56 protein-coding genes and 1 pseudogene (1 of these 57 running past the window's edge) are annotated in these 54,744 nt (G+C 69.8%); 23 read left to right on the top strand and 34 right to left on the bottom strand.

The genetic code is table 11. The annotated features are described in order from the left end of the window. Together ABCR94_RS10000 and ABCR94_RS10005 are read right to left on the bottom strand one after the other, a co-directional pair. On the bottom strand, positions 1–1,662 hold the beginning of the coding sequence (locus ABCR94_RS10000) for an SAV_2336 N-terminal domain-related protein (RefSeq protein WP_347118849.1). The gene continues 1,887 nt to the left of window position 1, outside the view; only the first 1,662 of its 3,549 coding nucleotides appear in the window; its start codon is at positions 1,660–1,662; the stop codon falls past the left edge of the window. A 41-nt stretch (positions 1,663–1,703) separates the two neighbouring features. After that, positions 1,704–2,837 (bottom strand): AAA family ATPase, encoded by a 1,134-nt coding sequence (locus ABCR94_RS10005; protein WP_521976618.1) that lies wholly within the window; start codon positions 2,835–2,837, stop codon positions 1,704–1,706. 56 nt (positions 2,838–2,893) lie between these two features. Here ABCR94_RS10005 and ABCR94_RS10010 point away from each other — a divergent pair. Next, positions 2,894–3,768 (top strand): IS5 family transposase gene (locus tag ABCR94_RS10010; RefSeq protein ID WP_347117187.1). Its coding sequence is split into 2 segments (ribosomal slippage): positions 2,894–3,229 and positions 3,232–3,768, totalling 873 coding nucleotides; the frame shifts between segments, so codons are not numbered across the junction. A gap of 64 nt (positions 3,769–3,832) precedes the next feature. Here ABCR94_RS10010 and ABCR94_RS10015 read toward each other — a convergent pair. Both ABCR94_RS10015 and ABCR94_RS10020 read right to left on the bottom strand, forming a co-directional pair. Continuing rightward, the gene (locus tag ABCR94_RS10015; protein ID WP_347118850.1) at positions 3,833–5,773 is read right to left on the bottom strand and encodes a VMAP-C domain-containing protein; all 1,941 of its coding nucleotides are present in this window, start codon (positions 5,771–5,773) and stop codon (positions 3,833–3,835) included. Further along, on the bottom strand, positions 5,770–6,114 hold the full coding sequence (locus tag ABCR94_RS10020; RefSeq protein ID WP_347118851.1) for a CU044_2847 family protein: 345 nt from the start codon (positions 6,112–6,114) through the stop codon (positions 5,770–5,772). The genes ABCR94_RS10015 and ABCR94_RS10020 overlap by 4 nt, the downstream gene beginning before the upstream one ends. Positions 6,115–6,295: 181 nt before the next feature. On the opposite strand from ABCR94_RS10020, the gene ABCR94_RS10025 reads away from it, so the two are divergent. Next, positions 6,296–6,478, top strand: coding sequence for a DUF6104 family protein (locus ABCR94_RS10025; protein ID WP_347118852.1), 183 nt, complete (start codon positions 6,296–6,298; stop codon positions 6,476–6,478). 31 nt (positions 6,479–6,509) lie between these two features. Here ABCR94_RS10025 and ABCR94_RS10030 read toward each other — a convergent pair whose 3' ends face one another. Next, positions 6,510–7,340 (bottom strand): hypothetical protein, encoded by an 831-nt coding sequence (locus ABCR94_RS10030; RefSeq protein WP_347118853.1) that lies wholly within the window; start codon positions 7,338–7,340, stop codon positions 6,510–6,512. Positions 7,341–7,497: 157 nt separating this feature from the next. Here ABCR94_RS10030 and ABCR94_RS10035 point away from each other — a divergent pair, with 157 nt between their 5' ends. Together ABCR94_RS10035 and ABCR94_RS10040 are read left to right on the top strand one after the other, a co-directional pair. Beyond that, positions 7,498–8,373: a DUF4097 family beta strand repeat-containing protein gene (locus ABCR94_RS10035; RefSeq protein ID WP_347118854.1), complete on the top strand. Its 876-nt coding sequence runs from the start codon at positions 7,498–7,500 to the stop codon at positions 8,371–8,373. A gap of 1 nt (position 8,374) precedes the next feature. Next, a complete protein-coding gene (locus ABCR94_RS10040) occupies positions 8,375–9,430 on the top strand; it encodes a PadR family transcriptional regulator (protein ID WP_347118855.1) in 1,056 nt (351 codons plus the stop codon). Positions 9,431–9,823: 393 nt separating this feature from the next. Here the strand turns inward: ABCR94_RS10040 and ABCR94_RS10045 are convergent, their stop codons facing one another. From ABCR94_RS10045 to ABCR94_RS10075, 7 genes are all read right to left on the bottom strand, one after another. Continuing rightward, complete coding sequence (locus tag ABCR94_RS10045) at positions 9,824–10,396, bottom strand: Clp protease N-terminal domain-containing protein (protein ID WP_347118856.1); 573 nt, start codon at positions 10,394–10,396, stop codon at positions 9,824–9,826. Next, complete coding sequence (locus tag ABCR94_RS10050; protein ID WP_347118857.1) at positions 10,396–10,605, bottom strand: RNA polymerase sigma factor sigma-70 region 4 domain-containing protein; 210 nt, start codon at positions 10,603–10,605, stop codon at positions 10,396–10,398. The genes ABCR94_RS10045 and ABCR94_RS10050 overlap by 1 nt, the downstream gene beginning before the upstream one ends. A gap of 48 nt (positions 10,606–10,653) precedes the next feature. Beyond that, positions 10,654–12,075 carry a cellulase family glycosylhydrolase gene (locus ABCR94_RS10055; protein WP_347118858.1) on the bottom strand — a complete coding sequence of 474 codons (1,422 nt, stop codon included), beginning with the start codon at positions 12,073–12,075 and terminating at the stop codon, positions 10,654–10,656. 45 nt (positions 12,076–12,120) lie between these two features. Further along, positions 12,121–13,086 (bottom strand): zinc-binding dehydrogenase, encoded by a 966-nt coding sequence (locus ABCR94_RS10060; RefSeq protein WP_347118859.1) that lies wholly within the window; start codon positions 13,084–13,086, stop codon positions 12,121–12,123. Positions 13,087–13,177: 91 nt separating this feature from the next. Continuing rightward, complete coding sequence (locus tag ABCR94_RS10065; protein WP_347118860.1) at positions 13,178–14,731, bottom strand: alkaline phosphatase D family protein; 1,554 nt, start codon at positions 14,729–14,731, stop codon at positions 13,178–13,180. Further along, positions 14,728–15,306 carry a phosphoesterase gene (locus tag ABCR94_RS10070; RefSeq protein ID WP_347118861.1) on the bottom strand — a complete coding sequence of 193 codons (579 nt, stop codon included), beginning with the start codon at positions 15,304–15,306 and terminating at the stop codon, positions 14,728–14,730. Before ABCR94_RS10070 ends, ABCR94_RS10065 begins: the two co-directional genes overlap by 4 nt. Positions 15,307–15,519: 213 nt before the next feature. Continuing rightward, on the bottom strand, positions 15,520–16,731 hold the full coding sequence (locus ABCR94_RS10075) for an NAD(P)-dependent malic enzyme (RefSeq protein ID WP_347118862.1): 1,212 nt from the start codon (positions 16,729–16,731) through the stop codon (positions 15,520–15,522). A gap of 530 nt (positions 16,732–17,261) precedes the next feature. Between ABCR94_RS10075 and ABCR94_RS10080 the strand changes: the two genes are divergently transcribed. Genes ABCR94_RS10080 through ABCR94_RS10090 form a run of 3 tightly spaced genes read left to right on the top strand, consistent with a single transcriptional unit; the run spans position 17,262 to position 19,990 of the window. Then, the gene (locus ABCR94_RS10080; protein WP_347118863.1) at positions 17,262–18,221 is read left to right on the top strand and encodes an ABC transporter substrate-binding protein; all 960 of its coding nucleotides are present in this window, start codon (positions 17,262–17,264) and stop codon (positions 18,219–18,221) included. A gap of 36 nt (positions 18,222–18,257) precedes the next feature. After that, entirely contained in the window at positions 18,258–19,232 is a 975-nt protein-coding gene (locus ABCR94_RS10085; protein WP_347118864.1) for an amino acid ABC transporter permease, read from the top strand. Further along, on the top strand, positions 19,229–19,990 hold the full coding sequence (locus ABCR94_RS10090; protein WP_347118865.1) for an amino acid ABC transporter ATP-binding protein: 762 nt from the start codon (positions 19,229–19,231) through the stop codon (positions 19,988–19,990). The genes ABCR94_RS10085 and ABCR94_RS10090 overlap by 4 nt, the downstream gene beginning before the upstream one ends. A 76-nt stretch (positions 19,991–20,066) precedes the next feature. Here ABCR94_RS10090 and ABCR94_RS10095 read toward each other — a convergent pair whose 3' ends face one another. Further along, positions 20,067–20,828, bottom strand: a complete 762-nt coding sequence (locus ABCR94_RS10095) for a class I SAM-dependent methyltransferase (RefSeq protein WP_347118866.1) — start codon at positions 20,826–20,828, stop codon at positions 20,067–20,069. 116 nt (positions 20,829–20,944) lie between these two features. Between ABCR94_RS10095 and ABCR94_RS10100 the strand changes: the two genes are divergently transcribed. Continuing rightward, positions 20,945–21,574, top strand: coding sequence for a CGNR zinc finger domain-containing protein (locus ABCR94_RS10100; RefSeq protein ID WP_347118867.1), 630 nt, complete (start codon positions 20,945–20,947; stop codon positions 21,572–21,574). Here ABCR94_RS10100 and sodX read toward each other — a convergent pair. Further along, positions 21,478–21,903 (bottom strand): nickel-type superoxide dismutase maturation protease, encoded by a 426-nt coding sequence (gene sodX, locus ABCR94_RS10105; protein ID WP_347118868.1) that lies wholly within the window; start codon positions 21,901–21,903, stop codon positions 21,478–21,480. The genes ABCR94_RS10100 and sodX overlap by 97 nt on opposite strands. Before the next feature lie 140 nt (positions 21,904–22,043). Between sodX and sodN the strand changes: the two genes are divergently transcribed. Then, positions 22,044–22,439, top strand: coding sequence for a superoxide dismutase, Ni (gene sodN / locus ABCR94_RS10110; RefSeq protein ID WP_347118869.1), 396 nt, complete (start codon positions 22,044–22,046; stop codon positions 22,437–22,439). 232 nt (positions 22,440–22,671) lie between these two features. On the opposite strand, the gene ABCR94_RS10115 is transcribed toward sodN, so the two are convergent. From ABCR94_RS10115 to ABCR94_RS10135, 5 genes are all read right to left on the bottom strand, one after another. Beyond that, on the bottom strand, positions 22,672–23,520 hold the full coding sequence (locus tag ABCR94_RS10115; protein WP_347118870.1) for a hypothetical protein: 849 nt from the start codon (positions 23,518–23,520) through the stop codon (positions 22,672–22,674). Next, entirely contained in the window at positions 23,501–24,412 is a 912-nt protein-coding gene (locus ABCR94_RS10120; RefSeq protein ID WP_347118871.1) for an aldo/keto reductase, read from the bottom strand. The genes ABCR94_RS10115 and ABCR94_RS10120 overlap by 20 nt, the downstream gene beginning before the upstream one ends. Further along, complete coding sequence (locus tag ABCR94_RS10125) at positions 24,409–25,593, bottom strand: cupin domain-containing protein (protein ID WP_347118872.1); 1,185 nt, start codon at positions 25,591–25,593, stop codon at positions 24,409–24,411. Before ABCR94_RS10125 ends, ABCR94_RS10120 begins: the two co-directional genes overlap by 4 nt. A gap of 14 nt (positions 25,594–25,607) precedes the next feature. Next, the gene (locus ABCR94_RS10130) at positions 25,608–25,748 is read right to left on the bottom strand and encodes a hypothetical protein (RefSeq protein WP_347118873.1); all 141 of its coding nucleotides are present in this window, start codon (positions 25,746–25,748) and stop codon (positions 25,608–25,610) included. Positions 25,749–25,913: 165 nt separating this feature from the next. Continuing rightward, positions 25,914–26,474, bottom strand: a complete 561-nt coding sequence (locus ABCR94_RS10135; protein ID WP_347118874.1) for an ATP-binding protein — start codon at positions 26,472–26,474, stop codon at positions 25,914–25,916. A gap of 173 nt (positions 26,475–26,647) precedes the next feature. Between ABCR94_RS10135 and ABCR94_RS10140 the strand changes: the two genes are divergently transcribed. Together ABCR94_RS10140 and ABCR94_RS10145 are read left to right on the top strand one after the other, a co-directional pair. Then, positions 26,648–27,814, top strand: coding sequence for a helix-turn-helix transcriptional regulator (locus tag ABCR94_RS10140; protein ID WP_347118875.1), 1,167 nt, complete (start codon positions 26,648–26,650; stop codon positions 27,812–27,814). Between the two features lie 30 nt (positions 27,815–27,844). Then, positions 27,845–28,636, top strand: coding sequence for a 5-formyltetrahydrofolate cyclo-ligase (locus tag ABCR94_RS10145; protein ID WP_347118876.1), 792 nt, complete (start codon positions 27,845–27,847; stop codon positions 28,634–28,636). Between the two features lie 324 nt (positions 28,637–28,960). On the opposite strand, the gene ABCR94_RS39030 is transcribed toward ABCR94_RS10145, so the two are convergent. After that, the gene (locus ABCR94_RS39030; protein WP_521976741.1) at positions 28,961–30,115 is read right to left on the bottom strand and encodes a caspase family protein; all 1,155 of its coding nucleotides are present in this window, start codon (positions 30,113–30,115) and stop codon (positions 28,961–28,963) included. 8 nt (positions 30,116–30,123) lie between these two features. Next, positions 30,124–30,531 carry an effector-associated constant component EACC1 gene (locus ABCR94_RS10150; RefSeq protein ID WP_347118877.1) on the bottom strand — a complete coding sequence of 136 codons (408 nt, stop codon included), beginning with the start codon at positions 30,529–30,531 and terminating at the stop codon, positions 30,124–30,126. Between the two features lie 346 nt (positions 30,532–30,877). On the opposite strand from ABCR94_RS10150, the gene ABCR94_RS10155 reads away from it, so the two are divergent. From ABCR94_RS10155 to ABCR94_RS10170, 4 genes are all read left to right on the top strand, one after another. After that, the gene (locus tag ABCR94_RS10155; protein ID WP_347118878.1) at positions 30,878–31,288 is read left to right on the top strand and encodes a hypothetical protein; all 411 of its coding nucleotides are present in this window, start codon (positions 30,878–30,880) and stop codon (positions 31,286–31,288) included. Positions 31,289–31,355: 67 nt separating this feature from the next. Further along, complete coding sequence (locus tag ABCR94_RS10160; protein ID WP_347118879.1) at positions 31,356–32,030, top strand: ABC transporter ATP-binding protein; 675 nt, start codon at positions 31,356–31,358, stop codon at positions 32,028–32,030. Continuing rightward, entirely contained in the window at positions 32,027–34,327 is a 2,301-nt protein-coding gene (locus ABCR94_RS10165) for a permease-like cell division protein FtsX (RefSeq protein WP_521976631.1), read from the top strand. Before ABCR94_RS10160 ends, ABCR94_RS10165 begins: the two co-directional genes overlap by 4 nt. 37 nt (positions 34,328–34,364) lie before the next feature. Continuing rightward, entirely contained in the window at positions 34,365–35,024 is a 660-nt protein-coding gene (locus ABCR94_RS10170) for a class I SAM-dependent DNA methyltransferase (RefSeq protein ID WP_347118880.1), read from the top strand. Positions 35,025–35,041: 17 nt separating this feature from the next. Here the strand turns inward: ABCR94_RS10170 and ABCR94_RS10175 are convergent. The 3 genes and pseudogenes from ABCR94_RS10175 to ABCR94_RS10185 all read right to left on the bottom strand — a co-directional run. Then, a pseudogene (locus ABCR94_RS10175) lies at positions 35,042–35,167 on the bottom strand (restriction endonuclease); the annotation flags it as partial. Positions 35,168–35,453: 286 nt separating this feature from the next. After that, positions 35,454–36,338, bottom strand: a complete 885-nt coding sequence (locus tag ABCR94_RS10180; protein WP_347118881.1) for an NAD(P)H-binding protein — start codon at positions 36,336–36,338, stop codon at positions 35,454–35,456. Positions 36,339–36,671: 333 nt separating this feature from the next. Continuing rightward, the gene (locus ABCR94_RS10185; protein ID WP_347118882.1) at positions 36,672–37,634 is read right to left on the bottom strand and encodes a LysR family transcriptional regulator; all 963 of its coding nucleotides are present in this window, start codon (positions 37,632–37,634) and stop codon (positions 36,672–36,674) included. 215 nt (positions 37,635–37,849) lie between these two features. On the opposite strand from ABCR94_RS10185, the gene snpA reads away from it, so the two are divergent. Further along, entirely contained in the window at positions 37,850–38,509 is a 660-nt protein-coding gene (gene snpA, locus ABCR94_RS10190) for a snapalysin (protein ID WP_347118883.1), read from the top strand. Between the two features lie 110 nt (positions 38,510–38,619). Here the strand turns inward: snpA and ABCR94_RS10195 are convergent, their stop codons facing one another. From ABCR94_RS10195 to ABCR94_RS10215, 5 genes are all read right to left on the bottom strand, one after another. After that, complete coding sequence (locus ABCR94_RS10195; protein WP_347118884.1) at positions 38,620–39,381, bottom strand: DUF6304 family protein; 762 nt, start codon at positions 39,379–39,381, stop codon at positions 38,620–38,622. Positions 39,382–39,648: 267 nt separating this feature from the next. Then, on the bottom strand, positions 39,649–40,236 hold the full coding sequence (locus ABCR94_RS10200) for a dihydrofolate reductase family protein (RefSeq protein WP_347118885.1): 588 nt from the start codon (positions 40,234–40,236) through the stop codon (positions 39,649–39,651). A 140-nt stretch (positions 40,237–40,376) separates the two neighbouring features. After that, a complete protein-coding gene (locus ABCR94_RS10205; protein ID WP_347118886.1) occupies positions 40,377–40,970 on the bottom strand; it encodes a GNAT family N-acetyltransferase in 594 nt (197 codons plus the stop codon). 89 nt (positions 40,971–41,059) lie between these two features. Then, positions 41,060–42,109: a family 2 encapsulin nanocompartment cargo protein polyprenyl transferase gene (locus ABCR94_RS10210; RefSeq protein WP_347118887.1), complete on the bottom strand. Its 1,050-nt coding sequence runs from the start codon at positions 42,107–42,109 to the stop codon at positions 41,060–41,062. Between the two features lie 277 nt (positions 42,110–42,386). Next, positions 42,387–43,799, bottom strand: a complete 1,413-nt coding sequence (locus tag ABCR94_RS10215) for a family 2B encapsulin nanocompartment shell protein (RefSeq protein ID WP_347118888.1) — start codon at positions 43,797–43,799, stop codon at positions 42,387–42,389. 276 nt (positions 43,800–44,075) lie between these two features. Here ABCR94_RS10215 and ABCR94_RS10220 point away from each other — a divergent pair, with 276 nt between their 5' ends. Together ABCR94_RS10220 and ABCR94_RS10225 are read left to right on the top strand one after the other, a co-directional pair. Next, positions 44,076–44,666, top strand: coding sequence for an N-acetylmuramoyl-L-alanine amidase (locus ABCR94_RS10220; protein WP_347118889.1), 591 nt, complete (start codon positions 44,076–44,078; stop codon positions 44,664–44,666). Positions 44,667–44,748: 82 nt separating this feature from the next. Further along, complete coding sequence (locus tag ABCR94_RS10225; RefSeq protein ID WP_347118890.1) at positions 44,749–45,801, top strand: 1-aminocyclopropane-1-carboxylate deaminase/D-cysteine desulfhydrase; 1,053 nt, start codon at positions 44,749–44,751, stop codon at positions 45,799–45,801. Here ABCR94_RS10225 and ABCR94_RS10230 read toward each other — a convergent pair. The 3 genes from ABCR94_RS10230 to ABCR94_RS10240 all read right to left on the bottom strand — a co-directional run bounded on the left by ABCR94_RS10230 (position 45,796) and on the right by ABCR94_RS10240 (position 48,886). Further along, positions 45,796–46,824, bottom strand: a complete 1,029-nt coding sequence (locus ABCR94_RS10230) for an IS3 family transposase (protein WP_347119138.1) — start codon at positions 46,822–46,824, stop codon at positions 45,796–45,798. The genes ABCR94_RS10225 and ABCR94_RS10230 overlap by 6 nt on opposite strands. Further along, positions 46,821–47,204: a hypothetical protein gene (locus ABCR94_RS10235; RefSeq protein ID WP_347118891.1), complete on the bottom strand. Its 384-nt coding sequence runs from the start codon at positions 47,202–47,204 to the stop codon at positions 46,821–46,823. The genes ABCR94_RS10230 and ABCR94_RS10235 overlap by 4 nt, the downstream gene beginning before the upstream one ends. A gap of 80 nt (positions 47,205–47,284) precedes the next feature. Further along, entirely contained in the window at positions 47,285–48,886 is a 1,602-nt protein-coding gene (locus ABCR94_RS10240) for a Na+/H+ antiporter (RefSeq protein WP_347118892.1), read from the bottom strand. Between the two features lie 46 nt (positions 48,887–48,932). On the opposite strand from ABCR94_RS10240, the gene ABCR94_RS10245 reads away from it, so the two are divergent. The 3 genes from ABCR94_RS10245 to ABCR94_RS10255 all read left to right on the top strand — a co-directional run bounded on the left by ABCR94_RS10245 (position 48,933) and on the right by ABCR94_RS10255 (position 50,823). Next, positions 48,933–49,193: a UBP-type zinc finger domain-containing protein gene (locus ABCR94_RS10245; protein WP_347118893.1), complete on the top strand. Its 261-nt coding sequence runs from the start codon at positions 48,933–48,935 to the stop codon at positions 49,191–49,193. A gap of 227 nt (positions 49,194–49,420) precedes the next feature. After that, entirely contained in the window at positions 49,421–49,834 is a 414-nt protein-coding gene (locus ABCR94_RS10250) for an ATP-binding protein (RefSeq protein WP_347118894.1), read from the top strand. Further along, positions 49,831–50,823 carry an RNA polymerase sigma factor SigF gene (locus ABCR94_RS10255; RefSeq protein ID WP_521976638.1) on the top strand — a complete coding sequence of 331 codons (993 nt, stop codon included), beginning with the start codon at positions 49,831–49,833 and terminating at the stop codon, positions 50,821–50,823. Before ABCR94_RS10250 ends, ABCR94_RS10255 begins: the two co-directional genes overlap by 4 nt. Positions 50,824–50,881: 58 nt before the next feature. On the opposite strand, the gene ABCR94_RS10260 is transcribed toward ABCR94_RS10255, so the two are convergent. After that, entirely contained in the window at positions 50,882–51,313 is a 432-nt protein-coding gene (locus ABCR94_RS10260; protein ID WP_347118895.1) for a hypothetical protein, read from the bottom strand. 73 nt (positions 51,314–51,386) lie between these two features. On the opposite strand from ABCR94_RS10260, the gene ABCR94_RS10265 reads away from it, so the two are divergent. Together ABCR94_RS10265 and ABCR94_RS10270 are read left to right on the top strand one after the other, a co-directional pair. Then, complete coding sequence (locus ABCR94_RS10265) at positions 51,387–52,355, top strand: diacylglycerol/lipid kinase family protein (protein WP_347118896.1); 969 nt, start codon at positions 51,387–51,389, stop codon at positions 52,353–52,355. Positions 52,356–52,673: 318 nt separating this feature from the next. Continuing rightward, entirely contained in the window at positions 52,674–52,931 is a 258-nt protein-coding gene (locus ABCR94_RS10270) for a WhiB family transcriptional regulator (RefSeq protein WP_004937597.1), read from the top strand. A gap of 182 nt (positions 52,932–53,113) precedes the next feature. Here ABCR94_RS10270 and ABCR94_RS10275 read toward each other — a convergent pair whose 3' ends face one another. Continuing rightward, on the bottom strand, positions 53,114–54,580 hold the full coding sequence (locus ABCR94_RS10275; RefSeq protein WP_347119140.1) for a sensor histidine kinase: 1,467 nt from the start codon (positions 54,578–54,580) through the stop codon (positions 53,114–53,116). Between the last annotated feature and the right edge of the window lie 164 nt (positions 54,581–54,744).

Raw genomic sequence — 54,744 nt, forward strand, 5'->3', positions numbered from 1 at the left:
CCGCCTCATCCAGGCGGCCCACGACCGGTCGCATCCGGCGTGGAGCAGGGTGATCCGTTCCCTGACCGGCACATCCACCCAACCGTCCCCCGACCCCGGCCCCTTGGCGGCGTACCGGCGCAGGATCCGGGACGACACCTCGGCGAACGCGTCAGGGACCTTCGTACCGTCGCCCGGCCCGCGATGCACCTCCATGCCCGCGAGCCGGGCCGCGGCCAGCGCGGGGAAGTTGTCGGCGCGGCGCCCGAAGTGGCGTTCGACGTAGGCCCCGCAGAGCTGGAGGACGAGCATGGCGTCCCCCTTGGGCAGCATGGCCAGCAGCAACTCCTGGACGCCCGGCGGGAATTCGTACCAGCCGTCCTCCGCACCCCGGCGCAGCAGCCCGCTCAGCAGGACCTCGGCCAGCTCGGGCGGGCCCGTCGCCGGGTGCAGGGCCCGCTGGACGAGCTGCATCACCGGGAGCGTGAGCGGTACGGCGGACAGCGAGACCGCGAGCTGCACCGCGGGGGTTGAAGTGCTGCGCCGGAAGGCCCGGACGAGGGCGTCGGCGGACGGAGGGGGAGTCAGGACGCCGGGGCGGAAGCCTGCGGCCGGCGGGTGGCCCGGGCGGACCCAGCCGGCCGCCGCGGGCAGGGAAAGGCCCGTCTCGCCCGCAAGGAGCCGCGCCCAGACCCCGAACGCGGTCCCGGTCAGCCCGAGCACAGGCACGGCCAGCGCGGGCGCCGGGGCGGCGCCCTGACGGGGCGTGAACTCCAGCCGGGCGCCCAGCCCTTCGTGCCGGCGCAGGGTGCCGGGCAGGGCCGGCAGATGGGTGCGGGACCACATGCGCTGCGGCAGCGGCTGTACGAGCGCCACGGGCCCGGCCAACGCCCAGTGGTGCAGCAGGCGGTGCATGCGGCCGCTGCGCCACAGCGGTCCCGCGCAGTCGCTGAGCAGCAGCGTCAGCTGACGCCCCGTCGGATCGCGCAGTTGCTCGGCGGCGCGCAGTGGGCGGTTCTCGTCGCGGGTCCTGCCGATGAGGGGGCGGCCGTCCGGGCCCTGATGGACGTAGTGGACCGAGACCTCGCGGAAGGCGCCGGTGCCCGCGCAGATCTGCCGCAGCTCGGCAAGGGTGCGGTCCCAGACGACCGTGGAGGTGGAGGCGTCCATCAGCAGTTGCAGGCGGGCCTGGCGGCGGCCGGTCGCGAGCATGACGGGCAGCAACAGGCCGGTCTCCGCGGCACGTTCGGCGGTGGCCTGCTCATCCAGGACACGGGCCGGGGTGCGGCCGGGCGGGCGGTGGCGCTGGAGGGGACGCAGTGCGCGCTGGAGCTGGAGGGCGTGGGGCAGGGCGGTGGCCTGCCCCACGCGGACCTGCGCGAAGGCCGTCCCGGGACCGCTCACCGCTTCGCTGGGCTGCTCGGGGTAGAGGCGGACGGCCGCGTCGTCGCCGGTGCGCCGGGCGCGCGTGGCATCGCGCGCCGGGGCCGGCGGGAGGGTCGCGGGCGGCTCGGGCGGCGTGGCGTCCGCACGGCGCTCCGGGGCGGCGGGCGCGGTCAGGGACGCGGGCCCGATGTGGCGGGCCAGCCACAGCGCTTCGGCGAGTTCGCGCGCGTTCGGCTCGACGCCCACACGGCGTACGCGTGCGACGAACCGGGCCAGCGGATCGGGGTCCGGGGCCATCGGATCAGCGTCCGGGTTCCGGGGATCGGGGTCCGGGGCCATCAGCGCGGCCCCTGCCCGCCCTGGTCGAGCGGTCGCATCAGCAGCTCGGCGAGCCGCTGCCGGTCCGGTTCCGTTTCGCGTACGGCCTGCTGGGTGAGGTAGATGGCGTTGAGCAGCTGGTCGGCGGCGCGTAGCGAGCCGGGGCTGCTCTCCAGGAAGTGCCGGACCAGGGCGTCGTTCCTCTCCGGGTCGGCGGTGCCGAAGTGGGCACGGACCATGGCGGCGAGGCGGTCGGCGCCCCACTGGTCGTTCTTCGGTGACGGCAGATCCAGGTGGAGGCAGCGGCGCATCAGCGGCGCGGGGAAGTCGCGCTCTCCGTTGCTGGTCATCACCACTACGGGGAACGCACGGCAGCGCACCCGACCCTGTGCGACGGGGGCGCGCCCGCCGTCGTCCGTCAGCACCTCGACGCGCTCCTGGGTGCCGGTGATCCGTTCGAGCTCGGCGATGGCGAACTCGCCTTCCTCCAGAGCCGTCAACAGGTCGTTGGGCAGGTCGATGTCGCTCTTGTCGAGCTCGTCGACGAGTAGTACGCGCGGCCGGTCGTGCGGCAGCAGCGCGGTGCCGAGCGGTCCGAGCCGCAGGTAGCCGCCGATGTCCTCGGTGCGACCACGCGCCGGACGCCGTGCGGCGGGACGCGGACCGGCGCGCCGCGCGGCCCCGAGACCCGTGCGGCGGGGGCGGGACGGGCCGGGGGCGGCGGGCCGGGGGCCCTGCCGGCTCAGCTGCATGTCCTGGAGCCGGGCGATGGCGTCGTACGTGTAGAGGCCCTCGCGCAGTGTCGTACGGCTGACGATCGGCCAGTGCAGCACCCGGCCGAGCCCCAACTCGTGTGCCAGGGCGTGCGCGAGGGTGGACTTGCCCGACCCGGGGTCCCCGGTGACCAGCAGGGGACGACGCAAGTACAGCGCGGCGTTGATGAGTTCCAGCTCCTCGGGGCGCCACGACAGGGTCGGTACGCCGGAGGGGCGGCGGGTGCCGAGGCGCCGGGTCGACTCGCTGCCGAGCGGTGGTGTGCCTGTGGTCACGGGACCGCCGTCGAAGTCACGCCAGTGGGGCGGGGGCGGCAGCCTGCTGATGCCGTCGTGCGGCTCGCCGGTTCCCCGGAAGATCAACCAGTCGGGAGTGATCACTGGGCGCTCCTAGGGCCTGTTGCGAAAGTGGATCTTGACTGTGAAACGATCACGGTGTGGCGCGTGGAGATCTGACAGACGAACAGTGGGTACGGCTGGAACCGCTCTTGCCGAAGGGCAGTAAGTCCGGCCGACCGCCGATATGGCCCAGGCGGCAGCTGATCAACGGCATACGGTGGCGGACCCGGGCCGGCACGCCGTGGCGGGATGTGCCCGAGCGGTACGGGCCGTGGGACCGGGTCTACGATCTGTTCCGGCGCTGGCAGCGGGACGGCACCTGGAAGCGGATCTTCACCGAACTGCAGGCCCAGGCCGACGCGAAGGACCTGATCACCTGGGATGTGAGTGTCGACTCAACGGTGTGCCGAGCCCATCAGCACGCCGCCGGTGCGGTGAAAAGGGGGATCTCCAGAAGGAGCCGCCCGGAGGTGTCGAGACCGAGCCGGACGACCACGGGCTCGGGCGCTCACGCGGTGGGCTGACCACCAAGATTCACCTCGCGGTCGAGCAGGGGCAAAAACCCATGTCCATCGTGATCACGGCCGGGCAGCGCGGCGATTCCCCGCAGTTCGAACCGGTACTTGAGCGCATCCGGGTACCCCGCAAGGGGCTGGGGCGTCCCCGCAAACGGCCCGCCAAAGTCCGCGCCGACAAGGCGTACGGCTCCCGGAAGAATCGCGCCTACCTGCGCAGACGCGGGATCCGCTGCACGATCCCGGAGAAGAAGGACCAGATCCGCAACCGCAGGAAGCTTGGTTCCCGTGGCGGCCGACCGCCGAAGTTCGACAAGGCCGACTACCGCGAACGCCACGCAGTCGAGTGCGGGATCAACCGCCTCAAACGTCACCGGGCCGTCGCCACGAGATACGACAAACTCGCCGTCCGCTACGAAGCCACCATCCTCGTCGCAGCCATCAATGAGTGGCTGTGACCAGCACTTTCGCAACAGGCCCTAGAGCTCGGTCGGATGATGCCGGGGCTTCTCAACAGCCTTGTCACTCCGGGGAGTTCAGCACCTGCGTGAATTCCGGCAGCGGGCGGTCGGGGTCGTCGTACAGCAGAGCGAGTGGTTCGGCCCAGTCCGCGCGGGTGTCGGCGCAGCTGATGCGCTCGCGCAGCAGCCGCAGCTCCTCGGGCAGCGCGCAGGCCCGGCCCGCTCGGCGCAGCAGCTCGGCCACCCCTCCGTGGAGGAGCGCGCAGCCGGCTCCGCAACCGGCCCGGTGGGGCGTGCCCCGGCTCCACAGCGCGAGGCCGAAGCCCGCATCGATGGCTTCGCCCAGCGGGCCCGCACCCTCGGCGGCCGTGCGGCACAGCACCGGCACGTCGCCGTCCCGTGCGGCGTCCAGCCAGCCGGATTCCCCGACGGCGTCGGCGAGCGGCAGGGCCCGCAGGCCCCCGTCGGCCACCCCCCGCCAGCGGGCCTGCCAGGCCTCCGGCGGCGCTCCCCGCCGGTCCAGGCTGCGCAGGACCACCTGCCGGTGGACGCCGAACGGGCGCTCCGCCGGGTCCGGTCTGATGGTGCGGGCGACCAGACCGGCCCGCCACAGGTGCACGTCCACGTCGAACTTGGCTACGGGAAGGGCGAGTTCGAGTCGAGCGGGCCGCTGCTCGGTGTCGAGCTCGATGAAGGCCGCCCGCAGCGGTTCGCTCAGCAGATGCGGCAGTTCGGCCAGGGCCACCCCGTCCTGGCCGGTTTCCTGGGCCCAGGCACCGGCCGGCCGTGCGCCGCCCGCCCAGGTCCAGATCCGCCAGTGGAAGCGGTCGTCGGGCCGGAAGGCGTCGGGCTCCAGCTCGACCGTCACCACCGGGCCGTTCGTGTCCGTCGCGGCGGCGCGCACCAGTGCGGCGGGCACGGGTGCCTTCGCCCGTTTCAGCAGGGCCTGATGAGGGCCGGGCAGCTGCTCCGACCTGCCACGCACCCAGCGTTTCAGCTTCCGCGCAGGGCTGGGGCACTGCTCCGAGCAGGCCCGGGCGACCAGCAGCAGGTAGTGCAGAAACGCGACGGCGTCGCCGTCGGCGCTCTCGTACAGCCAGCCGTGCCCGTCACGCCAGTCCCGCAGCAGGGCCTCGCCCGGCCACAACGGCTCGGCGCCCAGCACCTGTTCGATCAGCGACTTGAGGGCACTCGGTGAGGCGGGCGGCGGCAGTTCGGCCAGCAGCGCCGAGGCGGCGGCGCCGTCCCGTGCGGTCCAGCTCGCTCCCGCTTCACTGTGCAGGCCTTCCTGCCTGGCCACCCAGGACGCTCCGGACGAGCCGCGTTGCTCGCGCATCCGGTGGTGCCAGCGGTCGTGCGCGCGGATCAGGGCGCGGTACGGGTCGGGGCCAAGTGCGTCCTCCCCGCCCACCGGAACCGCCCGAGTGAAGCCACGCAGCGCCGTGGTCGCGATGGCGAGCCCCCCGTCCTTGCAGCGCCGCCGCGCCTTGACCACCCCCGCGACCACTCCGCGGTCGACGTCGAGCAGGGGCCCGCCGGAGGCGCCGTGCGGTATCTCGGCCTGTGGGCCGAGGGTCAGCCCGTACGTCCCATACGTGCCGTTGACCAGACAGTCGCCGCTCCAGGTGTCGGGGGGCGCGGCCTTGGCCGGCACGTGCCAGCCGTAGGCGGTGACGCGGTGCGGCTTGTCGTAGCGGTCGCTGAGCCGCACACAGTGGTGCGGGATGTCCTCAAGCAGGCGGACGAGCAGCAGGTCCTGCTCGGGGTCGGCGCCGTCGCCCAGCCAGTAGCCGAGCCGGGCCGTGGCCCGGCCGTGAGCACCGTGCACCAGTATCGGGCCCACTTTGTCGAGAGGCACCCCGTCCGGCAGGATGTGCGCGCAGCTCAGCAGCCAGCCGGGGGCGACGAAGAAGCCGCTGCCCCACAGTGTGGCGGGCTCGTCGGCGGGACCGAGCCGTACGGTGGCGCGGCTCGCCAGTGCGCCGATCCGCGTTTCGGTCATGCGCCGGGACGCCAGGTGAGCGTCACGGAGATGGCCGCCTTGGCCTCCCCGTCGGCGAGCATGGCGACGGCTTTGCCCGGCTTGACCACGAGCTCGACGCCGAAGGTGGCACTCACCTCGTCCGGAGCGGCGGAGCGCGCCGCCGCGAGCACGGCGGAGCCGACACCGCTGACCAGTTCATTGAGCTGGTCGACGCGGGCGGTCAGGTGATCGAGGGCGCCGACGTCGTCGAATCCGAAGTCCTCACCGCCGTCGGGGACCTCCTCCGGCCTGAGCACACTGACCCTGGCGAGAACGGTCTGGCCGCCGGGCAGCTCGACCTCCTGGATCATCCGCTCCATGGATCGCTCCCCGTCTCGCAGCGGAACAGGCCTGCGTACAGCGCCCGTTGGTACACGTGACACATTCTGCACCGGTTCGCACGGCGGGCACAGGAGCTGTGGCAATACGGTGCGGTGCGGAAAGAAGCACGCGCCCCGCATAGCCTGGAAGCGAACGACACCGTCCCCGGGAGAGCAGCACATGTACTTCACCGACCGCGGCATCGAGGAGCTCGCCAAGCGACGCGGCGAGGAGGAGGTCTCCTTCGAGTGGCTCGCCGAGCAGCTGCGTACGTTCGTGGACCTCAACCCCGACTTCGAGGTCCCCGTCGAGCGGCTCGCGACCTGGCTGGCCCGGCTGGACGACGAAGGCGACGACGAGTAGGCCGGGATTCACCCCCCGTGCTAGCCCGGTGCTAGCCCCGCTGCCCGCGCACCCGGTCGTACAGCAGCCCCAGCGCCCCGTGCACCACCAGCACCGTCCCCGCGACCACCCAGCCCCCGCCGCGCCGCCGCAGGCCCCACAGGGTCAGCGGTACGCCCGCCGCCAGTTGGGCCGCGCCGAGCAGTCGGGCCTTCGGGCCGCGGAGCCAGGGGCCCAGCGGGCCCGCGTCGACCACGTCGAGCTCCGCGCGGACCGCGTCGCGCCAGCCCGACCACTCCACCGTCTCCGTGCCGGGCCGCACCCTGGCCGCCTCGCGCAGCCGGTCGGCGGGCTCGCCGGGGGTGAGGCCGGGCGGCAGGACCAGGCCCGAGCCGGCCAGGACGGCGAGCAGGCCGAGCAGGCGGGCGCGGGCGTCCGCGTCGGGATCGGGGAGCGTGAGCGGCTCCAGGGCCTGTACGTCGAGTACGGGGTCGAGCCCGAGCCGGGCCGCGAAGGTCCGCATCGCCTCGTCCTCGCCGAGCGGGGTGCCGTCCGCGAGCCATACGTAACCGACCGGGCGCCGGAAGCCGGACGCGAGCGTGAAGCCGGCCCGGTCGGCGTCCCACCACAGGCCGAGCACCGGCCAGGTGACGCCGACTGCCAGCGCGGCGGCCCAGCCCGAGACGACCGCGTCGACGGATTCGCCGCCGTCCAGCCAGGGTTTGCCCTCCGGCACCAGCACGCTCCACCGGCCGCGCTCAGTGCCCGCCGATGCCAGCAGCAGCCGCTCGCGCAGCAGATGCGCGGCGGGGCGCACCGCGTCGGGGTCGGCCCCGCACAGCAGCAGCGCTCCCACGGTTCCGGTTCCGGGTGTCGCGTTCATGCCCTTACGCTAGGGCAATTTGCCGCTCTTGGGAGGGTATAGGTGGGCCACTCGCCCCCGGACCGCCCTCACGGCCTTGACTTCGACAGTCCGCGATATATCGTGTATTCCAAGAGACGCGATATATTGCGTCGAGCCGACCGAGGAGGTCAGCACCATGACAGATCAGACGCGGGAAGTCGCCGAGCCTGAGAAGCTCACCTTCGAGGGCACGGTGACGGCGCTCAATGTCCGCATCGTCAACGGCACGGTGAACGTCGTCGGGACCGACGACGGCCCGGCCCGCCTGGAGGTCTCCGAGATCAGCGGCCCGCCGCTGATCGTGACCCGGGAGGGCGGCACCCTCACTGTCGCGTACGAGGACCTGCCCTGGCAGAACCTCCTGAAGTGGCTGGACCGCAAGACCTGGAGCCGCAACGCCGTCGTCTCCCTCACCGTCCCCGCCGACGCCTCGGTCGAGGTGGGTGTGATCGGCGCGGGTGCGGTCGTCTCCAGGATCAGCGGGCGTACGAACGTACGCGGCGTCACCGGCGACACGACCCTGGTCGGCCTGTCCGGCGCCGTCCACGCCGACACGGTCTCGGGCAACGTGGAGACCCAGGGCGTCACCGGCGACCTCCGCTTCAAGTCGGTCTCCGGCGACCTCACCGTCATCGAGGGCGCCGGATCGTCCGTACGGGCCGACTCGGTCAGCGGCGACATGGTCATCGACCTCGACCCCTCGGGCAAACCCACCGACATCAGCCTCACCACCGTCTCCGGCGAGGTCGCCATCCGGCTGCCGCACCCGGCGGACACCCGGGTCGAGGCGAACACCACGAGCGGCGCAGTCTCCAACGCCTTCGACGATCTGCGGGTCAGCGGCCAGTGGGGCACCAAGAAGATCACCGGCACGCTCGGTAACGGCAACGGCAAGATCAGGGCGGCGACCGTATCGGGATCCATCGCCCTGCTGCGCCGCCCGCCGGCCGAGGAAGAGCCCGTCGACGCGCACACCGCACCCACCGCCCCCGCCGACAGGAAGGTGCTCTGACATGCCTCCCGTCTTCGCCCACGGCCGTCTGCGCCTGTACCTCCTCAAGCTCCTCGACGAGGCCCCCCGCCACGGCTACGAAGTGATCCGACTCCTCGAAGAGCGCTTCCAGGGGCTGTACGCGCCCAGCGCGGGCACCGTCTATCCGCGCCTCGCCAAGCTGGAGGCCGAGGGCCTGGTCACCTACGCCACCGAGGGAGGCCGCAAGGTCTACTCGATCACCGACGCGGGCCGCGCGGAGCTGGCCGGGCGCGGCGGCGAGCTGGCCGACCTGGAGCTGGAGATCCGCGACTCGGTCTCCGAGCTGGCCGCCGAGATCCGTGACGACGTGCGCGGCGCGGCGGGTAACCTGCGCCGCGAGATGCGGGCCGCGGCGACCGAGGCCCGGCACACCTCCACCGGCCAGAAGGACACCCAACCCCCGGTGGGGGGCTGGGAGAACGCCTTCGGCGACAAGGAGGCCTGGCAGCTGGCGAAGGAGGAGCTGCGCAAGGCCAAGCAGGAGTGGAAGGAGCAGGCCCGCCGCGCCAAGGACGAGAGCCGCCGCGCCCGCGAGGACGCGCAGCAGGCCCGCCGCCAGGCCAAGGAGGCGCAGGACAAGGCGCGCGAGCAGATGCAGCGCATAGCGCAGCAGGTGCAGGACCAGGTACAGGACCACTTCGCGCGGGGCGACTGGCCCACGGGCGTACGGGAGGGACTGGCCGAGATCACCAAGGAGTTCGGCTTCTTCGGCCGCCCCCGGCCCGAGAGCGAGCCCGGGACCGGGACGAAGGCGGATCGCCCGGACGCCACGGACGCCACAGACACGGCGGAGACTGCGAACACGACAGGCGTCAAGGACGCCGTTCCCGAGCCGCCCGAGCCGGAGTGGGCGCACGAGGACGCGTCCGGCGACCCGGCCCGTGACCTGGACCGGCTGCTCGACCGCTTCCGCGACGACATCCGCGACGCGGCGCGCGACCGGGGCGTCGACGAGGACCAGCTGCGCGAGACCCGCCGCCACCTCTCGACGGCGGCGGCCCACATCGGCGCGATCCTCCGGACGCCGAAGGGCTGAGGGCGGGCGAGAACGTCGGCTCGGCGCACCCAGTGCGCCGAGCCGACGTCCATGCCTCCACCGGACAGGCCGGCTCCCACCGGCCAGACCCGACTGCCGCCGCCAAGACCTCCTGCCCGGCTGCCCGGCGACACACCCGCACTCCACCGGAGCCCCGGGGTGACTTCCCCCGGTGCCGGGTGGGGCCGTGTCGGGGCGCTCCCCGCAGGGTGTCGAACGCAACCACCGCGAACCTCACGCAGCGCTGCCCGAAGGTTCGACACCCGAGGAGACGCCCCGACGCGGCACCGCCCCCGAACGCCGCCTTCGCCACACCCGCCGCGCCCATCCCGAACAGGGCCCGTCCCGCGCTCGCCGACGCCACGCCCGCACCCCACCGGAACCCGCCCCGCCTCACCCCGCCTTCGCCACACCCTCCCCGCCCGTCCCGAACAGCGCCTGCTCCGCGCTCGCGTACGTCACCCCGTACTCCGCGAGTACGTCCGCGACCACCCCCGGCTGCGTGGTCAGCGCCAGCAGCAGATGCTCGTCGCCGATGAACCGGTCGCCGCGCCCCAGCGCGACCCGCAGCGACTTCTCCAGGGTGCCCTTCGCGGCCCGCCCGAACGGCCGGCGCCCCGACCACCACCGCCTCGGCTTCCCGCCGCCCAGCATCGCCCCCGAGCCATGCGTCTCCTCGACCCGCGCGACGATCCCCTCGACGTCGATGCCGATGCCGGCGAGCGCGTCCTCGTCGGCCTTCGACAGGCCACCGCGCCGCCTGGCCGCCTCCAACGCGCCCGCCACCGCGCCGCGCTGCCCGGTGACCCCGAGCGAGGCGAAGGCGAACGACGACCGCGTGCCCTCCTGATCCAGAAGGGCGAGCAGTAGATGCTCCTCGGTGACGGCTGCCGCGTCCATCCGCTCCGCGTGGCCGACCGCGCCCTCCACGACACCCCGGGCGCTCTTCGTGAACCGCTCGAACATCAATGCCTCCCGTGCTTCTTGTGAACGGCCTGCCTGCTGACGCCCAGCTCGGCCGCGATCTCCTGCCACGACCAGCCCTGGACGCGGGCGCTTCTCACTTGTACGGCTTCGAGCTGCTCCAGCAGCCGTCGCAGCGCGGCGACGGCGCGCAGCCCGACCCTGGGGTCGTGGTCGCCCGCACGCTGGGCGAGTTCCGTTGCTTCGGTCATACCTGTCAATTTACATTGACGGGACCGACTCGTCAACCCGGGTTGACATCAGCCGTTCGCCGACACCCGCACACCGACCCGCGCCCCCGGCCTGGCCCACACCCGGACCACTCCGCCCTCCCCGGCCGCCACCCTCCGCTCCGACGCCCACGCCGCACCGTCGACCGAGATCCGCCAGCCGCGCGCGCTCGGCGGCAGGGACACCTCGGTCGTGCGCGACCCCCGGCGCCCCGCGTCGTACACCAGGCGGTACTCGCCCGACGCCGGGTCGTACGCGTCCGTGCGCACCGCGCCCGCGACCGCCGCGGCGTACGGGGTGGCCGTCTGCTCCTTGTTCGTACGGAAGTCACCCGCGCCGTCGACCGCGCAGTAGCCGCCTCCGTAGCACCACACATAGCCCGCCCAGCCCGAGCTGTAGCGGTTCAGCGAGGCGAGCGCGTCGCGGTAGAAGCGGCCCATGGCGGGCAGGCCGTTGTTGAGCGGGCCCCACTCCCCCACCACGACCGGGACCCTGTGCTCCTTCGGATACGCCGTGACAGCGGCCTCGTACGACTCGATCCAGCCCGCCGACGGGTCATAGTCCGCGCCCGCCTCCATCCCAGCGTTATAGAAGTGCGGGGCGTAGACGACCTTCGGATCCTTGATCTTCCCGAGCCCCGTCGGTACGCCTTCCCCGACGATCGGCGTCGGCTCGACGAAGACCCAGTTGTCGCGGTCGACGGCGCGGACCGCGTCGGCGAGGCGGTTGTGCATCGGGGTGATCTGGTCGCGCTCGATGCGCCGGGCCGCCGTCGGCAGGTCCTCGCCCTCCCGCAGCTCACCCATGGGCTCATTGATCAAGTCGTAGCCGAGGACGGCCGGATGGCCGGAGAAGCGGTCGGCCAATGTCCGCCACATCTTCGCCTGGGCGCGCCGCAGATCCTGGTCCTCGTAGAGGTGGGTGAAGGCGCGCTGCACGGCTGGCTGGAAGTATTCGGAGAACCAGTCGTCGGGGTTCGGCGTGAAGGGCAGCCCGTCGGTGCGCGTCGCCCAATCGGGGATGCCGCGGTGCCCGAACGCCGGGCCGAAGACGTCCTGGTGGGCGTCGAGCAGCACCTGGATGTCGTACTTCCGCGCCCAGTCCAGGATCCGCTCGATCTTGCGGAGGTAGCGCGCGTCGTAGTGCCCTCGGCGCGGCTCCAGGTCGTCCCAGAACACCAGTAGGCGGGCGAAGTTGAAACCCTTGCCCCGCATGTCGCGGAAGTGCTTCTCGGTGATGGCGGACAGGGCCGCGTCGCCGCGGTTGGTCTTGTCCTCGACGTTCCAGCCGCGCAGGGTCAGGGCGCGCCCGCGGTCGTCGGTGAGCCGCGGGATCACACCGCCGCCACCGTCCCCCTGGCCGCTTCGTGCGTACGACGCAGGGCTCGGCCCCCCGGCCGCCAGCATCGCACCACAGCACACACCAACCGCGACCGCTCGTATCCCAGGCATGCCCGGATACAACCAGCCTGACGATGCGTCAGCAACACCCCATCGTCAGGGAGCGGTCAGCACGATCTTCCCGAAGAGGTCGCCGCCCGCCAACTTCTCGAAGCCCTCGCGCGCCCGGTCCAGCGGCAGCACCTCGTCAATCACCGGGCGCACCCCGGTCGCCGCACAGAAAGACAACAGCTTCTCAAGCTCATCCTTGGAACCCATGGTCGAGCCGACGACCCGCAGCTCCAGGAAGAAGATCCGGGTCAGCTCGGCGGACGCGGGGTTGGAGCCGCTCGTGGCGCCCGAAATCACCAGCGTGCCACCGGGCTTGAGCGACTTCACCGAGTGCGACCAGGTGGCCGCGCCGACCGTCTCGATGACGGCGTCCACCCGCTGCGGCAGCCGTGCGCCCGGCTCGAACGCGTCGACCGCGCCCAGCTCCACGGCCCGCTTCCGCTTGGCCTCGTGGCGGCTCGTCGCGTACATCCGCAGGCCGGCCGCCTTGCCGAGGACGATCGCGGCGGTCGCGACGCCGCCCCCCGCACCCTGAACGAGGACCGAATCGCCGGGCCGTACACCGGCGTTGGCGAACAGCATCCGGTACGCGGTGAGCCAGGCGGTCGGCAGGCACGCGGCCTCGGCGAACGACAGCTCCGCCGGTTTCGGCAGCACGTTCCAGATCGGGACGGTGACCTGCTCGGCGAAGGTCCCCTGGTACTTCTCGGTGAGGATGGACCGCTTCTCGCGCGGCCCGACGCCGTGCCCGCTCTCGCCGACCACGGAGTGCACAACGACCTCGTTGCCGTCGGCGTCGATCCCGGCGGCGTCGCAGCCGAGGATCATCGGCAGCGCCTCCTCGCCGAGGCCAACGCCGCGCAGCGACCACAGGTCGTGATGGTTGAGGGAGGCGGCCCTGACGGTGACGGTGGTCCAGCCGGGACGTACCTCGGGGGCCGGGCGTTCGCCCAGCTCAAGGCCGTTCAGGGGCTGGTCGCGGTCGATGCGTGCGGCGTAGGCGGCGAACATGATCCCGAGAGTAGGGGGCGTACGGGACGCGGCGGAACCACACAACGGTGTGACACGCGCCGCGTCCGTACCCGGGCGAAGGGCCCGGCGGTCAGTCCCTGCGGTACTGCGCGGGCGACTTCTTCGTCGCCGGGTCCTCGTACGAGCCGACCGTCCCCCGGTCCACATGGAAGCTGGTGAGGGTCGAGACGGGCGAGCGCGGGTCCCTGCGGTCCTCGATGACCCGCATATGGGTGGTGAACCGCTCGGGTGTGACCTCGTACACGTCGTAGCCGTAGCGGTTGCCCTCGAAGTACTGCAGGTGCGGGTTGGCCTGGCCCATCAGCGGGCCGTTGGTGGCGTTCCACTCCGCGGAGTACGCCCCCGAGGTGACCGAGTGCGCGGTGAACTCGGTGCCGACCACCGGCGACGCGGTGTCGTCGAAGTCTGTCCTGATGTCGTCGACGAACGCGGAGTGCCAGTCGCCGGTGATCACGACCAGGTCCTCAAGGCCGCTCTTGTGCACATGGTCGAGCACCTCCTTGCGCTCGGCGAGGAAGCCGTCCCACTGGTCGGTGAACATGTACCCGCCACCGGGCCGTCCGCGCAGCTGGCTGAGCATGATCGAGTTGGCCCAGACGTGCCAGGCGTCCGGCGCCCGGTCGACGTGCTGCTTGAGCCACGCCTTCTGGCCGGCGCCGAGGATCGTCCCGTCGGGCAGGTTCTGCGCCGAGCGGTACGAGCGCAGGTCCAGGACGCTGAGTTCGAGCAGGTCGCCCCAGCGGCGGTTGCGGTGGATCACCGGGTCGGGCAGCGAGGACTCGCCGCCGTCCCGGTGCGGCATGTGCTCGTACCAGGCCTGGTAGGCGGCGGCCCGGCGCTGCATCAGGGGCGCGCCGCCGCCGGTGCCCGAGTAGTCGTTGACGACCTCGTGGTCGTCCCAGGTCAGGAACCACGGGTGGGCCGCGTGCGCCTCGCGCAGCGAAGCGTCGCCCTTGTAGAGCGCGTGCCGGCGCCGGTAGTCGGTGAGGGTGAGGATCTCCGGGGCGTCGTGGTCGCGGACATGGTCGCCGCCGACCGGGCCGTGCTCGTAGATGTAGTCACCGAGGTGGACGACAAAGTCGATGTCCTCCCGGGCGATGGCGCGGTGCGCGCCGTAGTAGCCGTCGTGGAACGCCTGGCAGTTGGCGGCGGCGAACCTGACCTTGCCGACCTTCCCCGCCGGTGCCGTCCTGGTCCGCCCGACCCGGCTGGTCTTCCCGAGCGCCCGGAACGCGTAGAAGTAGTGCGTGCCCGCCCGCAGCCCGCCGACCGGCACATGGACGCTGTGGCCGAGCGTCGCGGAGGCCGGTGCCTTACCGCGCGACACGACCCGCCGCAGCGCCCGGTCCGTGGCGACGACCCACTCCACCTCGACGACCTCGGGCAGTGGCTGCTCGGGGGCGAGAGGTTCGGGCGCGAGTCTGGTCCACAGCACGACGCTGCTGGTCAGCGGATCGCCGGAGGCGACTCCGAGGGTGAAGGGCGCCGGGTCGTACTGTGCGCCGAGCGCCTCGGCGGCCTCGCGCGCCTGCGCGGGCGAGAGCCCGGCGCTCAGCGGCCATACGACGTTGAGCGCGCCGGCCGCGCCCGCGGCCTTGAGCAGGTCTCGGCGGTTGAGATTCATGACCGGTCTCCAGCGGTGCTCAGGGTGAGGGAAATCGCGTCCGCGTAACCGTCGTTGGAGGCGCCGCTCCCGGTCCGGGTGAAGACCAGCAGCAGCCGCGCCGACCGGGCGCCGGGCGGCACGGCGGCCTCCCCGTCCCGCTCGACCATGCCGGTACGTCCGCCACGCTCGCCCGCCGTCACAGGCCCGAGCACGGTCAGCGCGACCGGCGTACCTCTGCGGTCCCGGAACTCCACGGAGAGCCGTACGCCGTCCTCCTGGGCGGCGTACCCGCCGAGCCAGGCGCCGACGGCGTATCTGACCCGGCCCGTGTCGACGGCGGCCTGCCCGGTGGGGCCCTTGCGGGGCAGGTGGACGTCCTGCATCAGCGCGGTCCGCCGGCTGACACCCCCGGAGAAGAACCGGCTGCCGCGTCGGGCGGGCCCGGGGTCGGACGGGGTCGGATAGCCGCCGCCCACGTCGTAGCCGACCAGCGCGGGGGCGCCCTGGGTGACTTTCCAGCCGGTGACCGACTCCACCGGATCGGCGGTGCCGCCCGGCCCACTCTCGGCATCTCCGTTGACGACCAGATTCACAAGCGTCTCCTGATTGGGGAATGTTCAACGCGGGGAATCACAGCAGTCCCGGATGAACCGCCGGTACCTGTTGGCCGAATTTCGTACGGAGCGTCCAAGTGCCCCGTACAAAAGTCCAAGTCCGGCGGGGCATGAAAACGAAACGGGCCGCGTCCCGCCCCCGAAGGGGTGGGACGCGGCCCGTACGACCGGTGCGACTGGCTTACGACCGACTCAGCGGCGGGCGACACCCTCCGCTCGCGCGGCGGCGGCGACCGCGGCGGTGACCGCCGGGGCGACCCGCTCGTCGAACGGCGACGGGATCACGTAGTCGGCGGCGAGCGCGTCACCGACGACGTCCGCCAGCGCGTTGGCCGCGGCGATCTTCATGCCCTCGGTGATGCGGGAGGCCCGCACCTGGAGGGCGCCCGCGAAGATCCCGGGGAACGCCAGCACATTGTTGATCTGGTTCGGGTAGTCGCTGCGCCCGGTGGCGACGACCGCCGCGTAGCGGTGCGCGACGTCCGGGTGGATCTCCGGGTTCGGGTTGGCCATGGCGAACACGAACGCGCCCGGCGCCATCGAAGCCACCGCGGGCTCGGGCACCGTACCGCCGGACACACCGATGAAGACGTCGGCGCCGCCCAGCGCGGACTCCAGCGAGCCGCTCAGTCCGGCCCGGTTCGTGAGCTCGGCCAGCTCGCGCTTGACCTCCGTCAGGTCCTCGCGGTCCCGGCTGACGACGCCCTTGCGGTCGGCCACGGCCACATCGCCGATGCCCGCCGCCAGCAGGAACTTGGCGATGGCGATCCCGGCCGCGCCCGCGCCCGAGATCACGGCGCGCAGGTCGCCGAGGGTGCGTCCGGTGAGCTTCGCGGCGTTGCGCAGCGCGGCCAGGGTGACCACGGCCGTGCCGTGCTGGTCGTCGTGGAAGACCGGGATGTCCAGCTCTTCCTGGAGTCGGCGCTCGATCTCGAAGCAGCGGGGGGCGGAGATGTCCTCCAGGTTCACCCCACCGAAGGAGGGGGCGAGCCGCACGACCGTCTCGACGATCTCGTCGACATTGGTGGTCGCGAGCGCGATGGGCACCGCGTCGACGCCGCCGAACTGCTTGAAGAGGATCGCCTTGCCCTCCATCACGGGGAGCGAGGCCTCGGGTCCGATGTCACCGAGTCCCAGAACCGCCGTACCGTCCGTCACGACGGCGACCACGTTGGACTTCCAGGTGTAGTCGTTCACCAGGTCGGGCTGCTCCGCAATGGCGGTGCAGACCTTGGCGACGCCCGGTGTGTAGGCGAGGGACAGGTCGTCCTTGTCGCGCACCGGCACAGTTGCCTGGATGGCCATCTTGCCGCCGCGGTGCAGGGCGAAGACCGGATCGAAGGGCTCCTCGGGAGCACCCTCCGTACTGCTGTCGCTGCGAGGATTGACGATCTCCGCTGCCATGTTGTTGACCCCTTACGTCTTCATCATCAGTTGAGGGTGGCCACTCCTGGTTGAGGAGGGGTGGGTGGGCACCGCGTACGTTCCCCGCGCTGGGCGGTTGGCCGCCCCGGCAGGGAGGGAGGTACATACGCGCGGGCGCGCCGCACACGCGCCCTGAGCCCCGGATGAGGGGTGTAACCGTCCTTTTTACCGGACCGGAGTAACGGCGACGAGTGCATATCACCTGGGTGATACGACTCATAGGTGAATGTCGGGATTCATCCGATACGCCACACGTTTGGCTTCCGCATGGCGAGGCGCACCGGAGAATTTCCGGTCACAAGAGTGCAACCCCGCAGAAGGTCCGGCCTTGATGTACCGGCCCCTCGGGGTTCGGGGATCACCCGTTATCTGATTTTGACATGGCGGGCCACCTGATTGGCACGGTCCGAATGGCAAGATGCCTGAATCACACAAGGTCGTGACACTCGAAGACGTGTGCCCGACCGCTCGGCCCTTCCCCCTTCCCCCATCCCGCCGGAGGAACCACCATGACCGCAAGCGCCCCGTGTCGTAAGACCGCCACGAAGTCCCGGACAGCCGCGGTCGGCGCGATCGCGGTCGCCGGCGCCCTGCTGCTCACCGCGTGCGGTGACCAGACCGAGGGCGGCAAGGACGCCGACACCGGCTCCGTCAAGGGCAGCAGCGCGCCGCTCTTCGACAAGCTCCCGGCGAAGTACCAGAAGTCCGGTGTCATCAAGGTCGGCACGGACGCCGCGTACGCCCCGATGGAGTCGATGGACGGCAACAAGATCGTCGGCATCGACCCGGAGATCGGCGAGGCGATCGGCAAGCAGCTCGGCGTGAAGGTGACCTTCGAGAACGGCAAGTTCGACGGCCTGATCGGCTCGCTGTACTCGGGCCGGGTGGACCTCGCGATGTCCGGCATGACGGACACCAAGGACCGCCAGGAGGGGCTGGACGAGGGCAAGAAGAGCGGCAAGGGCGTCGACTTCGTCGACTACTTCCAGTCCGGCACCGCCATTCTGGTCAAGAAGGGCAACCCCAAGGGCATCAAGACGCTCGACGACCTGTGCGGCAAGAAGGTCGCCGTGCAGCTCGGTACGACGTACGCGGACGCGGCCAAGGCCCAGTCCACCCAGTGCGTGAAGGACAAGAAGCCGAAGATCGCGATCGAGACGCCCGACACCGACGCCGAGGCCCAGGTGCGGGTGAAGGCCGGTGGCGCCGACGCCGACCTGAACGACTTCCCGGTCGCGGCCCACGTCGCGAAGACGGCCGACAACGGCGCGTCCTTCGAGGTCGTCGGCGAGCCGGTCGACGCGGCGCCGTTCGGCATCGCCCTCGACAAGAGCAACAGCGAGCTGCGCGACGCGATCAAGGAAGCCCTCGACGCGATCATCGCGGACGGCACGTACAAGAAGATCCTGGACAAGTGGGGCGCCTCGGACAGCGCGATCGAGAAGTCCGCCATCAACGGCGGCAAGTGATCCGCACGCGTCCCGAAGGCTCGAAGGGCACTACCCATGAGTGAAAAGTTCAAAAAGGGGCCGTCCGACACCCCACCGGGCGACTCCCCCACCCCGGCGACGACCGGGCCCACCCTCACCAAGGAGCGGCCGGAGAACATCCGCGCCATTCCGGTCCGCCACTACGGCCGCTACGTCAGCGGCGCACTGGTGCTGGCCGTCCTGGTGTGGCTGGTGCTCGCCTTCGCGGGCGGCAACGTCCGCTGGGCCACCGTCGGTGACTACATCACCAACGGCAACATCATCGCGGGCATGGGCAGGACCCTGCTGATCAGCGTCCTGTCGATGCTCATCGGCCTGGTGCTCGGCATGGTCCTCGCCGTGATGCGGATGTCCAAGAACCCGGTGACCGGTGGCGTCTCCTGGCTCTACATCTGGTTCTTCCGCGGCACTCCGGTCTATGTGCAGCTGCTGCTCTGGTACAGCCTCGCGCTGATCTTCCCGGTGTTCGAGATCCCGTTCATCTTCAAGGACGAGATGTCGGACGTCATGACGCCGTTCGTCGTGGCGCTGCTCGGTCTGGGCCTCAACGAGGGCGCCTACATGGCGGAGATCGTGCGGGCCGGCATCCAGTCGGTCGACCAGGGCCAGACCGAGGCGTCGCACGCACTGGGCATGACGCAGACGAAGACCATGCGCCGCGTGGTGCTCCCGCAGGCGATGCGGGTGATCATCCCGCCCACCGGCAACGAGTTCATCAACCTGCTCAAGACCTCGTCGCTGGTGGCCGTGGTGTCCTACCCGGACCTGCTGCGCAGCGCGCAGATCATCTCCGGCCGCAACTACGCGGTCATCGAGATGCTCTTCGTGGCCTCGTTCTGGTACCTGGTGCTGACCAGCGTCTTCAGCGTCGGCCAGTTCTACCTGGAGCGCCGCTACGCCCGTGGTGCGCTGCGTGAACTGCCACTCACCCCCTGGCAGAAGGTCAAGACCAACGTGCTGTCCCTGCGCCGTCCGGAGGTCCCGCGATGACCGCCATGGTCAAGTCCGAGGGCGTCCACAAGTCCTTCGGCCCCGTCCACGTCCTCAAGGGCATCGACCTCGAAGTCGCCCCCCGCGAGGTGTTCTGCCTGGTCGGCCCGTCCGGCTCCGGCAAGTCGACCTTCCTCAGGTGCATCAACCACCTGGAGCAGATCAACGCCGGCCGGCTGTACGTCGACGGGGACCTCGTCGGCTACCGCCAGAAGGGCGACAAGCTGTACGAGCTCAAGGACAGCGAGGTCGCGCTGAAGCGCCGGGACATCGGCATGGTCTTCCAGCGCTTCAACCTGTTCCCGCACATGACGGCCACCGAGAACGTCATGGAGGCGCCGATCCAGGTCAGGGGCGAGTCGAAGGCCGTGGCACGCGCACGTGCCGAGCGGCTGCTCGACCGGGTCGGCCTGACCGACAAGGCCGGCAACTACCCGGCGCAGCTCTCCGGCGGTCAGCAGCAGCGCGTGGCGATCGCCCGCGCGCTGGCCATGGAGCCGAAGCTGATGCTCTTCGACGAGCCGACGTCGGCGCTCGACCCCGAGCTGGTGGGCGAGGTGCTCGACGTGATGCGCGGTCTCGCCGAGGACGGCATGACGATGATCGTCGTCACGCATGAGATGGGCTTCGCGCGTGAGGTCGGCGACGCGCTGGTCTTCATGGACGACGGTGTGGTGGTCGAGTCGGGCCACCCGCGAGACGTGCTGAGCAACCCGCAGCACGACCGTACGAAGGCGTTCCTGTCGAAGGTGCTGTAGCCGAGGCGGCGGGATGACGACGAGGGAGGCGGTACGGGCCAGTGGGCCCGTACCGCCTCCCTCGTTTCATATCTGGCTACTTCACGGCCAGCACGAGCGCGTCGGAGGGCGAACGCCACACCGTCCGCGCCTCCGCGAACCCGGCCTCACGCAGCGTGCGCGCGTGCCACTCGGCGCTCGGCGTCGCGCCGTCGGCGTGCTCGCCGTAGATCTCGTAACGCTGGGCGGTGGGCCCGGCGAGTACGGGGTCCTTCGCGGCCAGCGCCCACCAGTCGGCCCAGTCCAGCGCGCCCCCGGTCCGGCCCCGCTCCATCTGCGCGTGCCGGTGCGCCCGCTCGGCCGCGTTGATGCGCGGGGTGCCCTCGTCCTTCATACGGTCGGCGTTCATGAAAACGCCGCCGTCACGGACGAGTCCGGCGACCTGCCCGTACAGAGTGGTGAGCGGCTCGTTGTGCAGCCAGTGCAGAGCGGTGGCGGTGAGGACGGCGTCGTACGAGTCGTACGGCAGCGCGCTCGCCCACTGCGGGTCCAACAGGTCGGCGGTGACGAACCGGACGCGCTCGTCCCCGTCGAAGTACCCCTCGGCGATGGCGAGCAGCGCGGGGTCGAGATCCACGCCCGTACTGGTGGCCTGCGGGAACCGGGTGAGCAGCCGGTCCGTGATACTTCCCGTACCGCACGCGAGGTCCAGCACCCTCGGCTCGGGGCCGACCACGGCCTCGACCATGTCCAGCATCACCCGCAGCCGCTCCTCACGGTCGGGCATGTACCACTCCTGCTGCCGGTCCCAGCTCTCCTGCCAGGCCCGCCAGTCGGTTCCCGCCACTGTCTCCGTCATCAGAACCCCTCCACTCCATCCACTGCGTAATACGCTGCGCACTACCCTCGAAGTAACACTCTCGAAGCAGAACCAACTATTACCCAGACCTTAGACCGCCGCCGTAAGGACTACAAGTGGAACTGGCCTATTACTCGGACTATGCCGTGCGCCTGGTCAACACCGAGGAGCCGGCCCGTAACAAGGACTCCCTCACCTCGGTGGACGCGGTCCGCGCACTCTTCGTCGGCAACGCGCAGGCGGCCCGCCGCACCACGGACGCGGACGTCACCCGCTTCCGTTCGGTACGGGCCCGCCTGCGCGCGATCTTCGAGGCGGCGGACGGCAACGACGAGACGCTGGCCGTGGACCTGCTGAACTCGCTGCTCATGGAGTTCCCCGTCAGCCCGCAGATCTCGGGACACGAGGTACACAAGGACGACGGCCGCCCCGACTGGCACATGCACCTCGCCGACCACCCATCGAACGCGACCGCCGGCTACGCGGCCATCGCCTCGATGGGACTCGCCTTCCACCTCACGGAGCACGGCGCGGACCGGCTTGGCCTGTGCGAGGCAGCGCCGTGCCGCAACGCCTATCTCGACACCTCGACCAACCGCTCCCGCCGCTACTGCTCAGACCGCTGCGCGACCCGCGCGAATGTCGCGGCCTACCGCGCCCGCAAGCGCCTGGAGACGGAGCGGTCGGTGAGCACCGGCCGCACGGCCGACACCAGCCACGACAGCACCACACCGGCGGACCGCTGACGCCCTGCCCTGATCGGCCGATACCGTCCCCGCACCCGCCCGAGCAGCAGCTCGCCGGGCACCACGCCGAACGCCCGGCTGTCCACGACCTCGGCGTCCGGGTTGTCCCCGAGCACCCACCAGCCGCCGTCGCGCCGCTCGACCAGCCGCTTCACGATGATCAGATCCTGCTGCAACGGATGGCGCAGCAGGGCCACGTCACCCGGACGGAGCTGCGCTCCGTAGTGCACCAGCAGCTGATCCCGGTGCCGCAGCGCGGGCACCATGGAAAGACCCGTCACCTCGGCGACGCCGAACAGCGCCCCCGGCTCCCGCCCTTGATCCGTCATCCGGTACCTCCCGGTCCGATCCTCCACCAGTCCCATACTCACCCTGGACTTTTGACCCAAGCCCATGGGGGCACCCGCCAAAACACGCCTCTCACGGAGTAATGTCCCCCATGAGAAGACGATCACGAGGAAGGAAGCTCATGCTCTCCCGACTGTTTGCCCCCAAGGTCAAGGCCAGCGCACACTGCGATCTGCCTTGCGGCGTGTACGACCCGGCCCAGGCCCGCATCGAGGCCGAGTCGGTCAAGGGCGTCCAGGACAAGATGCAGGCGAACGACGACGCGCACTTCCAGGCCCGCGCGACGGTCATCAAGGAGCAGCGCGCGGAGCTCGCCAAGCACCACGTCTCGGTGCTCTGGAGCGACTACTTCAAGCCCCCGCACTTCGAGAAGTACCCCGAACTGCACCAGCTGGTCAACGACACCCTGAAGGCGCTCAGCGCCGCGAAGGGCTCGAAGGACCCGGCGACGGGCCAGAAGGCGCTGGACTACATCGCCCAGATCGACACGATCTTCTGGGAGACCAAGAAGGCTTGATCTCCGGTTAGGCCGTCTGACCTGCGATTTCGCTAGTCAGATCGCCCACCTGTCCGCACCCGGTCCGCAGGCCGCCGAGAACGGCGTCCATGGCGGAGCGGGTGCGGTCTTCTTTTCTCGGCCGGAGGTACGCGTGAATCGCAACTCGCGCACTTCCATTCAGCCTTCCAACGAAGGAAGTTGAGGGGCTCGCCCTCTCCATCGTGAAGAGCCGCTCATCGACGGCCGATTCCTACCGCCGGACTAGCTCCTGTGCCCGCTCCCGCAGTGGCACTTCGAGATCGAGATTGTCCCCACGGGTGGTGGTCTGGAGCAGCATAGTGATCACCGCGAGCTCGGCGAACCGCCCCGCAGCGGTGGCGAGAGCCTCAGGGAACTCGGCACGTACGCGCACGGCGGTCTCGGGGACGAGCAGGCTGTAGGCGTGGAGCATGGCGACGTCGAAGCCGGCTGGCGCGGTGCCCCATCCCTCCCAGTCGAGGAGGGCGAGGCGTGGGGCCGTGAGGTTGGCCCAGTGCAGATCTCCGTGGGAGGCGGTCCAAACCGGCACGGTGGTGTTGATGCGGGTGCCGGTGAAGGCGAGGTACTCGGGCATGGCCCGGTCGAGGTACTCCTGGCGTACAGCGACGCGGTCGGTCTGTACGGCGGCGACTTGGGCGAGCGCGGAGCGCAGGTCGCCCCACCAGCCGGCTGAGAGATCGGGCGCGGCGCGGAGGGTGGGGCCGTCGGTGGTGACGGGGTTGTGGACGATGCGTTCGGAGAGCTCTGCGCGGTAGGCGTACGTACCCTCGGTCCAGTCCGAGACCCTCAGCAGGTGGGGGCGGGGGACACTGTCCGGCATGGCCTTCTGGGCTGCTTCGGGGCCTTCCCAAAGCTTGCCGCCGACCTCCTCTGCGGGCATGCAGACAAGGCGGAGCCAGACAGGCCCGTCGGTGCCGGTGACCGGTCGTCCCAGAGTTCGGCCGCGCCACCCCCACGCCTCCCGTGTTCCGTCGGGGCGTACGGAGAGCACGACGGTGGCCTGGTGGTGAGCGGCGCGCATGCGGTCGGCGACGGCGGGGTCATCCGGCAGCGAGAACATCGAGGGCCTTCCGCAGTTGGTCAGGCGGGACGGGGGCACGGTCCTGGAGGATCACCGCATCGTTCCAGTGTCGGGGAGAACTGGCAGAGAGCAGAACCCGATTCACCCCTGGGGTGGAGGCCACCACAGCAAGCGCGGCCTGGGCAGGGCTGAGGTTGCGGCCGATCAGCGCGATCGCCTCAGGGGTGAGCAGCTCAGCGAGTGCCCCACCATGGAGCGGCGCGGAGGCGAAGACCTCCAGTCCCGCCTCTCCAGCCTGGACGAGCACGCCCTGGCCGTTGAGGGCCGCGTGAAGTGGAGCGACGTGGACAAGCGAGAGCGGCATCTGCACGGCGCGAAAGCGGTGGTTGCCACCCCCCACCCGCCGGGCGATCGCAAGGAGCTGACGGACGGTGAAGTGCCCGTCGCTGAAACCGCTCCAGGTTGCGAGGCCGTAGGAGCGGGCCAGCCCATCGGCGCAGGCGCTCTCCAGCGCGTCGAAGGCATCGAGCAGGCGCGTGCTCAGGTCTGCCAGGGACGACTGTCCGGCCCCTGGGTGTTCCGGGTTGTGGACGAAGACCACGTCCGGCGTGCGGCCGAGGTGTTGGACGCTGCGCACCAACTGCCAGCGTATAAAACCAGGTTGGAGGCTGTGCCGCATGCCCGCCTCTTCCGCCGGCAGTACGCCTTCGGCCACCGCTTCGGCCCAAGTGGAAGGGGCGATGAAGCCGACCTTGATGGACAGCCCTACGTGCCGGTGGCGCTTGAGTACGGGGGCGAGGGCGATCTCATCGAGTCCGTGGTGATAGTTGGGCGCAGTGTCGATCCAGTCCACGCCGGACGCCACAGCGACAGAGGCCGCCGACGCCGTGTCCTGACAGCGATAGGTGCCCAGGCCGAACCGAGCGTTCATCGCTCACCCCCAACGGCGACGATCTGTCCGCTCACCAGCTCCGTGACGAGAGTGGCGGCCTGTCCAACGCTGACCTGTGCAGCTTCAGCCAGGACCCCGAGCGCATGCGACTGCCCGTCCAGCAGCAGATCGAGCAGCGGCCGGGCCTGGCCGGCGAAACTCCACTCTTCGCCCCCGGCCGCCAGTACAGCGAGGCCGTCCGCGTCGGTGGTAAGTCGAGGGCGGTTGGCCAACAGACGGACCGGCAGGTCGGCCTGCGGCGGTACGGCGCTCAGGTAAGGCAACGAGGGCCGCAGCCGGAGGCGCTCGCCCGCGTCCCGCGCGGCGAGAAACCGGTCGATCAGGTCCGGGCGCGCGAACTCATCGCTGACAATCTTGCCGAGCTGTGCGGCGTACGCGCGCTGCTCGGCCTCGGACAGGAGCCGGGGAACATCGCCGCGTACCGCCTCCTCGGCTCGCAGGACGTCAGCGAGCCAGATCAGCACGTCGGCGCCGATCACTGTCTGCAGGCCGCAGGTCAGGTGCAGAGAGTGCTGTCCCTCGGAGGCGGCGACCGCGTGCCACCAGCCGCGCGGCAGATAGAGCACATCTCCGGAGGTCAGGACGAGGTCCACGACAGGTTCCTCGGGGGGCGGCTCAGGGGCCTCGACGTCACGGTGCAGCGGCGCTTTCCGGGTCGGCCCATACAGCTTCCACCGCTTGGCGCCGTCGAGTTGTACGACGACCACGTCGTGATCGTCCCAGTGGGTTCCGAAGCCCTCGGTGTCGGTCCAGGACGCGTACAGGTTGATCTGCACACCCGTGCGCAGGAACCGCTCCAGCTCGGCGGCGAGCGTCTGGGCACCGTAGTGAAGTTCATCGACGGCGTCCAGGACGAGAGTGGCGCCCTCGGACAGCCGCGCGTGCAGCGCGTTCGGCTGCATTCGGTGCCACACCGTGCTGCGGCGCGTCATGAAGGGGCGGGCGTAGGTGTGCTGGTGCAGCATCTCGCCGCCTGCCGACAGCCGCAGGCGTGGAGCCTCCAGGCGGTGCTGGGCCAGGATCGTGTTGAGATCCTCCCAACCGAACAAGTCGGCGGTCGTGGTGGCGTCGCCGCGGACGACGCGGTAGGTGCGGCCGTACGCCTGGGCGAGGAAGTCCTCGCCCAGGCGCGCGACCACCGCGGATGCTCCGGTGGTCATCTCGGGCCGTCCTTTCAGTCGTTGCTGTCGGAGACGCCGGTCGAGCCGCCGTCCGAGCCTTGCTCGGCGCGGCTGCGGGCGGCGGTGAGTCGGCGGCGTGCGACCAGCAGGCCGTCCTCCTGCTCGCCAGTCACTACGGAAATCTGCTCGGGCATGACACGTACTCCTCTTCTTGAGTGTGGGACGGGCCGGGTGCCCAATCCCCTATCTGCGGGCAGTGCCGCGTGCCGAGGCGGGGGAACCGCCGCTGTGCACGGAGCGCCACCGGGGGCTCACCAGCTGCGGGGCAGACCGATGAGCCGTACTCCGGGACCGGAGCCCTAGGTAGGGCGGCTCCTGAGCCCGGCCCCCTGCCCCACCTGGTGATGCGGCAGGGGAGTCAATGGGGGTGAGTCGCACAAGTCGCGAGGACAGCGCCAAGCAGCGGCAGCGCGTACCAGAGCATTGAGGCGGGCGCTGCCTGCCAACGCGGCGGTGGGGCCGACTTCGAACCACACCGCCTTGCCGACCGGTAGCGTCACCACGCCCCAGTCAGCTGCGAGAGCCGAGACGAGCAGCAATCCTCTACCGTGCTCGGCGTCCTCGTCAGCAAGGGCGGAGACAGGTTGCACCGGGTCGGCGTCGCACACCTCGACCCGCAGACGAGTGCCGTCCCAAGCCACCGTGACCGTGCACTCCAACGCGGTGTGCACCACGGCGTTAGTGATCAACTCGCTTGCGGCCAGCTCGACGTCGCGAACCGCCTCGTCCGACAGCGGAGTCGCCCACTCCCCCAGACCTGCCCGGATCCGCCGACGAGCCATGGAGACCGCCTCGTTCTGCGCTGCCACCTGAAACACCAGCAGCCGGTAGGGCCCGGGATTCGTCTTACGGATCACCATGAGCGGTCGGCCCTTCTGGTCGGGAACTGGCTGCGAGTCCCAGACAACCGCCCCAACTGCCCTCATCCCAGAGCACAATGGACGCATCGATGCGGTATCCGTGTGGCACACCGGGGCATGACCTCGAAGAACCGGACACCGACGACCGGGAAACCGCGCGGGAAGCTGAACTCATGGCGCTGAAAAGGCACCTCTTCATCCAGCGGCGCCTGGCCGCCGGCCTCACTCAGGAAGCGCTCGCCGAGAACCTGGGCGTCGATCGATCGACCATCGTGCGCTGGGAGGCAGGCAAAGGCTCTCCGCAGCCATGGATGAGGCCCCGCCTGGCCACTCAATTACAGGTCACCGCAGATGAACTACACGACCTGCTCACCGCCACCGGCCAGGCCGAATCTCTCCACACCCAGCGCCGCGAACACGCTCTGCGCCAACCCGCCCGCACCGACCTGGCAACCGCCGGCGTCTTGCGCGACGACTTCGAGCACCTGGCCTCCCGCTACGACCACGCCCCCTCGGCCGGTCTACTCGCCGAAGCCGGACAACATCTCACCGAGATCGGAGCGATCGCGGCGGGAGCCAGAGGCGGCCGTGTCCAACGCGCCATGCGCACCCTGCAGGCGGATGCCTCCACTCTCATGGGCCAGCTCATCTGGGACGCCTCCCAGCGCCGCGACCACGCCACCACCCGCATCTACTACAGCCAGAGCGTCAGCGTCGCCCGCCACCTCCAGGATCGCGCCCTGGAATCCCACGCCCTACTCCGCACCTGTTACGTCGCGCTGTACGGAGCCCACGACCCGCGCAACGGACTCACCCTGGCCCGCCAAGCTGCCGAAATCGCCCGTCCCGTCAGCCGCGCGCTGACCGGATTGGCCACCCTCCACGCCGCAGAGGCCCACGCCATGCTCGGCGAAGCCACCGAGTGCGAGAGCTCGCTCGGCCGAGCCGAGCACCATCTGGAGCACACCGACCCGGCAGACATCGCCGCCGAACTCGTTTCTCCCACCCAGTTCGGCCGCCTCGCCGGATCCTGCTATCTCAGTCTCGGCCAACACGAGCGAGCCGAGAAGACGCTGATGAGTACGGCCGCCCAACTGCGCGATCGCCGGAAGTCACGCGCCATCGTGCTGGGGAACCTTACGCTCGCCTATATCCGCCAAGGCGAGGTCGACGCAGCCGTATCCGCCCTTGGCACAGCCATCGACGAGCTGGAGGAAACGCGCGGCGGAGGAGGCATGAACATCGTCTTCGGAGCGGCCCGCGAACTGCGCCCCTGGCGAACCCAGCCCGCAGTCGCCGACGTCCATGACCGGCTCCTGGACCTGATCGCCACACCCTGAGCATCCCCCGCACGCGCAAGGAGAACCTGGGTGACCCACACGCCCGACCGCCAAGCCAAACAAGTCGTCCGCACCCAAATCTGGGACGCCCTCGACGCCGCCGGCGCCGTCCACGACACAACCTCCCATGGCCGCATCCCCAACTTCCACGGTCGCGAGGCCGCCGCCGACCGCCTCGCCATCCTCCCGGCCTGGCAGCGCTCCCGCATCATCAAGTCCGTCCCCGACAAGGCCCAGTACCCCGTCCGCGTCCGCGCCCTGACCGAGCACAAGACCGTCTACATGGCCGTCCCCAAGCTCGCCGCCGAGCGCCCTTTCTACCTCTTGGACCCCGTAGCCCTCTCCGTTCCACCCGCTGAGGCCGCATACAGCCGCACGGCCGCCATGCACGCTCCCACCGTCGAGGTCGACGCCCTCGCCCCCATCGACGTGATCGTCCTCGGCAGCGTCGCCGTCAACCCCACCGGCGTACGCATCGGTAAGGGCGCCGGCTACTCCGACATCGAGTTCGCCCTTCTCGCCGAGGCCGGCCTCATCACTCCTGACACCCTCATCGTCACCACCGTCCACTCCCTGCAGGTCACGGAAACTCCTATCCCCCATGGCGCACATGATGTGAACGTCGACCTGATCGTCACCCCGGACGAGATCATCATCTGCACTCACCCTCACCGGCCGAGCGGCATCCTCTGGGACCGACTCCCAGCTGCCAAGGTCGAAGCCATTCCCTCCCTGCGTGCCCGCGCGAGCGGGGGACTTTGCGCCAAAGGCGGCGTCACTCCGAGAGAATCTGGCCGTAGGTCGCCAAGACACACCCCGTGAAAGCCATCCGCTGTCACACTGCCATCCGGAGCAAGCAGTCTGTTCAAACTTTTCTCGGGGGAGCGGAAATGGCAAAGAGCCGCAAGGGGTACTACCGCGCAGCGCACCACGTGAAGCCGACTACAGTCTCCAGCCGAATGAAGAAGCCTGCGACGTGGGTGGTTGTGGTAGCTGTACTGCTGTTGATTGCTGCATGGAACACCCTGTTCGGAAGCGATTCCGACGATGTCACTCCGAAACACCAACCGGCTTCGCCGACGACAAAGGTGTCATCACCCCGCTAGCACGGCCGGTCAAATCCGGGCCTTCCGGGACAGCGGAGTGTTACTCCTTGATTCTGCGTTTGGCGCGCCGTTCAAGCTTCCTCCAGATCGTCAACTGCGGTGCAGTTGACGATCTGGAGGCTTCCTGCTGCTGAGACTCGACAACAGTCTCTGCCCGCTGCTCAGCCCTCAGCCGCTCCCAAGCCTCCTTCCAACTGACGATCTGACTCACGGGAACGCCGCACGTTGACAAGAAAACGTGGGTGCTGTTCCAACGACTGGGCAGAGTCTTCCTGTTCAGGAGGCTACTCACGGTGCCTGGCGCGATGCGGCCGCCCGACTGTGCGCTGATGTCCTTGTGGCTCATACAACTCGTGACTCGGACTTGAGAGAGTGCGTCGATGAACCCCGTGGCGGTACGAAGACCATTCGGGTCAGGCCAGGGTCGCTCACGTAGCGGCTCTCCCGCCTCGTGCCCGAACCGAGTGGGGGCAGCTCGAAAGGAACGGTTTCGGCACAGCGCAAGCTGACCAGCCGTGTTCCCGCCTCGTTTCTGAGGGGCGGGGCGCCCTTTGGCCGTCAGTGCTCTGCGAATGTGCCCGTAGACAGAATCAAGGTCGAGCAGCGGGGAGCCACTTGGGATTCCCGCCCTCAAAAGGTTGAGCAGTTCGGCCGTAAACGCAGTGTATGTGTCACCCGGAGGAGCGAGTGCCTGCCGGTGTCCCGGAGATGCCGCCATGACATAACTCCCCTCGATTTCCGCTTGCTCCACCAATTCAGCGGGTCCGCTCATTGCCCCGAGCACCTTGCCGCTGAAGCAGCAATCGAGTACCACAACGTGCCGTTCCGCCCGACTCCTCAAGAGCATTTTACGAAGGTGGTCGTACTGCAATCCTGTATCTGCCCGCTGGGGTATCGATCCGGACACAGACAGGTACAGGTCACCATCCTCAGTCTGAAGACCGTGCCCGGCGTAGTACACCAGCAATGTGTCCGTCGCCTTTTCCGCCGCATATTTCACCGCGTCCAATACCTGTGTCGCAGTGTCTGGCTCCGGAACCACAATGCAGTGCCCGTCCCTCAACCCCCAGGAATGAGGTCCCGCCAGTTCATGCGCAAGTGACGTCAGGTTGTTGACCACCGCGGGCAGAGACTCAAGGTGGGCATAGCGGCTGGCCCCGATCAGCACCGCATATGACGCACCAGCGTCAGGCATCCTGCTGCTCACGGGCTCAAGCCCTCCCCGTCCCCACTCTGTTCAAGCAACTCGATCACACGCTGGATCTCCGCGTCGCTACAGTCGGACAGCGTGACGATTGTTTCTCCGCGCCTCACCGTGACCCCGGGATCACGCCTACGCGTCTGACGCCAGGTGGCAAGCGTGAAGGCAAAAGCTGCTGCACTCCAACCGTTGTCCGTCACCAGTTGGAGGATGTCGACCGCGCCGCCCATTTGGCCGGGACGTGGAGGCTGCTCAACCAGTTCTAGACCGGCAGTGCGTCGCACGGAAGGTTCGTCTCGAAGCCAGCCGTAAAGGGACCGAAGTTCATCGTCGCCGCCTTGCACACGCACCTCGATGTGCACAATATCCCCCACCCAAGTCCACAGCCCTAGCAGGCATGTCAGTTCCATGGTCCGCCAGAACGGCCCCCCATGGGATGGCTTCCCCTGAACTGCACACACGCGCGAAGCCGAGTGTTGTGGGTGCCTGCGTTGGTCACGCGACTCTCACGAGATCGTCCGCAGCGCTGGCCTTGTCGGCCTGCCGGCTCCACTCACCGCCATCCTCAGCCCGCCCTCAGGTGGCAGCACAGCCATGCCAGAGGGCGAGGTACCAGGACCAAGCGGCTCGCGCCGCGCCGTCACCCTTCCGCAGCGCTTCACCGGATCGGGCGAAGTCACGCCGTAGATCAACTCATTGGGTAGTCGGACCGCTACCTTCTGTGATGTTCACGAATGGCCCTCAACTGGAGGAACAGTGCGGAAGTTCGCGACGGCGGCGATGGCCGTCAGTCTGTTTATCGGCGGGGTGGGTGCTTCCTTCGCCCAGTCTTGGCATCCCGTTCCGAAGATGGAGACCGGTGGCGCGGTGTTCAGCGAGGCGACCTACACCTGGTGGCCCAAGAGGAAGAGCCACGGCGGTTTCCAGCTCAAGGGAAGGCTGACTGACACGGGGCCCAGCGACGGGCACAACGTCTATGTGCAGGCCAAGGTCGAGAGCTACAGCTGGCGGCGTTTCAACGGTGTGCAGAAGAGGAGCGTTCGCCTGGACAAGCTGCTCTACGACGGTGCGGCTCAGCACACCCGCAAGGCATGGGTCCGCGCGTGCCGGGACCGGGGCTCATTGCGGCCGGACAACTGCTCGGTGACAAAGCACTACGCGAGGTAGTCGACGGCCAACCGTTACGGAGGCCGGAGCAGTCCGGCCTCCGCAGCACAAGGGAGTTCGCATCACCATGGACGCCGTACTCCACGCCCGGGGCGTGGATCTCCTCTATGGCTCTCAACGAGCCGTAAGCGGTGCTGATTTCGCACTGCATCCTGGCGAGGTCGCCGCCGTCATGGGCAGCAGCGGCTCCGGGAAGTCGTCGCTCCTGTACTGCCTGGCCGGGGTGCTTGCCCCGACCAAGGGCAAGGTGGTCTTCGACGGAGTTTCGTTCTCGAAGCTCACCGACGACGAGCTCAGCACGCTGCGACGCGAGCGCTTCGGGTTCGTCTTCCAGTACGGGGAGTTGCTGCCCGAGCTTACGGTCGAGGAGAACGCCGCGTTGCCGTTACGGCTCGCCGGGCAGCGAAAGGCGCAGGCCCACGCCGCCGCCGCGGAGGTACTGGAACGGCTCGGGCTGGCGGAGTTGAAACAGCGTCGGCCCTCGCAGGTATCCGGTGGGCAGAACCAGCGCGTCGCGGTCGCGCGTGCGCTCGTACACCGCCCGTCCGTGGTGTTCGCCGACGAGCCGACCGGCGCCCTCGACAGCGCCAACGCCGCTGCCGTTCTTGAGGAGTTCCTACACCTGGCGCGCTCGCAGGGCACAGCGGTGGTCATGGTGACGCACGACGCGGCGGTGGCCGCGCACGCCGACAGCCAGTACACGATGACCGACGGGGTCCTGTCGCAGCGGGTGACGGTGTGAACACCTTTCTTCTCGGACTGCGTCTCCTGTGGTCTGGCGGGCGGAAGGGGCGAGCCCGCTTCCTCCTCATGTCCGTCGGCTGCTCCTTGGGCGTGGCTTGCTTGGCAGCCGTGCTGACGATCCCCGCGATTCTCGCGGCCCACAACGGCCGGTCCGCCGAACGCGATCCGCAGACGGTTCTCGAGGTGATGCATGCCCGGTCCGCCGCCGACACCGTCTTCCTCGAGCGTCAAGACCCTTACGGTTCGCGACCGTTCAACCGCGTCTTTGTCTCCCGACCGACCACAGGCCCGGCCCCTGTCCCACCGGGTCTCGACCGGCTGCCCGCGCCGGGAGAGGTACTCGTCTCCCCCCAGTTGCGCAAGATCGTGGCGGACGAGCCCGGCCTCCTGGGGCTGCTGCCCGGCCGAATCACCGGCACGATCGGCGCGGAAGGGCTCGCAGGCCCTGATGAGCTGTACGCCTATGTCGGTCAGACCCGGGACCAGATCCCGTCCGCGCGCCCTCTGGCCGGCTTCGGCTCCCGGTTTTCCCCGTCCCCCGTGGTGGAACCCGACACCCTCGACATCCTCCGCTTCACCCTCGCCTGCTTGGTCCTGCTGCCCCTGGTCGTATTCCTTTCCGTGTGCGCACGGCTGTCGGCGGAGACGAGGGCCCGCAGGCTGGCCTCACTCCGGTTGCTCGGACTGAGCATCAGGGGCACCCTGCGCGTCAACGCCGTCGAGACCGTCGTGGCAGCGCTCCTCGGCGCGCTGCTCGGCATCGGTGAGTACTTCCTCGTCAACGAGGTCATGGCCCGGATCGGACTCCCCGGGCTCCAGTGGTACGCAGCCGACGGCCGCCCCTCGGTGACCACCCTCGCCATCTGTCTGCTCGCCTGCCCGGCCTTGGCCTGGCTCGTCGGACGTCACCACGGCCGGGAAGCCGCCCTCACCCCGCTCAACGTCCGACGCAGCGCCCAGCGCAAACCCCCGCGCAAGTACGGCCTCTTACTCCTGCTGCCCGGCCTCGGCGTCATCACCGGCTACTGCGTCCTCGGTGCCCTGGGACACGACCCCTCCCAGGGCTACGCCAACGCCGTGCTAGTACCCGCAGCTGTCCTACTCACCGGCGCCGGCCTGGTCCTTGCCCTCGCCCCGATCACCTCCTGGCTCGCCCGCCGCCTGGCCGGAACCACCCAGTTCCTCCCGCTCACCCTGGCCATGCGCCGCAACGAGGTCGAGCCCGGCAGCTCCCTGCGCGTAGTCACCGGCCTCGTACTTCTCGTGTACGCCGCCTCCCTGACCCAGGGCGTCCTCGTCGAACTCAACCAGGTCAGCCGCCCCAACTCACCCACCCAGGAATACCGGCTCGCGCTTGCCGACGTGACCGCCGGGCAGCGCGCCCGGATGGCCCGGATCGACGGAGTTCGGGCTAAGGCCGTCACCGCGGAGTCCTGGATTCCCGCGGTCACCTCCACCGCCCCCCGAATCAACGCCTTCGTCGGCACCTGCGCCCAGCTCGCATCCTTCTCCGACGGGGTCTCGGGATGCGTCGACGGCAAGGTGCAACGGCTCACGGAACCCGGTTACCCCCAGAACCCCGATGCGAAGCCGGGGAAGAGCTACCCCTTCCTCCTGCGGCAGCCCTCCGGCCGACCCTCGGCACACGGGACGAAGTTCTCGGTCACCGTGCCTCATGACCATCTCACCATCCATGCTCGCCAGCCTTCCGCCCTCAGCGGTTCGGACGTACTCGTCCCTCCCTCGCTTCTCCCCGCCCGCGCCATCCCCGCGAACGGAGACTTCTACCTCACCACCTCCTCCGAACCCCAGGCAGTACGTACCGCACTCAACGGCATCGGCGCTCTTGCGCCCACAGCCGCAGTCGAGCCCGTCGGCCTCATCATCGAGACCCTGCAGCAGATCACCGTCGTCAAGAGCCTCCTGGCTGTCGGCATGATCCTCGGCCTCGTCATCGGCGTGGCCGCCTTCATCGTGTCCGTCGCCGACCGCGCCATGGAACGCAGAGGGCAAATCACGACCCTCGCCCTCCTCGGCGCCCGCGCCACCACCCTGCGCACCGCCCAATGCATCCAGGTACTGCTGCCCCTTGCCATCGGCCTCGTGGCAGCACTCGTCGCCGGCCGTCTCGCCGAGTCCAGTTACCTCATCACCGGAGGCGGTGCAGTCTTCTGGGACGGGGACGGCCTCCCCCTCCTGCTCGCCTGCACCCTCGGCGTATTGGTCGTAGCAGGTGCCGCGTCCATCCCCTTGGTACGCCGCCACGTCGACCCGGAGCACATCAGGCGCGACTGACTCGCGCCCCGCTGGACTCGGAGTAGGGTGCCCCACCGTGACCGAACCGGACTTCCTGGATGCCACGCGGGTGTTCTACGACGCCGTAGCCGTCGACTACGCCGAACGCTTTCGCGAGGAGCTCGGCGTCAGGCCGTTGGACCGGGCCATGTTGGCGGGGTTCGCCGAGTTTGTGCGGGCCGACGGCGGCGGGACGGTTGCTGATCTCGGGTGTGGACCCGGGCAAGTGACCGGCCAGTTACGGGACTTGGGGCTGACCGTCTTCGGGGTCGACCTGTCGCCGCAGATGATCGAAGTCGCCCGGCGGGCTCATCCGGAGCTGCGGTTCGACGTGGGGTCCATGACCGATCTGGATCTGCCCGACGGGTCACTTGGCGGCATCGTGGCCTGGTACTCGATCATCCACGTTCCGCAGGAACGGCTGCCGGAGGTCCTTGCCGAGTTCCAGCGGGCGCTCGCCCCCGGCGGCCACCTGCTGCTCGCCTTCCAAGTCGGCGACGAGCCCCTGCACGTGGCGCAGCCGCTCGGGCACCCGGTGTCGCTCGACTTCCAGCGGCTCCAACCGGACCACATCGTCGGGCTGTTGAGCCAAGCCGGGCTGGTCGTGCGTGCCCGGCTGGTGCGTGAGCCCGGTGACGGCAATACAGAGAGGACGCAGCAGGCGTTCCTGCTGGCCCGCAAGCCGCCACCGGCTTAACCGATGCCTCCGCTACAAACGCGCCGCCCGTCGGGAGTCGTGGCTATCACGTCCGCTCCCAAGTCCCCCGCGCCCCCGACGACGTACACATCGCTGCAGCCGTCCCGTTCGCAGAGCGCGGCGATCAAGTCCTCGAACGCGTCGGCGTCCATGTCCGCGTAGCCCAGGGGGCGGTGCATTCGACAGGGTGCGTCGTAGTCCGCAGGAGCCGCGAGGTCCGTGGGCAGCGGGTCGGCCCGGACGGCCGCTGCCTCCACCCGCGCCGTCTCGGCCACAGAAGCGGCAGAAAGCTCTTCTCCCGCAGACCCCGCAGACCTCTCGGACCCCTCGGACCCCTCGGACCCCTCGGACTCGGAGACGCATCCTGCCAGGCCCGTTCCCGCCGGGCCTCGGCCCGTCAGGCCCTCCGCCAGCCACGTCTTGCGGGCCCTAGCCGAGCAGGTGCCGGTAGCTCGTCGGGTGCTCCTTGAGGAATTCGGCGAAGGTCTTCGCCGGGTGGCCGGTCAGGCTCGGCACGGCGTCGGAGACTGCCGCCATCTCGCCGGCCGCGATGGCTTCGTACGACGTCACCCAGCCCGTGACCTCCCAGTCCTCGGCGCCGTACTGCGCCCGCGAGGCGTACGCCTCCTCACGGGTCTCCGGTACGTATGTGATGCCGCGTCCGGTGACGCGGCTCAGCTCGGCCGCGGCTTCGGCGAGGGAGAGGGCGCGGCCGCCGGTGATGTCGTAGGTGACGCCGTCGTGGTCGTCGCCCTTGTCGAGCAGTACGGCCGCCGCCGCGTCCGCGATGTCCTCGTGCGCCACCGCCGAGACCCGGCCGTCGGCCCCCGGGCCGCGGATCACACCGTCCTCGCCGGTCATGGCCGGGAGCGCGGCCAGGTAGAAGCTGTCGCGCAGGAAGGTGTGGCGCAGGCCGGTGGCGCGGATGTGGTTCTCGGTGTGCCAGTGGTCGCGGCCGAAGGTGAACGTCGCGTCCGGGGCCGCGCCGAGGAACGACACGTACACGATCCGCTCGACGCCCGCGGCGACCGCGGCGTCCACGGCGGTCTTGTGCTCACTCACCCGGTCGGCGCTCTCGTGCGCGGAGACGAGGAAGAGCGTGTGTGCGCCGTCGAGGGCGCGGCGCATGGCCGCGGCGTCGCCGTAGGCGGCGGCCGGCGCCTTGACGGCGCCGGGCAGGTTCGGCAGGCGGGAGGTGTCGCGGCCGAGAAGGCGCAGGGCGCTGTGCTCGGCGATGAGGCGGTGGGAGACACGCCTGCCGATCTGGCCGGTGGCTCCGGTTACGGCGACGAGGGGGGACCGGGACGGGGGCATGGAGGTCCTTCACGGGGCGCGGGGTTCGGGCGGGGCGGGACGTGGCTGCTTGTTACAGGCAGCGTAAGTGGGGAGCCGCGCTTGGGGCGGGAACGCCTGCGGCGGGCTGATCTTCCCCTACCCGCCCCTTCCCGAACCAGAGGCAAGGCCCCCGGGCCCCCGGACGCCCGTCCGGCGCTCGAGGGCCCTGCGGCGGAGTGCTTGATGTTGTTCTCCCGCTCCGCGAACCGGTGGACGGCGATGTCCGTGGAGAGCGCGACCGCGACGCCCATGGGGACCGAAGCCTGCCCCCTGGCCCGACCCCTCACCCGCCCGCGCCGTAGAGCCGCACGCTCACGCCACCGCACCGCGCGACAGCAGCGGGCTCTCATTGCGCAGCAGCCACTGCCGGTAGCCGGAGGCCCGCATGGCCGCGTCGCGGTACGCCGTCTCCAGGTCGGCGTACACGGCGTCGAAGTCGGCGAACCCCGGCCGCGAGACCAGCATCAGGCGCACCCCGAGCGGGTCGCCGCGCAGCGGACGGATGGCCATGTCGTCGCGCGGCCCCGAGGTCGGCTGGCAGGGGGCGACCGCCTCGCCGATCGCGATCAGGGACACGGCGGTGAGGTAATCACCGTGCAGCAGGGGCGGGTTGAGCCCGGCCGCGACCAGTACGCGGCGCAGGCCGTCCCATTCCCCGTCCACCGCCGGGTCGACCATCCAGCGGTCGCCCGCCAGGTCGGACAGCTCCACCACGGACCGCGCCGCCGCCGGATGGTCCGGGGCCATGCAGATGAACTGCGGCTCCCGGTCGACCAGTACGCGCTCCACGAGCCCGGCGGGGAGGCGCAGCGGGAAGCCCTCGACCTCGTGCACAAAAGCCACGTCGAGCTGCCCGGCCGCGAGCATCCGCAGCAGCGCGTTGGCCGATACGTCGACCTGGAGCGAGGTGTCCGTTTCCGGCAGCCGGATCCGGAGCCGGCGCAGCCAACCCCCTATGACCCGGCTCGCGGTGGCGCCGATCCGCAGTCGCGGGCCCTGGGTCGTCCGGGCCACCGCCTCCCGCGTCTCGGTCACCAGCGCGTTCATCCCGTCCACCAGTGGCCGCGCCCTGCTCAGCACCGCGCGCCCCAGCGGGGTCGGGCGGCAGCCGGTGCGCTCGCGCGAGAACAGTTCCGCGCCCAGCGCGTTCTCGATGCGGCGGAGCTGGGTGGTCAGTGAAGGCTGCGTCGTCCCGAGCAGGCGGGCCGCCTTGTGCAGGCTGCCCGTGTCGGCGATGGCGCACAACGCACGAAGGTGCCTGACCTCAAGCTCCATACCCCGAGCCTACGGCGACCCCCTGCGTCACACCAGACACCCGAAGCACAGCAATTGGCTTCAATTCCAATGGAGTTGAGCCACATGGAGTTGAGGTTCATCCGGCGGTGATGCGCTCGTGCTATCACCGGTTGGCATCATCCCCACCGGCCTCGGACCCCAACACTCTGTCCTACCCAACCGTTCACCTTCACCGGACGAGTAGGAAACCCCCCATGAGACACCACAAGAGCACCCTCGGCGCAGCCCTCGGCCTCGGCCTGGCCTTCGCCTCCCTCGGCGCAGCACCTGCCATGGCGGCCCCCCAGTCCGCCGCGCCCGTGGAGACCGCCCAGGTCTCGACGTTCCTCTCCACGACGTCTTACGAGAAGTCCAAGGAGAACGCCGCCGCCAATAAGGCCTTCTTCTCGGCCGTCATGGAGTCGGTCGCCGAGAAGCGCGCCGCGAACCCCGGTGCGCAGGCCGTCACCGTCATCTACTCCGCTGCGAGCGCGCCCACGTTCCGCAGCCAGATAGCCCGCTCCACCCAGATCTGGAACAGCTCCGTCACCAACGTGAAGCTCCAGGAAGGCTCCAACCCGGACTTCACGTACCGCGAGGGCAATGACTCCCGCGGCTCCTACGCGAGCACCAACGGCCACGGCCGCGGCTTCATCTTCCTGGACTACCGCCAGAACCAGCAGTACAACTCGACCCGCGTCACCTCGCACGAGACCGGCCACGTCCTGGGCCTGCCGGACCACTACTCCGGCCCGTGCAGCGAGCTGATGTCCGGCGGCGGCCCCGGCACCTCCTGCCAGAACGCGAACCCGAACGCCCCTGAGCGCGCCCGCGTCAACCAGCTGTGGCAGAACGGGCTCGCCCAGGCCTCCTGACCCGCCGCAGCAGGCAGTCCCACCACCTTCCCCGAACCCCGGACAGGCCGTTGCCCCGTACGCGCGCTCGCGTGTACGGGGCAACGGCCTGTCCGATCCCGCCGCCGGGCTCAGGACTCCGCGTGTACGACGTCTCCGTCGGCGTGCGCTGCTTCGTCGGCGTCCGCTGCTCCGTCGGCGTGCACCGCAGCGTTGATCAGGGGGAACGCACCCCGATAGCCCGTCCCAGGACCGCCGTCGGGCCTGCGCTCGAACTCCGGGCAGCAGGAGGTCTCTTGCACGAGCCCGGTGCGCCGGTCCCACAGCTCGATCAGGTCGCTCTTGCCCTCGGTGGCCCGGTAGGCGTCCTTCACCCCGCGGAAGCAGCCCAGGGCGCCGAACAGCCCGCCGGACGCCGGGTTGTAGTCCGAGAAGGCGCAGGAGATGCAGGCGCGCAGATAGGCCCCGGCCGGCAGACGGTACTGGATCACGTTCAGGGCCTGCTCGAAGTCCTCCTCCGCGCGCCGCGACGCGTACGCCGCACCGTCGAAGTGCAGCGTCAGGCTGAGGTGTTCGCGGTCGATGCCGCCGGTGGGGAGGGGAGCGCCGAGGGCGAGCAGGCAGTGCAGCGTGGCGCGGTGGACCAGGCCGTCCGCGTACACCGGCATCGGTATGTCCCACTCAAGGACGCAGTCGCACAGTGCGCCGTCCGCGAGCACGAACATGTCGCCCTCCGGGGGCAGCTCGCCCACCGGGACGAGCGCGTCGAAGACCGCACCCTCGAAGTCGACTCCTCGGATTCGGGCGCTCAGCCGCTGCCCGTCCGTCGTAAGGGTGACGGCGTCGGAACCCTTACGGTCCCGGTACCACCCGGCCCATGCCTCTGCTGCCATGGCGGGGACTTTAGCCCGTTCAGGAGCGGGTCTCCGACTCGCCCTCCGACTCCTCGACCCGCTGCCCGCAGGCGGGGTTGCGGCACGGCCCCGGACCCCACACAGGAACGAACACTCCGAGGCTCTTGCGTCGCTTGACGACGGTACGGACCGGCGCTTTGCAGGCCGGGCAGACGTGCCCCACCCGACCCCCGGTCCCACGCTCGCTACTGCTGCTGCCCATACCTCGAAGTTAGGGGCGTACGCCGCGATCGGCCAGTCCAGGGGCTACGCGCTCTTGTCGCTCCTGTTGTACGACAGGACGAGGGTGCCGTTGTCGAAGGTCCGCGTCGATTCGAGGGTGAAGTCGTGGACCTCGAACCCGGCCGAGAACACCGGGATGCCGGACCCGATGACGATCGGGTAGACCTTGAGGACCAGGGCGTCGATCTCCGCCAGCAGGTGCCCTGCGAGGTTCGCGCCGCCCACCAGGTAGATCCCGAGCCCGTCCTCCTGCTTGAGCTCGCGGACCTTGGCGACGACGTCGCCGGAGACGAGCTCGACGTCGGGGTCAGGCGACTTGTCGATGCTGCGGGACACGACGTACTGGCGCAGGTGCTTGAACGGGCTGGTGATCCCGAGCTCCAGGCCCGCGTCGTAGGTGACACGCCCCTGGATCAGAGTGTCGAAGTGCCGGTTCTCGGCGTCGTCGCAGCCGAGTTGGCGGCGCGCATGGGTGGGCAGGCATTCCGGGTACTCGCCGATGAGGAAGTCCCGCACGAAGGACTCCCCCAGAGGGTAGAAGTCGTAGGCACCGTCGGGCGCCGCGATGAAGCCGTCGATGGACATGCCGACGTAGTACGTGAGCTTGCGCAAACTGATCCCCCCTGAGCGGACAACGGACAACGGACAGCGGCCAACCGGCAGCGGACAACCGACAACGATGGCTCGCTAACCACTGCGGCCATAGTGCTCCAGCCGTAGTGGTTGTGCAAGCGAATAGATCCACCGCGGCGCTACGGACGCGGCTCCCGCCACATCGGCCACATCGGAGGCCCGTCCGGCAGGTCGACGATGCGGCCGGCGAAATCGAAGCCGAGCCGCTCGTAGAGGCCGCGACTGCGGGCACTGCTGGCCTCCAGATACGCGGGCACGCCGTCGCGGTCGCAGCGGTCGAGCACGGGGGCGATCAGCGCGGTGCCGAGCCCCTCCCCCTGCCGCTCCGGGGAGACCGCGATGAGCAGCAGGTACTCGTGGGCCCTGTCGTGCGGGTGCACCTCACCGGTCAACCGGCCGACCAGCTCGGCCCGTTCGTTGTCCGGGTCCGCGGTCTCCCGCATGCGCGCGGGGGTGTCGTCCTCCTCCTCGGGCGCCCCTGCCTCGACCTGGAGCCAGAGAGCGGCGGCCGACCCGTCCTCGGTGATGTCGACCCGCCCATCGGTCAGCGCCACATCGAGGAAGACGCCCATGAACGGGCCGTGGACACGGCGGCGGTGGGCGGGGTCGGGGAAGACCCAGCTGCTCACCGGGTCGTTCATGAAGGCCGTGTCCAGCAGCCGTACGAGCGCCTCGCGGTCGCTCTCCCCCGCCTGTCGTATTGCCACGCCCACGGTCCGGCCTCTCTCCAGGAATCTCAACCGACGGAGATGATCCTAGAGTTGACGCCGAGCACCCGGGCAGCCCGCCCGCGTCCGCCCGATCAGCGCGTCCTGCGCGTCCTGCGCGTGACGAACTCCGCGAGCGACAGCAGATCGCCCGCCGCCGCCAGATCCGGCACCGCCCGCGACAGATGGTGCACGGCCCGCGCCATCCGCTCGGCCGCCTGGCCCTGCGCCCACTCCCGGCCGCCCGCCCGCTCCACGGCATCGGCGGCCCGTTGGACCGCCGGCCCGTCCAACGGGCCCCGGTAGAGGTCCGCCAGCTCGGCGGCGGCCGGCGTGCCCGACGCCAGCGCCGCCACCACCGGGAGCGACTTCTTGTGCGCGACCAGATCGGCTCCCACAGGCTTGCCCGTGTGGGCGGGGTCGCCCCAGATCCCGATCAGGTCGTCGATGAGCTGGAAGGCCAGGCCCGCCTCCCGGCCGAAGTCGTCCATGGCGGCGACCTCTTCGGCGTCCGCACCCGCGTACAGCGCGCCGAGGGCGCACGCGCAGCCCAGCAGGGCTCCCGTCTTGGCCTCGGCCATGGTGAGGCACTCGTCGAGCGAAACCTCCTGGGGGCCGAGCCGCTCGAAGGCGCAGTCCGCCTGCTGGCCCGCGCACAGTTCGATGATGCAGGCCGCCAGTCGCGCCGACGCCTCGGCCGATGCCGGATGCGGATCCTCGGCGAGCAGCCGCAGCGCGAGGGCGCACATCGCGTCCCCGGCCACAATCGCGTCCGGGACGCCGAAGACCGTCCAGGCGGTGGGCCTGTTCCTGCGGGTCGGGTCCTCGTCGATGGCGTCGTCGTGCAGGAGGGTGAAGTTGTGCGCGAGCTCCACGGCCGCCGCCCGCACGGCGACGAGCGGCTCCCCGCCGAGCGCCTGGGTGGCCGCGAGGACCAGCGCGGGCCTGATCGCCTTGCCCGCCTGCCCGGCGGCCGGACTGCCGTCGGCCTGCTCCCAGCCGAAGTGGTACATCGCGATGCGGCGTATGGACCCGGGGAGACTCTCGACCGTGCGGCGCAGTTGGGGATTGACGGTGCTGCGGGTCCGTTCGAGGAGGGCCGTCGCCTCGTGCCCCTCGGGAGCCGCCGCCTGAGTGCTGGTCATGGTCACTGTCACTTCCTCTGCTGCAGCGTGCGCACGGCCGAGGTCCCCTCTCTCCGCCGTGCGTAGGCCGTGCCCACCCGGCCCGCGCCGGTGTCCGCGCGCGGGGCCGAGGGCGGCGCCGGAACATACATCTCCGGCAGTGTGTGGATGGTGCCCCCGGCCCCCCGTCCGAACCGCCCGTACTCCTCGAACCGCCCGAACTCTCCGAACCGCCCGGTCCGATCGGGCCTCTCGGCTCCTCCCAGTTCCTCCCAGCTCCTCCCGGTCCGGGTGCGCCCTAGCGCCAGCGGCCGATCTCCACGTTCTCCAGCACCCCCAGCGCGTCCGGCACCAGCACGGCGGCCGAGTAGTACGCGGTGACGAGGTACGAGATGATCGCCTGCTCGTCGATCCCCATGAACCGCACCGACAGGCTCGGCTCGATCTCATCCGGGATGCCGCTCTGCTGGAGTCCGACAACGCCCTGATCGGCCTCGCCCGTACGCATACAGATGATCGATGTTGTCCGGTCGCTGCTGATCGGGATCTTGTTGGACGGGAAGATCGGCACACCACGCCAGGCAGGCACCTGGTGGCCGCCGATCTCCACGCGGTCCGGGTAGAGGCCGCGCTTGCTGCACTCGCGCCCGAAGGCGGCGATCGCCCTCGGGTGGGCCAGGAAAAACTTGGAGCCACGCCGCCTGCTCAGCAGCTCGTCCATGTCGTCCGGGCCCGGCACGCCGTCGTGCGGCTGGATCCGCTGCTCATAGGCACAGTTGTTCAACAGCCCGAACTCGCGGTGGTTGATCAGCTCGTGCTCCTGGCGCTCGCGCAGCGCCTCGACCGTGAGCCGCAACTGCTGCTCGGTCTGGTTCATCGGCTGGTTGTAGAGGTCGGCGACCCTGCTGTGCACCTTCAGCACGGTCTGCGCAACGCTCAGTTCGTACTCGCGTGGTGTCGCGTCGTAGTCGACATAGGTGTGCGGCACGACGGCCTCGCCGACATGGCCGGCGGACAGGTCGATCGACGCCTCGCCGTACTTGTTGGTCCGCTGGTGGGGCATCGCCGCCAGCCCCTCCAGATGTGTGCGCAACGGCTCCGCACGCTCTGCCAGGTTCAGCACGGCGTCTCTTGTCAACGTCAGCACCGTGCACGATGTCGCCGCTCGGGCCGTGTAGTCCCAGGCGGCGTCCGCGTCGACCAGCGCCTGATCCCCGAAGTGCGCCCCGTCCGCGAGGACTTCGAGTGTCGACTCGTCGCCGTAGGGCCCTGTACTGATCTTCTCCACCCGGCCGTGCGCCAGCAGAAAGACCCGGTCCACGGGGCTCCCGGAGGCGGCCAGCACCTCACCGGCCGCGAACTCCCGCTGCTCACAACGCTGCGCCAACTCGCGCAGCACCGCCTCGTCGTGGAGAGTGCGCAGCGTCGGCAGCTCGCCGAGCTCTGCGGGGATGACCTGCACCTGGCCACCGGTCTGTACGAACGTCACGCGTCCGTCGCCGACCGAATAGCTCAGCCTTCGGTTCACCCGGTACGTACCGCCCTGCACTTGCACCCAGGGCAGCATGCGCAGCAGCCACCGGGAGGTGATCTCCTGCATCTGGGGAGCGGACTTGGTGGTGGTGGCCAAATTCCTCGCGGCGGCCGTACCAAGACTCTGCTGCGGCGGTGTCTGCTCGTCGCGGACTTCGGAACCTGCCTCGACCGACATCTGACTCCCTCTCGATCATGATCTGACCTGCAGAAGGAGCCTTGCAGCACAAGTGGGCAGGCGCTACTACACAAAAGAGTGTGACTAAAGCACCGGACTCCGGGGCACGTCGAATGCCGGTCCGAGTGACGGCCGCTCAAGCGCCCGCCCGGAACTGACCGGATCGGATCGCACACTGTCCGAAAAGCTGGTCGTGGCCCGGGCGTTGGGGTAGAAGCAAGCCGTACGAGCAGCTGAACAGGCCTCCCCCCACCCCTCGCACCCAAGGAGATGGCCATGGCCTCACCCATGTCCGCAGGCAGGTTTCTGGACATCCTGCGAGACGAAGGCGTCACCGTTGTCGAAGTGGGCAACTGGCGTACGCACAACCGGAATCACAAGGGCCCGTGGGGCCCGGTCCACGGCGTGATGATTCACCACACCGTCACCCAGGGCACCGCCAACACCGTCCGTATCGTCCGCGACGGCTACGCGGGCCTCCCGGGCCCGCTCTGTCACGGCATGATCGCCAAGAACGGCACGGTCCACCTGGTCGGCTACGGCCGCGCGAATCACGCGGGCAGCGGCGACGACGACGTCCTGCGTGCCGTTATCGCCGAGAAGGCCCTGCCGCTCGACAACGAGGCCAACACCGATGGGAACCGGCACTTCTACGGTTTCGAGTGCGAGAACCTCGGCAACGGCACGGACCCCTGGCCCGCGGCCCAGCTCGAAGCCATCGAACGCGTGTCGGCCGCGATCTGCCGGCAGCACGGCTGGGGAGCACCCTCGGTCATCGGCCATCTCGAATGGCAGCCGGGCAAGGTCGACCCGCGCGGCTTCACCATGAAGTCCATGCGCGCGCGCATCCACGACCGGCTGAAGTGACAGCGTCGGTGGCAGCCACCGGCACAAACGGGCTGACGGCCGAGGCGAGAACCGAAGGGACGGCCGAGGCGACAATGGAGGCATGACCTCGGAAGCGCTCGCCCTGTCCCACCTGCGGCCCCGGCTCCCCTCGCCGCTGCGGCAGGTGCAGGACGAGCGCTTCGCCCGCCACGGCGTACGGCTGCTGCTCAAGCGCGACGACCTGATCCACCCGGACCTCCCGGGCAACAAGTGGCGCAAGCTGGCGCCGAATCTGCGCGCGGCGGCCGGCCGTACGGTGCTGACCTTCGGCGGCGCGTACTCCAACCACCTCCGGGCGACGGCCGCAGCCGGCCGCCTGCTGGGCTTCGCCACGATCGGCGTCGTACGCGGCGAGGAACTGGCCGCCGGGCCGCTGAACCCGTCGCTGGCCCGGTGCGCGGCGGACGGCATGCGGCTGCACTTCGTGGACCGTACGACGTACCGCGCCAAGGGCGACGAACAGGTGCTGGAAGCGATCCTGCGGGCGGCGGGGGCCACCGGCGCCCGCGATGCCGTGTACGTCGTCCCCGAGGGCGGCAGCAACGCGCTCGCGGCGCAGGGCTGCACCGGCCTCGGGGAGGAGCTGCGCGGGGCCGCCGATGTCGTCGCGGTGGCCTGTGGGACCGGCGGGACCCTGGCCGGGCTCGCCGCCGGCCTCGGCCCGGACCAGCGGGCGATCGGCTTCCCGGTGCTCAAGGGCGGCTTCCTGGGCGACGAGATCCGCACGCTCCAGCGCGCCGCCTTCGGCGCCCCCGTGGGCGACTGGAGCCTCGACGACCGCTTCCACTGCGGTGGCTACGCCCGCACCACCCCGGAGCTCGACGCGTTCGCCGAGGATTTCGGGGCCAGGCACCGGCTGCCCGTCGAACGTCTCTATGTCGCCAAAATGCTGTACGGACTGACCGCACTCACCGTCGATGGCGCCTTCGCCCCCGGGACCACAGTGGCGGCGGTGATCACCGGACAGCCACTCGAACCGGACCAGTCGCACGAACCGGATCAGCCGCACGGACCCGAGCAGTCGCACGAACCGGATCGGCCCCACGACCCGGCCGCACCGGACCCGCCGGATCCGGAAGATTTCAAGTCCAGTGAGACGGTCGGGACGCTATGAGGTTTGTGGTGCGGGTTCGCGGCGCTTGGCCGGGTCGTTGATCCAGGCTTTCTCGGGTATTCGGGGTGGTCGGGGGCGGCGGGCGAAGCGTTCGGGGTGGCGGGCGTATGCCTGGGCGAGAGTGACGGCTCGTTGGTCGCGGACCTCCTCGGCGGTCCCGAAGTGGACGGAGGCCGGGGTGTGCCAGCCGATGCCGGAGTGGCGGTGTTCGTGGTTGTAGTACGCGATGAACGTGTCGAACCACTCGCGGGCATGGGCCAGGGAATCGAAGCGGTCGGGGTAGTCCGACATGTACTTCGTGGTCTTGAACTGGGCCTCGCTGTAGGGGTTGTCGTTGGAGACCTTGGGCCGCGAGTGCGACCGGGTCACTCCGAGGTCGATCAGCATCTGGGAGACCTTCTTGCTGGTCATCGAGGTCCCGCGGTCCGCGTGCACGGTCTCGGGCACGATGCCGTTGCGGGTGATGGTCTCGCGGATCAACTCCTCGGCCCGCTCGGCCGATTCGGCCTTCTCGACAGTGTGGCCGACGATATAGCGGGAGTAGATGTCGATGATCACGTAGGCGTGGTACCAGATGCCCTTCTCGGGTCCGGCGGCCTTGGTGATGTCCCAGGTGAACACCTGCGAGGGGGCGGTGGCGAGGAGTTCGGGCACCGCCTTGGCAGGGTGGGTGGCCTGTCGGCGGCGCTCGCCGCTCTGGCCCTTTTCGCGCAGGATCCGGTACATCGTGGAGACGGAGCAGCGGTAGCGCCCGGCATCCAGCTCACGGGCCCAGATCTGGGCGGGCGGGAGTTCGGCGTACTCCTCGCGGTTCATCAGCTCCAGTACCGCAGATCGCTCCGGCGCGCTCAGGGCCGAGGGCTGGACCTGCGGCTTCCTCGGTTTCCGCTCGGCTGCGGGCCGCAGCCTGCGGTAGTGGGTGGCCCGCGAGCGTCCGGTCAGCCGGCACGCGGTGGTGATACCCAGTGCGGGCTCGACACCGGCGAAGGCGTCGTCGAGGACCGGGGCGGCGTTCTGGGTCAGTCCGCGCTCTCGGAGATCATTTCCAAGAGCGCGGAAGCTTTTCCCATGACCTCCAACGCGGCCTTGTTGCGGGCCAGTTCCTTCTCCAGCCGTTCCACTTGGCGGCGCAGTTTCTCGTTCTCCACCTCGGCGGGCGACCTCTTCGGCCTCGCCGGGCCGGTGCGCCTGTCGGCCAGCTTCTCCAGGGCCCCGGCATCCCGGGCGGCCCGCCACTCCTTGATGTGCGAGTGGTACAGCCGCTCGCGGCGCAGGACCGAGCCCTTCTCGTTCTTGGCCGCGGCGTCGTACTCGGCCACGATCCGCAGCTTGTACTCGGGACTGAAACTGCGGCGCTTCGGCTTCGCTGCCGGATCCGATCCGGACGGCTTCGTGCTGGTCATAAGGGTGGAACTCCTGTCGATGCCCTCTCAGGCTAACCCGACAAAGCGGGATGTCTCACCCAAGGCTGGCAGAGAGGGGATCAGTCCGCGTCCGCCTCCCGGTAGGCCGTCGCCTCCTCCAGGTCCAGCCGGTGCAGCAGCGTCCGCAGCATCTCGTCGTCGATCCGCCGGCTGTCCCGCAGCTCCACGAAGACCGCCCGCTCCGCGACGATCATCTCCCGCGCGAGCCTGCGGTAGGTGTCGTCCGCCGATTCGCCGGTCTCCGCGTTGACCGCGCCCAGCCGCTCCCAGACGGCATTACGCCGCCGCTCCAGTACCGCGCGCAGCCGGTCGGCGAGCGGCTCGGGCAGTGCGTTGCGCTCCTCGGCGAGCAGGGCCGTGAGCCGCTCCTCGGCCGCCCGCGAGGCCTCGCTCTGCGCCTGCGCCTCGGCGAGCGTCTCGGCGTACACGTCACGCTTGGGCAGCTTGAGCAGCCGGATGAGCGGCGGCAGAGTGAGGCCCTGGACGACCAGAGTGGCGATCACAGTTGTAAAGGTCAGGAAGAGAACCAGGTTCCGCCCGGGGAACGGTTCGTCGTGCTCGACGGTCAGCGGGATCGAGAAGGCGATGGCCAGCGAGACGACTCCGCGCATCCCCGCCCAGCCCACGATCACCGGCGAGGTCCAGCTGACGTCGGGTTCCCTTTCGCGGACGCGCCGCACCAGGCGGCGTGGCAGATACGTCGCGGGGAACACCCACACGAAGCGCGTCACGACGACCACCACGAACAGGACGATCGCGTACCAGAGTGCCTCGCCGCCGGCGTACGGGCCGAGTCCGCGCAGCACGAAGGGCAGTTGGAGTCCGATCAGCGCGAACACCGTCGATTCGAGGATGAAGGAGACCATCTTCCAGACGGCGGCCTCCTGGAGTCGGGTCGCGAAATCGACCTGCCAGGAGCGATGTCCCAGGTAGAGGGCCACAGTCACGACCGCGAGTACTCCCGAGGCATGTACGTGCTCGGCCGCCGCGTACGCCACGAAGGGGATCAGCAGCGACAGCGTGTTCTGCAGCAGCGACTCCTTGATGCGGGTACGGAGCCAGTGCAGCGGCACCATCAGGAGCAGGCCCACGCCGACGCCGCCGATCGACGCGACGGCGAATTCCCCGATCCCGCCGAGCCAGCTGGCGCCCTCCCCCACGGCGGCCGCCAGGGCCACCTTGAAGGCGGTGATCGCCGTGGCGTCGTTCACCAGGGACTCGCCCTGGAGGATCGACGTGATGCGCGGGGGCAGCCCGAGGCGCCGCGCGATGGCGGTCGCGGCCACCGCGTCGGGCGGCGCGACGACCGCCCCCAGGACCAGCGCGGACGTCAGCGGGAGGCCCGGAATCACGAGATACGCGAGGTAGCCGACGATCACGGTCGCGAAGAGCACATAGCCCACCGACAGGAGGGCCACGGGTCTGATGTTCGCCCGTAGGTCCAGGTAGGAGCTGTCCAGCGCGGCCGTGTGCAGCAGGGGCGGCAGCAGCAGCGGGAGCACGATCGCCGGATCCAGCGTGTAGTCGGGCACCCCCGGGATGTACGCGGCGCCGAGCCCCACGGCGACCAGGAGCAGCGGGGCCGCCACGGGGGTCCGGCGGGCGGCGCCCGCGACGGCGGCGCTCCCCGCGACCAGAAGCAGCAGCGGCAGTACGTCCATCGGTTCGGCCCCACCCTTGTCGTACGAAGGTCGTAACCTGGCCATCATGAACGAGTGCTCGCACGTCGTGGGGTTGCCGCACCCCGAGCCCGCCCCGCTGGGCGAGACCTGCCCCGAGTGTCTGGCCATCGGCAGCCATCCCGTGCAGCTGCGGCTGTGCCTGGTGTGCGGGCACGTAGGGTGCTGCAACTCCTCGCCGTACCGGCACGCGACCGAGCACTTCAAGGAGAGCGGCCATCCGGTCATGCGGAGCTTCGAGCCGGGTGACAGCTGGCGCTGGTGCTTTGTCGACGGTTCGATCGTCTGACGCCTGGGTACGTCAACCCGGCGTCGGTTCTTTCCAATTGGGCGCCGCAGACCCCTAGCCACTGTCCGTACCCATGTGCTTACCATGAGTGACAGCCGCCGGGCGGGGGTCCTGGCGACATGGAAGTGTGGATCGCGATAGCGTCACCGGCGAACGACGTACCGCGTGGTCCCGGGGGGCGCCCCCTCCCGGACCCCCGAAAATGCTTGTGCACCTTGGAGGTGAGGGTGTCCCAGATCGCAGGCGAGCCCGGGAACCAGGACTTCGTGGAAGTCCGGCTGCCCGCTGCGGGTGCCTACCTGTCCGTGCTCCGTACGGCCACGGCAGGCCTCGCCGCGCGCTTGGACTTCACCCTCGACGAGATCGAGGATCTGCGCATCGCGGTCGACGAGGCCTGCGCGATCCTGCTTCAGCAGGCCGTGCCCGGCTCCGTCCTCAGCTGCGTCTTCCGGCTCGTGGACGACTCACTGGAGGTGACGGTCTCGGCCCCCACCACGGACGGGCGCGCGCCCGAGCGCGACACCTTCGCGTGGACGGTGCTCTCGGCACTGGCGGGCAAGGTGGACGCCACGGTCGCTGACGACCGTACGGTCACCATCAGCCTGTACAAACAGCGCGGCGCGGGACCCGGGCCGGCGTGAGGAACGGGGACGGGCCGGTGCGTAACGAGAAGCTCAGCCCACAGGCACCGGCAGGAGGGCCTGCGGCTCAGGAAGGACCGGCGCACAGGCCGACGGGCATTCCTGAGCAGCAGGCCCGGCCCCACCCGGTGGACGGCGTGGACGGCCTTGTGGGCACGGCGGCGGAGCAGGCAGAGCGGGCGGGCCATATGAGCGAGCACGAACAGCACTCAAGGGATCGCGGACGCCACGATCCTCACGACCGCAGTCGTGCGCGAGCGATGTTCATCGAGTTGGGTGAACTGCCGGACGGATCGGCGGAAAAGGCGGAGCTGCGCAACCGGCTGGTGCGTATGCACCTCCCCCTGGTCGAGCATCTCGCACGCCGGTTCCGCAACCGCGGCGAGCCGCTCGACGACCTCACCCAGGTCGCCACGATCGGCCTGATCAAGTCCGTGGACCGGTTCGACCCGGAGCGCGGTGTCGAGTTCTCGACGTACGCGACACCGACGGTGGTCGGCGAGATCAAGCGGCACTTCCGGGACAAGGGCTGGGCGGTACGGGTACCGCGCCGCCTCCAGGAGCTGCGCCTCTCGCTGACGACGGCCACGGCCGAGCTCTCGCAGCAGCACGGGCGCTCCCCCACGGTCCATGAGCTGGCCGAGCGGCTCGGCATCTCGGACGAGGAGGTCCTGGAGGGCCTGGAGTCGGCGAACGCGTACAGCACGCTGTCGCTGGACGTCCCGGACACCGACGACGAGTCGCCGCCGGTCTCGGACACCCTGGGCTCCGAGGACGTGGCCCTGGAGGGCGTGGAGTACCGGGAGTCGCTCAAGCCGCTCCTGGAGGACCTCCCGCCGCGCGAGAAGCGGATCCTGCTGCTGCGTTTCTTCGGGAACATGACCCAGTCGCAGATCGCGCAGGAGGTCGGCATCTCGCAGATGCACGTCTCGCGGCTGCTGGCCCGCACGCTGGCCCAGCTCCGCGAGAAGCTCCTCGTCGAGGAGTAGAGCGGCCGGGAGACACCGGTCATGACTGAGCGTTACGCGCCCCCCGCGACGTCGGCTGTCAGGCGTCGCGGGGCCCGCGGATGCCCAGCGCCCTGGCCGTCCGCGGGTTGATCAGCAGCACCAGGGACGTCACGGCCACCGCGGCGAGGACGATGCCCGCCGGGATCAGCAGGGACCCCTCCGAGCGCAGCAGGGTCCACGCCACCGGCAGCGCCATCAGCTGCGTGATCAGGGCGGGGCCCCGGCTCCACGCACGGCACTTCAGCAGACCGCGGGCCGCGACCAGCGGGAGCACCGCCAGGGCGATCAGCGTCACACCGCCCATTTCCGCCTGCTCCGGCTTGTCGGGGCTGCCGAGCAGCCCCATCACGAGCATGTACGCGCCCCCCACGAGCAGCGCCAGGCCCTCCACCGCGGCGAGCGCCGCGGCGGCGGTCAACCGGGCGGGGCGGGGGTCGGCGGCGGTCTCGGGGGTCTGCTCATTGGTCACCCTCGCAGCGTAACGGGCTGCCCCAGCAGGGCAGGTCTGGGCCGGGTACCCCCGAGTAGGTAGTCTGCTGCGCATGCGCGCACTCCTCGTGGTCAATCCGGCAGCAACCACCACCAGTGCTCGCACCCGCGATGTTCTGATGCATGCCCTCGCCAGCGAGATGAAGCTGGAGGCCGTCACCACCGAGTACCGCGGGCACGCCCGTGATCTAGCCCGGCGGGCCGCCGACAGCGGGGAAATCGACCTGGTCGTGGCGCTCGGCGGCGACGGCACGGTCAACGAGGTCGTCAACGGTCTGCTGCACAACGGTCCCGACCCGGACCGGCTGCCGGGCCTCGCGGTGGTCCCCGGCGGCTCCACGAATGTCTTCGCGCGCGCCCTGGGGCTGCCCAACGACCCCGTCGAGGCGACCGGCGCCATCCTGGACGCCCTGAGCACACGCAGTGAGCGCACGGTCGGTCTGGGGCTCGCCGCGGGCACGCCCGGCACGGAGGACGAGTCCGTCCCGGCCCGCTGGTTCACTTTCTGTGCGGGCTACGGATTCGACGCCGGTGTGATCGGCCGGGTCGAACAGCAGCGGGAGCGCGGCAAGCGCTCCACACACGCTCTTTATGTGCGCCAGGTGGTGCGTCAGTTCCTCGCGGAGCCGCACCGCCGGCACGGAGTGATCACGCTGGAGCGGCCGGGTCAGGACCCGATCAAAGACCTCGCTCTTTCCATAGTCTGCAACACCGCTCCCTGGACCTACCTGGGGAATCGTCCGATGTACGCGTCCCCCGCGGCCTCGTTCGACACGGCTCTGGACGTGCTCGGGCTGACCAAAATGTCGACTCCCGCGGTGGCTCGATATGCCACTCAATTGCTCACCTCGACCCCCGAACGGGGGCCGCACGGCAAGCACGCGGTGACCCTGCACGACCTGACGGACTTCACCTTGCATTCCAAGGCGCCACTGCCCTTCCAGATGGACGGCGACCACCTGGGACTGCGTACGAGCGTGACGTTCACAGGCGTACGCCGTGCACTGCGTGTGATTGTGTGAGTGGAAGGGCCGAAAGTCCTTTAACTCGAACGTTTGGGCAGAGGTCCACCCCCTGGAACTACGGCTGTGACCTAGCCGACACCAAGGAATCAAAAAAAACTTTCCGGAAGGGGTTGTGCCCGACGCCGAGGTTTGCGAATCTCTACATGGCGATCGGGACGGCCCGCAATACCAGCCTCCACTGAGAGCCAGAACCCCTCCTCACATCCAGGACCACACCAGTTCATTTGGTAGTCGGCCCTTCACTTGCGGGGGGATTCGTGAAAGCGTTCACATTCACAAGCAACTTGTACGTAATACCAAGGAGAGGTAGCAGCCATGGACTGGCGTCACAACGCCGTTTGTCGCGAGGAAGATCCCGAGCTGTTCTTCCCCATCGGCAACACCGGTCCTGCGCTGCTGCAGATCGAGGAAGCCAAGGCCGTCTGCCGCCGCTGCCCCGTCATGGAGCAGTGCCTGCAGTGGGCGCTCGAGTCCGGCCAGGACTCGGGTGTATGGGGTGGCCTCAGCGAGGACGAGCGCCGAGCAATGAAGCGCCGCGCCGCTCGCAACCGGGCGCGTAACGCTACCGCCTGACCCACCCCAGCCAACAGCCTGAGCAAGGCGGCGCGTACAGCGAGTACGCACCTCCCGCCCCCGAGTCGCAGCGCGCAGTACCCCCCAATGCGCACAGCAACGTGAGGCAGTGAGCCCCGAACCGTTCCACGGTCCGGGGCTCACTGCTGTGTTCGCCGGAAGCTGTTCTCCGAGACGTGTCTTTACTTGTCCGTCCGCACGGGGACATCGAGTAGGACGCGGGTACCGCGCTCCGGCCCCGGCACCATGTCGAAGGTGCCGCCCAACTCGCCCTCCACCAGGGTCCGTACGATCTGGAGCCCCAGATTGCCGGTCCGCTTGGGGTCGAATCCCTCGGGCAGCCCCCGTCCGTCGTCCAGCACGGTGATCAACAGCCGGCCGTCGACGCGGGTGCCGCCCCGTACCGCCGACACCTCGACGGAGCCCTGCTCAGCAGGTGCGAACGCGTGCTCCAGTGCGTTCTGGAGGACTTCGGTGAGGACCATCGCGAGCGGGGTGGCGACCTCGGCGTCGAGAATGCCGAAGCGGCCGGTCCGCCGGCAACTGACCTTGGCCGGTGAGATCTCGGCGACCATCGCGATCACCCGGTCGGCGATCTCGTCGAACTCCACGCGCTCGTCCAGGTTCTGCGAGAGCGTCTCGTGGACGATCGCGATCGACCCGACCCGGCGCACCGCCTCGTTCAGCGCCTCGCGCCCCTGCTCCGAATCCATCCGGCGGGCCTGCAGCCGCAGCAGCGCCGCCACCGTCTGGAGGTTGTTCTTCACCCGGTGGTGGATTTCCCGGATGGTGGCGTCCTTGGTGATCAATTCGCGCTCGCGCCGCCGCAGTTCGGTGACGTCGCGGCACAGCACGAGGGAACCGATGCGGATGCCCTTGGGCTTGAGCGGGATCGTACGCAACTGGATCACCCCGTCGCCGCCCTCGACCTCGGTCTCCCGGGGGGCCCAGCCGCTGGCCAGCTTGACCAGGGCCTCGTCCACCGGGCCGCGTGAGGGGGCGAGTTCGGCGGTGGCCCGGCCCAGATGCTGGCCGACCAGGTCGGACGCGAGGCCGAGACGGTGGTACGCGGAAAGCGCGTTGGGGCTGGCGTACTGGACGATGCTGTCCGCGTCGAGCCTGATCAGGCCGTCGCCGACGCGCGGCGACGCGTCCATGTCCACCTGGTCGCCGGGGAACGGGAAGGACCCGGCCGCGATCATCTGGGCCAGGTCGGATGCGCTCTGCAGGTACGTGAGTTCGAGCCGGCTGGGCGTGCGTACGGTCAGCAGGTTCGTATTGCGCGCGATGACGCCGAGGACGCGGCCCTCACGGCGCACCGGAATCGACTCGACCCGGACCGGGACCTCCTCCCGCCACTCGGGATCGCCCTCGCGCACGATCCGGCCCTCGTCGAGGGCGGCGTCGAGCATGGGGCGGCGGCCTCGCGGGACGAGATGGCCGACCATGTCGTCCTGGTAGGAGGTGGGCCCGGTGTTGGGCCGCATCTGGGCGACCGACACATAGCGGGTGCCGTCGAGCGTGGGGACCCACAGGACGAGGTCGGCGAAGGACAGGTCGGAGAGCAGCTGCCACTCCGAGACCAGCAGGTGGAGCCACTCTAGGTCGGTGTCGCTGAGGGCGGTGTGCTGGCGTACGAGGTCGTTCATGGAGGGCACGTGTGCGAGAGTACCCGCGTTGCGTACCGAGCGGACGTTCGGTCGGGTACGCACGGTATGAAGTACGTCCGGTATGGATGAAGCACCGAAAAGTGGGTGCCCCGCATGGATGGACACAGAAGAATGGTCTAGTCCACAATGGGGCGGTAAAGCCT

The sequence above is a fragment of the Streptomyces changchenzhani genome, assembly GCF_039766235.1.
In the GTDB taxonomy this organism is placed as follows: Bacteria; Actinomycetota; Actinomycetes; order Streptomycetales; family Streptomycetaceae; genus Streptomyces.

What these genes read in the sequence shown, in the direction of transcription:
- ABCR94_RS10015 (WP_347118850.1), bottom strand. Translation starts at nt 5,773, where the DNA reads ATGACCGAAACGCGGATCGGCGCACTGGCGAGCCGCGCCACCGTACGG.
- ABCR94_RS10020 (WP_347118851.1), bottom strand. Translation starts at nt 6,114, where the DNA reads ATGGAGCGGATGATCCAGGAGGTCGAGCTGCCCGGCGGCCAGACCGTT.
- ABCR94_RS10025 (WP_347118852.1), top strand. Translation starts at nt 6,296, where the DNA reads ATGTACTTCACCGACCGCGGCATCGAGGAGCTCGCCAAGCGACGCGGC.
- ABCR94_RS10030 (WP_347118853.1), bottom strand. Translation starts at nt 7,340, where the DNA reads ATGAACGCGACACCCGGAACCGGAACCGTGGGAGCGCTGCTGCTGTGC.
- ABCR94_RS10035 (WP_347118854.1), top strand. Translation starts at nt 7,498, where the DNA reads ATGACAGATCAGACGCGGGAAGTCGCCGAGCCTGAGAAGCTCACCTTC.
- ABCR94_RS10040 (WP_347118855.1), top strand. Translation starts at nt 8,375, where the DNA reads ATGCCTCCCGTCTTCGCCCACGGCCGTCTGCGCCTGTACCTCCTCAAG.
- ABCR94_RS10045 (WP_347118856.1), bottom strand. Translation starts at nt 10,396, where the DNA reads ATGTTCGAGCGGTTCACGAAGAGCGCCCGGGGTGTCGTGGAGGGCGCG.
- ABCR94_RS10050 (WP_347118857.1), bottom strand. Translation starts at nt 10,605, where the DNA reads ATGACCGAAGCAACGGAACTCGCCCAGCGTGCGGGCGACCACGACCCC.
- ABCR94_RS10055 (WP_347118858.1), bottom strand. Translation starts at nt 12,075, where the DNA reads ATGCCTGGGATACGAGCGGTCGCGGTTGGTGTGTGCTGTGGTGCGATG.
- ABCR94_RS10060 (WP_347118859.1), bottom strand. Translation starts at nt 13,086, where the DNA reads ATGTTCGCCGCCTACGCCGCACGCATCGACCGCGACCAGCCCCTGAAC.
- ABCR94_RS10065 (WP_347118860.1), bottom strand. Translation starts at nt 14,731, where the DNA reads ATGAATCTCAACCGCCGAGACCTGCTCAAGGCCGCGGGCGCGGCCGGC.
- ABCR94_RS10075 (WP_347118862.1), bottom strand. Translation starts at nt 16,731, where the DNA reads ATGGCAGCGGAGATCGTCAATCCTCGCAGCGACAGCAGTACGGAGGGT.
- ABCR94_RS10080 (WP_347118863.1), top strand. Translation starts at nt 17,262, where the DNA reads ATGACCGCAAGCGCCCCGTGTCGTAAGACCGCCACGAAGTCCCGGACA.
- ABCR94_RS10085 (WP_347118864.1), top strand. Translation starts at nt 18,258, where the DNA reads ATGAGTGAAAAGTTCAAAAAGGGGCCGTCCGACACCCCACCGGGCGAC.
- ABCR94_RS10090 (WP_347118865.1), top strand. Translation starts at nt 19,229, where the DNA reads ATGACCGCCATGGTCAAGTCCGAGGGCGTCCACAAGTCCTTCGGCCCC.
- ABCR94_RS10095 (WP_347118866.1), bottom strand. Translation starts at nt 20,828, where the DNA reads ATGACGGAGACAGTGGCGGGAACCGACTGGCGGGCCTGGCAGGAGAGC.
- sodX (WP_347118868.1), bottom strand. Translation starts at nt 21,903, where the DNA reads ATGACGGATCAAGGGCGGGAGCCGGGGGCGCTGTTCGGCGTCGCCGAG.
- sodN (WP_347118869.1), top strand. Translation starts at nt 22,044, where the DNA reads ATGCTCTCCCGACTGTTTGCCCCCAAGGTCAAGGCCAGCGCACACTGC.
- ABCR94_RS10115 (WP_347118870.1), bottom strand. Translation starts at nt 23,520, where the DNA reads ATGTTCTCGCTGCCGGATGACCCCGCCGTCGCCGACCGCATGCGCGCC.
- ABCR94_RS10120 (WP_347118871.1), bottom strand. Translation starts at nt 24,412, where the DNA reads ATGAACGCTCGGTTCGGCCTGGGCACCTATCGCTGTCAGGACACGGCG.
- ABCR94_RS10125 (WP_347118872.1), bottom strand. Translation starts at nt 25,593, where the DNA reads ATGACCACCGGAGCATCCGCGGTGGTCGCGCGCCTGGGCGAGGACTTC.
- ABCR94_RS10130 (WP_347118873.1), bottom strand. Translation starts at nt 25,748, where the DNA reads ATGCCCGAGCAGATTTCCGTAGTGACTGGCGAGCAGGAGGACGGCCTG.
- ABCR94_RS10135 (WP_347118874.1), bottom strand. Translation starts at nt 26,474, where the DNA reads ATGGTGATCCGTAAGACGAATCCCGGGCCCTACCGGCTGCTGGTGTTT.
- ABCR94_RS10140 (WP_347118875.1), top strand. Translation starts at nt 26,648, where the DNA reads ATGGCGCTGAAAAGGCACCTCTTCATCCAGCGGCGCCTGGCCGCCGGC.
- ABCR94_RS39030 (WP_521976741.1), bottom strand. Translation starts at nt 30,115, where the DNA reads ATGCCTGACGCTGGTGCGTCATATGCGGTGCTGATCGGGGCCAGCCGC.
- ABCR94_RS10150 (WP_347118877.1), bottom strand. Translation starts at nt 30,531, where the DNA reads ATGGAACTGACATGCCTGCTAGGGCTGTGGACTTGGGTGGGGGATATT.
- ABCR94_RS10160 (WP_347118879.1), top strand. Translation starts at nt 31,356, where the DNA reads ATGGACGCCGTACTCCACGCCCGGGGCGTGGATCTCCTCTATGGCTCT.
- ABCR94_RS10180 (WP_347118881.1), bottom strand. Translation starts at nt 36,338, where the DNA reads ATGCCCCCGTCCCGGTCCCCCCTCGTCGCCGTAACCGGAGCCACCGGC.
- ABCR94_RS10185 (WP_347118882.1), bottom strand. Translation starts at nt 37,634, where the DNA reads ATGGAGCTTGAGGTCAGGCACCTTCGTGCGTTGTGCGCCATCGCCGAC.
- snpA (WP_347118883.1), top strand. Translation starts at nt 37,850, where the DNA reads ATGAGACACCACAAGAGCACCCTCGGCGCAGCCCTCGGCCTCGGCCTG.
- ABCR94_RS10195 (WP_347118884.1), bottom strand. Translation starts at nt 39,381, where the DNA reads ATGGCAGCAGAGGCATGGGCCGGGTGGTACCGGGACCGTAAGGGTTCC.
- ABCR94_RS10210 (WP_347118887.1), bottom strand. Translation starts at nt 42,109, where the DNA reads ATGACCAGCACTCAGGCGGCGGCTCCCGAGGGGCACGAGGCGACGGCC.
- ABCR94_RS10215 (WP_347118888.1), bottom strand. Translation starts at nt 43,799, where the DNA reads ATGTCGGTCGAGGCAGGTTCCGAAGTCCGCGACGAGCAGACACCGCCG.
- ABCR94_RS10220 (WP_347118889.1), top strand. Translation starts at nt 44,076, where the DNA reads ATGGCCTCACCCATGTCCGCAGGCAGGTTTCTGGACATCCTGCGAGAC.
- ABCR94_RS10225 (WP_347118890.1), top strand. Translation starts at nt 44,749, where the DNA reads ATGACCTCGGAAGCGCTCGCCCTGTCCCACCTGCGGCCCCGGCTCCCC.
- ABCR94_RS10235 (WP_347118891.1), bottom strand. Translation starts at nt 47,204, where the DNA reads ATGACCAGCACGAAGCCGTCCGGATCGGATCCGGCAGCGAAGCCGAAG.
- ABCR94_RS10240 (WP_347118892.1), bottom strand. Translation starts at nt 48,886, where the DNA reads ATGGACGTACTGCCGCTGCTGCTTCTGGTCGCGGGGAGCGCCGCCGTC.
- ABCR94_RS10245 (WP_347118893.1), top strand. Translation starts at nt 48,933, where the DNA reads ATGAACGAGTGCTCGCACGTCGTGGGGTTGCCGCACCCCGAGCCCGCC.
- ABCR94_RS10265 (WP_347118896.1), top strand. Translation starts at nt 51,387, where the DNA reads ATGCGCGCACTCCTCGTGGTCAATCCGGCAGCAACCACCACCAGTGCT.
- ABCR94_RS10270 (WP_004937597.1), top strand. Translation starts at nt 52,674, where the DNA reads ATGGACTGGCGTCACAACGCCGTTTGTCGCGAGGAAGATCCCGAGCTG.
- ABCR94_RS10275 (WP_347119140.1), bottom strand. Translation starts at nt 54,580, where the DNA reads ATGAACGACCTCGTACGCCAGCACACCGCCCTCAGCGACACCGACCTA.